Here is a 57,671-nt window from a genome sequence, read left to right as displayed (position 1 = left end):
TTGCGGTTTGTGGCTGGTATATATTAATGCCGGTGCGGGTTTGGATCCAGAGCTGTTGCCCGGGACCAGCCATGATTTTACCTATATTATTATCGGACACGGAAGTGCTGTCACGCAAATCATGCTGGTATACAGTAAAATGATACCCGTCAAACCGGTTCAGGCCAGATACGGTGCCGATCCACATGAAGCCGATGCTGTCTCTGAATATACAGTTTACCTGGTTATTGGACAAGCCCTGGTTAATATCAATCCGGTTGAACTGATAGGTGAGCGTTTGCGCCCAGGTGAGCGTTGTTAGTAGTATTAAAAAAGTGAATATGAAGAGCCTCTTCCGCATGTACACATCCCTTGGTTGAAAATTGTTAGTTTGACAATTATAAAGGCGCAACAATATAGTACAAAACGGCTATAAACAAAGAAAGGTCGAAAGAATTCGACCTTTATTGCTAAAATTCCACGTTATGGCACTCAGGTCCATAAAAAGTTAATCAGCTAATTGTCCGGCATAACCGGTATATAATAAGTGATGTTTGCGATTTTATTGGGGTAGCCAGCCTCTTGCTATACAAAAGTAGGTGAAGGTAAAACGATTGTCAAGAAATTAGCAAACAATATTTAAAAAAAATTGGAAACCCGCCATGAATGACCTTTTTTCCGATACAAGATAATTTCATTCGTGGTCCGCTATAATCTTTAAATATTATTGAGTACTTTTTTGTCAATCTGAAAATCCATGAAGCGTATTACAATAAGTATGATGTTGTTATGTGGGCTGGCATTGACTGCCATGGCTCAGCAACAGCCAGGAAAGGGGCTCACCGTAACCCTCGACTACTACTACAACAACGAATTTAAACCCGATAAAGCCGGTAACCCGATTCGGTGGCATTACATCTGGAATGAAACGGATAACGGTGGTATTTCCATCTGGGGCGGCATTTTTGACTCATTAGGTGTGAAAAGAGATAGCCTGCTGGAAGCGCCCACCGCTGCCAATCTGCAGAAAACCGATATCTATATGATCATTGACCCGGATACGGAAAAGGAATCTCCCCATCCCAACTATATGAATGAAAAGGATGCTGCGGTCATTTTTAACTGGGTAAAAGCCGGTGGCGTATTGGTATTGATGGAGAATGACTCTGCCAACGCAGAATTTGACCACTTCAATAAGCTGAGTGAAAAATTCGGTATCCATTTTAATGGCGACAGCCGCAACCGGGTACAGGGAAAGAACTGGGAGCAGGGAACATTCAATATCCCTCCCGGCCATGAGATCTTTAAGCCCGGAAGAAAAGTATACATCAAGGAATTGTCTACCCTCAAACTAAAATCTCCTGCCCGGGCAGTATTCAGAGATGGGCCATACGTCATCATGGCCGAAGCGCGGGTAGGTAAAGGAACGGTGTTTGCAGTAGGAGACCCCTGGTTTTACAACGAATATGTAGATGGAAAGAGATTGCCATCATCTTACCAGAACGCTGAAGCAGCAGCAGACCTCACGCGATGGATCATTTCAGCCGTTAGCCGTTAGCTTTTAGCTATTAGGGAAATGCAGCGGAGATTAACAAATTATGTACTCCGCTGCATTTCCCTAATAGCTAAAAGCTAATGGCTAAGAGCTTAGGAAATCAAGATTTCTCCGGATACCGGCAAACTTGCTTCGCTTAAGGGGAGAGTGGCGGAAGATGTTTTTAAAAGCTTCCTCTGTCAGCTCTTCCCAATCCCGGGTAGAAAAGTTGAGTATGGCCGGCACAGGTGTAAATTCCGCCTCCTGGTGTGCCTTGGAGAAACGATTCCACGGACATACATCCTGACAGGTATCACAACCAAACATCCAGTCGTCAAACTGTCCCTTCATCTTATCAGGTATCAGCTGATCTTTTAACTCTATCGTAAAGTAAGAAATACATTTACTTCCATCTACCACTCCCGGTGCTACCAGTGCTTCCGTAGGACAGGCATCCAGGCAGCGGGTACAGGATCCGCAATAGTCGGCCACAGGGCCGTCATACTCCAGTTCAATATCTGTAATGAGGGTGGCAATGAAGAAAAATGAACCCGCCTGTTTGTGGATCAGGTTCCCGTTTTTTCCTATCCAGCCAAGACCACTACGCCTGGCCCAGGCACGTTCCAATACCGGCGCAGAGTCCACAAACCCACGTCCCTGCACGGGACCGATACGTTCCTGCATGCGCAGCAACATCGTTTTCAACCTGGCCCGGATCACCTCATGATAATCATGTCCATAAGCATACTTGGAAATACGCGGCGCATCCTCCCGCTGCAGCTTGGAAGGAAAATAGTTAAATAACAGCGTAATCACCGATTGGGCACCATCTACCAGCTTACGGGGGTCTATCCGCTTGTCGAAATGGTTCTCCATATATTGCATGTTGCCGTGCATACCCTTATTCAGCCAGGTTTCCAGCCGCCGCGCGTCATCATCCAGCTGCACCGCTTTCGCAATGCCGCAGTGATCAAATCCCAATTCTTTTGCCAGCTCTTTTATGAATAAAGTATGCGTCATTACAGCGAAATTACGTGAATTTTTATACCTTAGCCCTGCATATTATCCCTTATGCTATTTAACTGTATGCGTTATACCCTTGTTATGCTCACCTGCCTGGTAAGCAGTTTGTTTTCCCTTTGTGCGGTTGCTCAGGAGGGGGTTAAAATGAAATTCGGAAAAATTTCAAAAGAAGAATTCATCGAAAGAAAATTTGAACAGGACACTGGCGCCCACGCCATTGTGCTCGGCGAAGTTGGTTCCTCTGTTTTTGAATCTGATGGAAATGATCTGCGGTTGGTATATAAAGTTCACCGCCGCTTTAAAATCGTTGACAAAAACGGCTACGATGTGGCTACTGTAGAGGTTCCGCTATACAAATCCGAAACACAGGAAGAGAAATTGCTGAACCTGAAAGCCTCCGCCTATAACCTGGAAAATGGTGAAGTGGTGGAAACTAAAATGGAGAGCAAAAATGTGTTCAGTGATAAACAGGATAAGGCGCTGCTGGTAAAGAAATTTACCCTGCCTGCCGTAAAAGAAGGAACTATCATAGAATATACCTATACTATTGCCTCGCCATATTACCGCCACCTGCGGGCATGGGACTTTCAGGGCGAGTACCCACGCCTGTGGAGCGAATACAGTGTGTCCATTCCTGAGTATTTTGACTATATGCTCATCCCACAGGGATATGAAAAGTATGTGGTAAAGACAAAAGATTTCAGTCGTTCTACTTTTACTTTCCGTGATGAATCACGCGGCGTCGGCGGTCCTACTCAAATGGTGACCGTGACGCCTAATATCACTACCTATAGATGGGCACTGAAAGATGTACCCGCTATTCATGATGAAAGTTTTATCACCACCACAGATAACTATATCAATAGGGTAGAGTTTCAGCTATCAGCCTACAACTGGCCTGATCAGCCCCGCAAACCGGTGCAAAGCACCTGGGAAGACCTGATGAAGGATATGATGAAAGATCCGGAAATGGCCGGAGCACTTGATAATAATAACGGCTTCCTGGCTAATACCGTAGAAGACCTGGTAAAGGATGCCCAAACAAACAAGGAAAAAGCACAGAAAATATTTACCTGGGTACGGGATAACTTTACCTGTACCGGTCACCGCGCATTGTGGATGAAAAGATCACTGAAAACTGTTTTTAGTTCAAAGAATGGAAATGTGGCGGAAATAAATATCCTGCTGGTAGCCATGCTGAAAAAAGCAGGACTCTTCGCGTCGCCCGTAATACTCAGTACCCGCAGCAATGGATATGTGTACCAGTTTTACCCGCTGTATACCCGCTTTAACTATGTAATTGCCAGTGTAAACCTGGGAGATGGATACATTACCCTGGATGCGTCAGAACCGCTGATGGGCTTCTGTAAATTACCGCCGGCCTGCTACAACGGCGCAGCCAGAACAGTGGATGATTTTGCCACGCCTGTTTTCCTGGGCGCAGATTCGCTGAATGAACAGAAATTCACCAGCGTAATGTTAGGTAAAATAGAAAATGGTTCCATCAACGGTTCCTTCATGCAACGACCTACGTATTTTGAATCCTATAACGTACGTACCAAAATTAAAGAGAAAAGCCAGGAGGAATACTTTAAAGAAATCGCGAAAGGATATACCGGCGACCTGGAACTGTCAAATAAAGAGGTGGAAGACCTGAAAGAGCTGGAATTACCGGTGATGGTGAAGTACGAATTTAAAATGCAGTTGGGTAATGAAGATGTATTATACATCAACCCGATGTTGGGAGAAGCCTATAAAAGCAACCCTTTTAAATCAATGGAACGTAAATTTCCGGTGGAAATGAATAACGTATCTGATGAAGTATATTCCTTTAATATGGATGTGCCGGAAGGGTATGTGGTAGACGAATTACCCAAACCCACCATCGCGAACTTCAATGAGCATGAAGGACAATTTCAGTATCTTATTCAGCAACAGGAGAATCATATACAGTTGCGCTGTCGTATAAAATTGAGCAAAGCTAATTTTGAGCCCGAGGATTATAGCACATTGCGTGAGTTTTTTGACCTGATAGTAAAGAAACAGGCAGAGCAGATTGTCTTAAAAAAGAAAAAGTAAAGTATGCGCAAGCTGTTAACAATAAGCGTAGGCCTGCTGCTGGCAATAGCCGCACAGCCTGCGCTGGCAGGAGAGCCGTTTTATCCCGCTAAAAATATTCCGGCTGTCCTGAAAGAAAATGCACATGTGGTGAAAAGGCTGGATGAAACCACCGTTAAAGTAAATGACCTGTCGGATACCCGCATTACTTATCATTATATTACTACAGTGCTGGATGAAACCGGCGCTGCGGATGTACATCTGTATGAATACTACGATAAGCTGCGGGAGATCCGCTCTATCAGCGGCGCCTTGTATGATGCTAACGGTGAGCTGGTAAAGCGGCTGAAGCAAAGCGAAATCAGGGATGTAAGCGCGGTGGATGATGCCAGCCTGATGACAGATGCGCGCATGAAACTGCACCAGTTCTATTATGCCGTATATCCTTATACGGTAGAATATACCGTAGAGGTTCGTTCAGGTAATACGGCCTGGTTACCGCTATGGCAACCGCAGGATGGCATCGACTGTACCGTAGAGCAGAGTAAGCTCTCCGTAACGGTGCCATCGGATTATGCATTGCGCCATCGTAGTTATCTCTATAATGGAGAACCGGTAACAACAACAGATAAAAATACAAAAACCTATACATGGGAAGTAAAGCAGTTGACAGCATTGAAGTCGGAAGTGAACCCGGACGAATTTTATCGCCGTACCCCCAGCGTTTTCCTGGCGTCCACGGATTTTGAACTGGAACGCTACAAAGGTAACATGAGCACCTGGAAGGATTTTGGCACTTTCGTATATAAGCTGAATGAAGGAAGAGATGTGCTGCCGGATAACATAAAAGCAAAAGTACAGGAACTGACTAAAGGCATCAGCAGCCGCGCGGAAAAAATAAAAGTGCTTTATAAATTCATGCAGCAGAATAACCGCTATATCAGCATTCAGCTGGGAATAGGCGGCTGGCAAACCTTTGAGGCCACGGCTGTGGCAGCAAAAGGATATGGCGACTGTAAGGCGCTGTCTAATTATATGATGGCATTATTAAAAGAAGCAGGTATCAAATCCAATTGTGTGCTGGTGAAGGCCGGCCCCAATGCACATACTATCCGGGAAGATTTTCCGTCATTCCAGTTTAATCATGTGATCCTTTGTGTGCCGGATGCAAAAGATACTACCTGGCTGGAATGTACCAGTAATACAATGCCCGCAGGTTATTTGGGGGCTTTTACAGATAACAGGCCTGTATTGTTGATAGATGAAAAAGAAAGTAAACTGATACGCACCCCGTTTTATGGAATGGATTGTAATGAACAACTCCGTACCGTTTCCGCTTCGGTGGATTCCAGCGGTAACATAGATATCAGTGCTGTAACCATTCACAGTGGACTGCAGCAGGACAGGTTGCATAGCATGATTCATGAGCTGAGTGAAGAAAAACAACTGGAGGCCCTGCGGAAAGGACTGGATCTTTCCAGTTACGATATCACCGGTTATCGCTGTAAAGAGCTGGGTACTGTCATTCCTTCAATTGAGGAGAAGATACAGATCAAAGGACATAACTATGCTACGGTAACGGGTAAACGAATGTTCCTGGTCCCTGATATACTCTCCCGTGGAGGTATGAAACTGGATGCGGAAGAAGCCCGTAAATCGGAGATTAAATTTACTTATGCATACCGGGATATCGACACGGTAAATATTACATTGCCTCCTGGCTATCAGCCGGAATCATTGCCAGCAGGCGTAACGGTGTCAGGAAAGTTCGGCACTTACAACAGCAGCATTGTGTTGAAAGGGAATACGTTAAACTATATACGAAAAATGGAACAGAAGGCGGGTGTGTTTCCGGCGGCTGATTTCCCCGAACTCGTAAAGTTTTATGCCACTATATACAGGGCAGACAGAAGTCGGCTGGTATTGGTAAAGCAGTAACAAAAAGGATAAAGCAAAAAGCTATTGTCATGGAGGTTTCCACGACAATAGCTTTTTGCTTTATCCTTTTTGCTTTCCGCTCCCGATTATTTTTCTCTCACACTAACAGATATATGTCTGTCTTTTTTCTTTTCTTCATCAGAAGCAGTAGCGGCAGCCTTGGCGAATTGTGAACCATATCCTTCCGCACCAAGTAGCTGTGCACTATTCGTATTGTTTTTCTTCAGTGAAGTAACTACGGATTCTGCACGTTCTTTGGAAAGACGTAGATTAGCCGTGCTGTCACCGGTACGATCGGTATAGCCACCTATTTTTATTTTGGCTTTTGGAAATGCTTTCATGATCGCCGCAATGTTACCCACCTGTTTCATACTTTCTTCTGTGAGTTCGGCGCTGCCGGTTTTGAAATTCAGGTTATCGAAATCAAACCATACGTCTTTGCCGGGTTTACGGGTATCATCTTTCAGGAATGTTACGAGTTGGTCTTCTATACCTCCTTTATAGGCATCCAGTACAGTGCCATCGGGGAGGGTTACTTTAATGCTTTCACGGGTTACTACCGGACCGCCTGGAGTAACGTTCATAGTAGCAGAATCGGCCAGCTGGCTGGTAGTTACACTATCGCTCACCGGCATGGTGCCTGGTTTATTGCCACCACAGCCCCGCATCAGGTACCACAGTAAAATGATGGCGACCAATATCAGCAGCAACGACCAAACCCAGCGGTTACTGGTAGGAGCTGGTTTGATGTTTACTGCACCGCCGGTAGTAGTGGCGGTATCACCAGTAATGCCCAGTTTCTTGCCCAGATCTCCCAGGCTGCCCAGTCCCAGTATCCCCGCAATATTTAATCCACCGGGAATGGCGCCCAGTATTTTATCTTTTTGAGAATCCAGTAAAGAAAGAAAGGAATTAGGTGAAAGATTGTTTTGTGCGGCGTACTGACCTACCGTGCCGAGTGTGGCCGGCGTAGCTGATGCCATCAGCGTACTGGCAGACGATTCTTTAATACCGGCAAAGGAGGCCAACATACCAATAAGGGAGTTCACTTTGTCTCCAAATAAGCTACGTAGCAAATCTGCCCCTTTACCAACCAAACCTCCGGCTCCGCCCTGAAGGGCACCAGTGATGGCAGATGGATTGGCATCCCCCGCTACCCCTTTTACCATGTCAAGTAAACCGCCGGCACTTCCGGAAGATCCTGCCTTGCTGAGCAGGCCGCCTAGGATGACCGGTACAATACCACTTAAGGCTTTCTGAATGCCCCCCTCGCTCTCTCCGAGTTGTGAGGAAGCCTGACTAACTACATTGTTGTTGAAAATACTTTTAGCGCTTTCCAGTAAGTCGAAAGACATAATTGTAGGGTTTAATGATGATGAATGTATTGATCAGTTTTGATTCTCAATCATCCGGCTCTTAGCAGGAACAGACAGACGTATGTTACAGGAAATTGTATAACAACAGAGTCACCCGCGTTGTTTGAATCGCTTAATAATTACTTTAAGATATCAATTTTGACATATAACGAATTATAAATAAGATGTTGATTTATAGAGAGATGTATGCCTTTTTTTGCTTTTCCTTTGGTCCGGCAGCCATTTTTTCGTACCTTTGCAGTGCTTTACGCATTTTTTCGACTGTTTAATGTGCCTTCCGTGCACGATGCAATACGCTATAGCAGTCAATATTTATTGGATTTGATCATTTGTCGGGCCACATCGCGCCCGGTTTCCCTTTCCGGCTAGCTGTTTTATGCAGTTGCATGCACATAGGATTCCTATGTCGCCTGGAAAAAGATCAGCTTAAACATATTTGAAAATTAGTAACTATGATTAAACAATCATCGTATTGGTTTTTGCTATGCTTACTGCTTCTCTTGCCGAGTATGCTTGTTGTTGCACAGGATAGTACCGAAACCAAAAAGGATAAGCCCACCTTTCACATAGGCGGAGCCCTGCGTTTTAATTACAACCTCTCTTCCTGGAAAAAGGAACAGGTAAAACGCGGTGGCGACTTTGGCTTCGATATGTTCCGCGTAAATGCTGATGCCGCCTGGAAAGGGCTTTCACTACACGCAGAATATCGCTTTTATTCGAAAGATTTTGGTGGCGGTATGCTGAAAGAAGGTTATGTACGCTATCATTTCAATGACAGCACGCATGTAGATATCGGTCTTACGCAGGTACCCTTTGGTAATCAAACCTACAATTCACATAGCTGGTTCTTTAACCTGCCTTATTATGTAGGTAAGGAAGATGACTATGATATGGGTATTAAGTTCGAACGCCGCCATCCGCACTGGTTATACCAACTGGCCTTTTTTAAAAATGCGGAAGAACTAAACTTCGGCGACAAAACGGAAATTGACCCGGGCCGCTACAGTTATGATGTATCAGGCAGAAATAAAGAAGTGAATCAGGGCAACGCCCGTACGGAATATTTTTTTAATGAGCATAACAGTATAGGCGCTTCCGTTATGCTGGGAGGCTTGTATAACATTCCCTCCGGTAATATGGGAAGCCACTGGGCCGCTGCCTTACACAGTAATCTGAACTGGCGAAGATGGAATCTGAAGCTCCAGTCCATGTATTATCAATATAACGTGGCCGACTCTACGCAGTTTGAAAAAGTGGTGGATATGGCAGCCTATGGCGCCGCTTACCAGGTGGCTGCCCGCAGTTTTCTGCAAACGGTTTCACTGGCATATACACAACCGGTGAACTGGGGGCCCATCAGCGCACTCACCTTTTATAACGATTATTCCTATATGCATAAACCGGAAACCGGTTTTGCAGACACTCAAATGAATGTACTCGGCTGTATGATAACAGCAGGACACATCTTTACTTATATCGACTGGGCAGCCGGAAAGAACCAGCCCTGGCTGGGGCCCGTATGGACAGATGCCCTTGCGGCCGGTGATAGCCAGGCCAAATGGCACAGTCGATTCAACATAAATATTGGCTACTATTTTTAACAAAAGCCTTAGCCGGTTAACAGCTAAAACTATTCAACAATGCCTAAACTTCAAATCGATAATCTGACCCTCATCTTTGGCCGCGAACGTAACACGGCGCTGCAACTGCTGAAGGAAGGTAAAAGCAAAGCCGACATACTGGAAGCTACCGGCTGCACCGTAGCCGTAAAAAACGCGTCTTTCCAGATTGAGAAAGGAGAATTTTTTGTGATCATGGGCCTCTCCGGTAGCGGGAAGTCAAGTCTGCTGCGCTGCTTAAACCGCCTGATAGAACCTACAGACGGTGATATTTTATTCAACGGTACCAACATTACCGAACTGAATGAAACAGCGCTGCAACAAACACGCAGAAAGGAAATTTCCATGGTATTCCAGAAGTTCGGTCTCCTGCCGCACCGCACTGTACTGGAAAACATTGCTTTCGGCCTGGAACTGCAAGGCATGCCCCTGCCGGAAAGAACGGCTAAAGCTGTTGGTGTAGTGGCGCTCGTGGGACTCAAAGGATATGAACAGATGCTGCCATCAGAACTATCCGGCGGGATGCAGCAACGTGTAGGGCTTGCCCGTGCACTGGCCAACGATCCGGAAGTACTGCTCATGGATGAAGCCTTTTCCGCGCTGGATCCGCTGATCCGCACCCAGATGCAGGATGAGTTGCTGGATCTGCAGGAGAAAATGCACAAAACCATCATCTTCATTACACACGACCTCGATGAAGCGATCCGTCTCGGTGACCGCATCGCGATCATGAAAGATGGAGAAGTGATACAAATCGGTACTCCCGAAGAAATCCTGACGGCGCCGGCAAATGATTATGTGTCTTCTTTCGTGGAAAAAGTTGACCGTAAAACTATTATCACCGCCTCTTCTATGATGGATACCAAACCTACCATGGCAGTATTTCGGAAAGACGGACCGGAAGGTAGTCTGCGTAAAATGCGCGCTACCGGCCTCGATATCCTGCCTGCCGTAACCGTAGATAAGCACTTCCTGGGCTTTGTATATCTCCGTGAAATACTGGAAGTGAAAAAGCGGGGTGATAAAACAATTGAAGCAGTCATTCACCGCGACGTGCCGGTAGCTTACCCCGATACAACGGTAGAACAGATGTTGCCTTTTATTGCTGAAACAGATAAACCGGTGGCAGTAGTAGATCCGCAGAATAATAAATTGCTGGGCCTCATCTCACAAACATCCCTGATTATTGAAACCACGGGTAATCAGCCTGTATAACCCCTACGAATAAACGAAAATAAGATATGATTAAAATAGGAAAATATATAGAACAATTCATCAACTGGCTTACCCACAACTGCGGCCCCTTCTTTAAAACGGTCAAAGTAGGCGTGGAGGCAATGGTCAACAGTGTGCAGTGGCTGCTCACTTTTACCCCTTTTTATGTAGTGATTGCTTTACTCGCCATCCTCGCATGGAGACGTGCCGGCTGGGGAGTAGGCGTAATGACCCTCCTGGGCCTTGGTTTGATCTATGGCATGGGGTACTGGGGGCAAACCATGGAAACACTCGCATTGATCCTTGTATCGGCTGTAATTGCCTTATTAATAGGTATTCCATTAGGGATCTGGGCTGCCAAAAATAAAACTGCCGGTAAAATTATGCGTCCGCTGATGGACTTCATGCAAACCATGCCGGCTTTCGTATACCTCATCCCCGCAGTATTATTTTTCGGGCTGGGAAAAGTACCGGGCGTATTTGCCACCATCATCTTTGCCATGCCACCAGCGGTACGCTTAACCACACTCGGGATCAAACAGGTGCCGGAGGATATTGTGGAAGCTACCCGCTCTTTTGGCGCCACTTCGAGGCAACTGCTCTTTAAGGTAGAATTACCACTGGCCATGCCTACTCTGCTGGCAGGCGTAAACCAAACCATTATGATGGCATTGTCCATGGTGGTGATCTCCGCCATGATTGCCGCCGGCGGACTCGGAGAAGTTGTACTGAAAGGCATCACCCAGCTGAAAATAGGACTGGGCTTTGAAGGCGGCATTGCCGTAGTGATCCTGGCCATCATCCTGGATCGCATCACGCAATCATTCGGAAAAAGAAAACAACGCGCTAACAACTAAAACCAGCTTATATGAAAAAGATATTATTATTCGCACTGGCTGCCCTGGTAACAGTCATTACTGCCTGCAATTCCGGTGCGCAGAACGGAGATAAAAAGATTACCATCGCCTACGTAAACTGGGCGGAAGGTGTGGCAATGACACAACTGGCAAAAAGCATCCTGGAACAGAAAGGCTACCACGTAACCCTGAAGAATGCAGATGTGGCGCCCGTATTTGCTGCTGTGGCAGGAGGGGATGCGGATGTATTCCTGGATACCTGGATGCCCGTGACACACCATAACTATATGGAAAATTTCGGCCAGAAAGTAACGGTACTGAATACCAATTTCGAAGGCGCTAAAATAGGCCTGGTAGTACCGGACTATGTGACTATTAAGAGCATCGATGAACTCAATGCTGCAAAAGATAAGTTCGAAGGCCACATCGTAGGCATCGATGCCGGCGCTGGTATCATGGGCAAAGCAGAAGACGCTATGAAGGCCTATACACTGGATTATCAGTTGCAGTCTTCCAGTGAAGCGGCCATGATGGCCACCCTGAAAAAAAGTATCGATGAAAAACAACCAGTAGTGGTAACCGGGTGGGCGCCACACTGGATGTTTTCCCGCTATAAACTCCGTTTCCTGGAAGATCCGAAACAGGTATTTGGAGAAACAGAAAAAATTCAAACTATCGCTAACAACGAATTCAGTATATCCGACACCGTAGCCGTTAATTTCTTTCGTAAGTTTCAGTTGAACAGTGAACAATTAGGCTCCCTGATGGGCGCTATGGCAGATGCCGACGGTAATGAAGAAGCCGCGGTGAAGGAATGGATGAAGCATAACCAGGAGCTGGTGAAAAGCTGGGATTAAATCGCAATAGAGCAGAAGGCAGAAAGCAAAAAGCTATAGTAGCGGTTGATGATCCGCTACTATAGCTTTTTGCTTTTTGGCTTCTGCCTTCTGCTCGTGAAAAAATAGCAGTTACCAGGCTACTTTTCTGCTAAAAATGCAGTAAAACTTTGTTTTATATGTCATAATTACCGGTTATAGAACATTGGATCACGGTTTGTTGTTACCTAAGCACGTTTGAGAACATCAAAAAAAGGAGCAAAACAAGAAGATATGAACTTGAATAATTTCACTATAAAATCGCAGGAAATACTGCAACAGGCACAACAACTGGCTTTTAATAATCAAAACCAGTCTATTGAAACAGGACACCTTCTGAAAGCCTTATTAAATGACGAAGATAGTCCCATTGAATACTTACTGAAGAAGAATGATGTTAATACCACTTTTGTCAACAGTAAGCTCAATGAACAGATAAATAAATACCCCCGCATGGCTGCCGGCGAAGGCGGTCAATCTCTGAGCCGGGACGCCAACAACGTAATATTACGGGCAGGCGCGGCCATCAAGGAATTTAAAGATGAATTTGTAAGCGTAGAGCATTTGCTGCTGGGCATTCTCGGTGGTAATGATGATACCGCTAAACTGTTAAAAGATGCCGGTCTCACAGAGAAAGGACTTAAAACAGCGATCAAAGAACTGCGTAAAGGCGATACCGTCAACTCACAAAGTGGCGGTAATCAATATAATACCCTGCAAAAGTATGCGAAGAACCTCAACGAAATGGCCAGGGAAGGCAAGCTCGACCCGGTAATTGGTCGTGATGAGGAAATCCGCAGAACCTTGCATATCCTTTCCCGCAGATCTAAAAACAATCCTATCCTGGTGGGTGAACCCGGCGTTGGTAAAACCGCCATCGTGGAAGGACTGGGCCACCGTATTATCAATGGTGATGTACCGGAAAACCTGAAATCAAAAATCATTTATGCCCTCGACATGGGTGCGTTAATGGCAGGTGCCAAGTACCGCGGTGAGTTTGAAGAAAGACTGAAAGGTGTGGTAAAAGAAGTAGCGGAAAGCAATGGAGAAATCATTCTCTTTATAGATGAAATCCACACCCTGATAGGTGCTGGTGCCATGGAAGGCGCTATGGATGCTGCTAACATCCTGAAGCCCGCGCTGGCAAGAGGTGAACTCCGCGCTATCGGTGCTACCACTCTCAATGAATACCAGAAATATTTTGAGAAAGATAAAGCCCTCGAAAGACGTTTCCAGAAAGTATTGGTAGACGAGCCTTCCGTGGAAGATGCCATCTCCATTTTACGTGGACTGAAGGAAAAATATGAAAGTCATCACCATGTACTGATCAAAGATGAAGCGATCATTGCAGCGGTAGAATTATCACATCGCTATATCACCGACCGTTTTTTACCGGACAAGGCGATTGACCTCATTGATGAAAGTGCAGCGAAGCTCAGGCTGGAAATGAATTCCATGCCGGAAGAGCTGGATGAACTGGAAAGAAGAATCAGGCAGCTGGAAATTGAAAGAGAAGCCATCAAGCGGGAAAACGATGAAGATAAGTTGCGTGAGCTGAAAGAAGAAATAGCAAGGTTGAGTGAAGAACGTAACACGTTCAAAGCAAAATGGCAGGCAGAGAAAGAAGTAGTAGACCAGATCCAGAATGCTAAATCAGCGATTGAAAACCTGAAGCTGGAAGCAGAACAGGCAGAACGTAACGGTGACTTTGGCCGTGTAGCCGAAATCCGGTATGGTAAGGTGAAAGAACAGGAAAAACTGGTCATCGATCTGACAGAAGAATTGAATAAAATATCTGCTAACCATAAACGTCTTCTTAAAGAGGAAGTAGACGCGGAAGACATCGCGGAAAACGTGGCCAAGGCTACCGGTATCCCGGTATCTAAAATGATGCAGAGTGAAAAAGATAAATTACTGCACCTGGAAGATGAGCTGCATCAGCGGGTAATAGGTCAGGATGAAGCAATTATCGCTGTGTCTGATGCTATACGCCGCAGCCGCGCAGGATTGCAGGATCCACGCCGGCCTATAGGGTCCTTCATTTTCCTCGGTACTACCGGGGTAGGTAAAACAGAGCTGGCCAAAGCATTGGCAGAGTACCTGTTTGATGATGAAAACATGATGACCCGTATAGACATGAGTGAGTACCAGGAAAAACACTCTGTGAGCCGCCTGGTAGGTGCACCTCCGGGATATGTGGGATATGATGAAGGCGGACAACTCACAGAAGCCGTACGCCGCAAACCTTATTCCGTGATCCTGCTGGATGAAATAGAAAAAGCACATCCGGATACCTTTAACATTTTGTTGCAGGTATTAGACGATGGACGCCTGACAGATAACAAGGGTCGGGTGGTGAATTTTAAGAACACCATCATCATCATGACCAGCAACATGGGTAGTCATATTATCCAGGAAAACTTTGAAAACATCAACGATGCCAACAGGGAAGAGATAGTAGATAAGACGAAAGAGGAAGTAATGACCCTGCTGAAACAAACCATCCGTCCGGAGTTCCTGAACAGGATAGACGAGGTAATTATGTTCCAGCCGTTGATGAGAAATGAAATTAAGGGAATAATTAACATTCAGTTACAACAGCTGAAGGACATGGTAGCGAAAAATGGCATGATATTGGAATTTTCAGATTATGCGCTCGAATACCTTTCCGTTCAGGGTTATGATCCGCAGTTTGGTGCAAGACCATTGAAACGCCTGATTCAGAAGGAAATCATTAACCTCTTAAGTAAGAAGATTCTTGGAGGTGATATTGATAAATCCAAACCAGTGCTGATAGATGTGTTTGATGGCGTAGTAGTAATCAGAAACAATTAATTCTAAATACGACGATACATAGTTAACGATAAGCCCCGCGATTCTTCGCGGGGCTTTTTTATGCGTTGTTTTTGCAGTGCCTGGCCTGCAGGTATTGTCGATAGCTTTTCCTAAATTTGAATGAATCAAAATAGTCATTGTATGCCGGGAGAAAGAGAAAGAAGATTTATGCAGCATGCCATTGCTTTATCCCGTAAGGGCATGGAAAATGGTGAAGGCGGACCTTTTGGAGCTATTGTGGTAAGAGGAGAGGAGATTGTGGGAGAAGGCTGGAACCAGGTACTAGCCAATACGGATCCTACAGCTCATGCAGAAGTGGTGGCGATACGACAGGCCTGTAAAAAGCTAGGTACTTTCCAGCTACATGATTGTGAAATCTATACTTCCTGTGAACCTTGCCCCATGTGTTTAGGAGCTATCTACTGGGCCAGGCCACTGCGTGTTTACTACGCTAATACCAAAGAAGATGCAGCTGCCATTGATTTTGATGATTCATTTATTTACAGAGAAATAGCAGAAGACCATGCCCATAAAAAAATTCCACTGATTGCGATGCCGGATAAAGCAGCTTTAGAGGTTTTCCGTGATTGGAAAGAACGGGGAGACAGAACGTTATATTAGAAACAGCTTTTAGCTTTTAGCAGTTAGCTATTAGTAAATGCAGCGGAGATAGAGGTATGATTTTTAGCTTTTAGCTTTCAGCAGTTAGCTATTAGTAAATGCAGCGGAGATAGAGGTATGATTTTTAGCTTTTAGCTTTCAGCAGTTAGCTGTTAGCAAATGCAGCGAATAACATCATATGTTTATCTCCGCTGCATTTGCTAACAGCTAACAGCTAATGTTTAATAGCTGAAAAGTGATATGCCCAGAATAGTGCCAGCAGTAGAAACAGGATGCTGAGAATGATAACGGTGAGGTATATATTATTATCTGATTTTCTCCTGGTACGGTAACGTTTACGTAATTTTTTAAGAAGATCCCATTTCATCTGAATGATCCATCCGGGTATCTTTTCCTTATCTTTTATAGCAGCCAGACCTTCCAGTGCATCACTACAAAGCTCGCAGTCGGCCAGGTGCATTTCTACCTCATGTTGTTCTTCAGCAGTCAGCTTACCCTGCACATAGTCCAGCAGTTGCTGTTGTGTAGGACAGCCTGTAGTTACAAAGATATCGTTGAAATGCTCGTTCATATCACTATTGATGCAAATTAACTTTTGTTTGCGCGTTGTTGTTTTTCCAGTAAAAGTTTCAGGTTCCTTTTGCCATTCTGGATATAGCTCTTCACTTGTAGCAGGCTATATCCGGTTTGATCAGCAATTTCCTGGTATGATTTCTTTTGCAGGTAAAACAGCTGTACACAAACTTTCTGTTCAGGAACTAACAGGTTCATAGCCTGTTCCATATTTTCCAGCAAGATATCCTTTTCCTGGTATACCCGCTTATCTTCCTCTTCAGCTGCGATGCCGCTCATATGTTTGTCAGAAATTTCTTCCTTGTATTTCATATGTTTTTGCCGCAACTGCATCAGGCAGTAATTTTTGGTTACCTGGTAAATCCAGGCCCTGAAAAACTGTATCTCATGTTTATTGATGTCGGATAACATCTTGAGAAAGATTTGCTGCACGGCGTCGCGTGCATCTTCTTCATTCTTCAGGTATTTCATGCACATACCGAGCAATAGCAAGGCATATCGGTCAAACAGCACACCTATCCAATCACTGTTGTTATCAGCTTTGAACCGTTGCAGTAGCTCCTGGTCTGTTAGTTGTTGTATGTCTGGATTATTCACAGGCTAATAAATGGAATGCTGCATATGAGATGCAGCATTCACAAAAGTCCATAATATTTTTGATACTTTTTTATTACATGCTATCTAACGCTTGTTGGGCTGCACTTTTCATAGAACCGTCCATGCGCACCACTTCCCGGAACATACGGCGGGCTTTACCCATTTGTCCTTTGCTGCGATAGCAGATGGCCAGTTGATAACGCGCCATCTCTACATATTTGCCGGAGCTGACAGATTCAATTCTTTTGTACCGGTCTATCGCTTCACTCAGGTTACCCTGTTGCTGGTATACCATCGCTGCTTTATACAGGTATTCGTCGCTGTTGACAGCCGTTACCGGAGCTTCTTTTTTAGGAGGATCTGGTTTTGGATCAGGTTTATCTTCTTTGGGTGCTGATTTATTATCCTGTTTTGGATCGGGCTTTTTGTCCTCTTCTTTTTCTTTGGCTTTATCCGCCGCGGCTTTTTTCAGAGAATCGGCCTGCTTCAGCAACAGTGCCTGTCGTTTTACGCTGTCTGCAGCCGCTTTCCTTTGCAATGCTTTCAATGCAGCCGCTTTTTTCAGGGCGATGGAATCCGGGTGGGTAGCATTGGTGGCTACTGCAGCCACTGGCTTACCGGGTGTTTCTGTTTTATGGGTAACGGGGGGCGGTGCTACTACCGGCTCATTGCTGACAGGAGATACCACCGGGCCGGTTGTTACAGCACTGGTTTGGGTAGAGTCCTTTGCAGGCAAACTGGCAGCCATAACTCTTACAGGGGGCTGATTCCGCATATGACCACGTAAAACATATATGCTGCCAATACCTAAGCCAATAAAGGCTACCACCCAGAAATAAGTCAGCATATGCTCCTTATTCTTTTCTTTGCGGGTGTATTGCGCTACTTTATGTCCATGTGAAACCGGCTGCACACTATTGTGTACATAGCGTTGCAGTTTGTTGGTCAGATCCTGGTAATTTTCAGTATTCCCTTCTTTTTCCAATGCCAGCAGGGCATCATAACACAGATCACAATCGGTGAGATGCTGTTCTACCAGATGTCTTTCCACGTCTGTGAGCCTCCCATCCAGATAACGGGGTAGCTGATCTCTGCTGAGGCAACGGATAGCGGAAAAAATCTTTAGTACTTTATCATTATTCGGTTTACTACTTAACATATCCCTGGTTCATAAATAGCTTGGCAAGTTTTCCTTTGGCGGCTTTCAGTTGGGATCTCAACTTTTCCCGTGATAATCCGGTAGATGCTGAAAGGTCTGCAAAAGATTTATTCTCAAGATAAAATTGTGTAATAATGGCTTTGTCGTCTGCCTGTAGCCGTTGTAAGGCCTGTTCCAGCCGGACAATCAGATCCTGCCGGTCAATGATATTGGTAGCGGCTTTGTCCACTGTATTTTCGATATGTAACAAATCTCTTCCATCGCGTGATGGATAAAAAGGTGTATTTTTTTCCGGTTTACCCAGGTATCCTTTCTGTATATGTAAGATCCATTCATTGGCTTTGTAGATAGTCTGCGTTTTAAGACTGGCACTTAATCTTTGTAGCAGGGCGGGAAATACAACATTGGGGTCCAGGTTGGAATTATTACTCAAATGGGGAATGGTAACAGCTACCAGTAAATGACTGTATCTGTCCATCAATACGCCTTCTGCCTCGCGGTCGTTCTGTTTCCTGGCGCGGGATATCAGCTCTTTGTCGGATAAATTGGTTAACTGTTGTTGCATAAACTTATTACTTTATATTTACGTACAAAAGCGGAAAAAGTTCATTTAGCGCATAAGATTATTGAATAATAAAATGGATTTATACAATTAATATGCCATACGCCATTGTCATTGTGCCAGTTGCGCCATTAAGGGGAACTGCCTCACACAAGAGTGAAATGATTTCCCAGTTACTATGGGGAGCCTGTGTTGAAATTACGGAAACAGCTCCCGGCGGCTGGGTACAAATTAAAAATCAATACGACGAATATACAGGCTGGGCTACTGCTGCTCACCTGGAACCCATTGATGAAACATTGTTTCTGGCACCGGCTTCCTGGTATTTACCTGGCTGGGTAAACCGGGTTACCATGAATGATCAGCTGATGCTGGTACCTTTTGGATGCCTGGTGAAGAGCAATAACGATACCTCCACGCAATGGGGAAATATAACCGTAAAATTCGAAGATAAGCCACTTCCCTTAACTAATACTGCTGCAATCGATATAACGGCTTTAAAGAATGCTGCCGGGCAGTTTTTAAATACGGGTTATCTCTGGGGTGGTTCCAGTGTTTTCGGGGTCGATTGTTCTGGTTTTACACAAAATGTTTTTAAGTTATCCGGTATTTCCCTGTGGCGGGACGCGTATCAGCAGGCCACACAGGGACATCTTGTCGATTTCTTACAGGAAGCACGGCTGGGTGATCTGGCCTTCTTCGATAATGAAGAGGGGAGGATTACGCATGTTGGGATATTACTGAACGATCACGAAATTATCCATGCTTCGGGGAAGGTTCGTATTGATCCGATCGACAACCAGGGTATTATCAATGCAGAAACGGGGCTTCGTACACATCAGCTACGCATTATAAAAAGATTTTTTTAGCGTTTTTGTAGAAAAGAAATGCAGCGAAGTATCTCCGCTGCATTTCTTCTAAAAGCTAAAAGCTAATGGCTAAAAGCTATATCAGCTCTGTTTGAAAATCTTGCGATAATCTTCAAAGCTCTGCATAATAATTTTCTCTGCTTTGGCCTTATTCTGGAATTCTTCCACCACAACGGTTTTCTTTTCCAGCTTTTTGTATTCTTCGAAGAAATGACGCATTTCATCGATGAAATGGGGAGGCAGTTCAGAAATATCGTTGATGTGATTTACACTCATATCGTTGGCTGCTACTGCAATGATTTTATCATCTGCTTCACCACCATCAATCATTTGCATTACGCCAATGATTTTAGCCTCAATGATGCACATAGGTACACATTCAATCTGAGATAATACCAGGATATCCAATGGATCATGGTCATCGCAGTAAGACTGTGGAATAAAGCCGTAGTTGGCAGGATAGTATACAGAAGAATATAAAACCCGGTCCAGTTTCAGCAAACCGCTTTCTTTATCCAGTTCATATTTGGCACGGCATCCCTTTGGAATCTCTATAATTGCATTTACAACATTTGGCACTTCAGAGCCGGGACTCACACTGTGCCAGGGATTTGTCATCATAATAATCTACTTTACTTTAAGGTTTATTGTTCAATATTGGCTTAATGTTGAAAAGTGAATAAAGTACTCACCTCACTTTTCATGAAGATATGGTTAGGTTTCCGGTAAGTAAACAGGAAATGCGCCACACATTCGGATCATTAATGCGTGGCAAAATTAAGGGAACTACCCGTTAATAGCTAAAAATTATCCCTTCCTTTTTGTAAAAAGACAAAAAGGGGGAAAATTTATTTAGTTTCCGGCATGACAATACCGGTAGCAGAAGTAGTATCTGTAGGTAAAACCCCGGTAGAATCAAATGCGTTACCCGTTTGCGGTGCGTAGTTAGGAATAATGCTGTCGAATGTCAGGGAAATTTTCCACTGTCCGTTTTCCTTCACCATCTGGAGGATTTCTTTCTGGTGCGCGGAAGAGTTCAGGATAGTTACAGCAGCTTTATCGCCATTTTCTTCAATGTTGACTACCTCTATCCTTGCATTTTTAATCTTTTCCCTTTCCGGGCCACTGCGGCGGCCGTCAAAAATAGCATAGATCTGTATTACCTGCTGAGATTCTTTGGTGGCATAGTCCCTTGCCTGGTCGTAGTTCGAATCCTGAATGGCATGCATAAACGCCAGCGCTACCTCTTCGGGGGAAGCCCTTTTCTTACAACTGCCCAACAGCAACGTTGTAGTCAATGCCAGTGTCATGATTCGAAAAAAATTGGTCATGCGGTCGATAAATTATTAGATATCACAACAAAAATAGGGGTAAACTTCAATTCTGCAAAGTCATCAACTATAGTGTGGCTCATTCACAGGCTTCCGGACTGAATATCTCCCTTGGATAAAAACAGGTGAACTTACAGCAATCGCCGTTAACAAAGAGTTAATATTTCATCATTTGGCTATTTTGTTATATAGATATTTCTCCCGGGATGGCCACTGCCATTGAAAAAAATATCAAAATAACAAAATAGCCAAACGATAAAATGGTCTATTTGTCCTTATTGGCTTCATATGCCCTGATGATGGCTTTCACCAGTCGATGTCTTACAACATCTTCTTCATCAAGTTCCACATGTGCAATGCCTTCAATGTTGCGAAGGATACGCGAAGCCCTTTCCAGACCGGATTGCTGATTTTTAGGTAAATCTATCTGCGTAAGGTCACCGGTAATAATGGCCTGGGCAGATGCGCCAATACGGGTTAGAAACATTTTGATCTGCAGATCAGTGGCGTTTTGTGCCTCATCCAGGATAATAAACGAATTATCAAGGGTACGACCACGCATATACGCCAGTGGTGCAATCTCAATTACGCGGTTGGTCATGTAATAACTCAGCTTTTCCGCAGGGATCATATCATCCAGCGCATCGTACAATGGCCGCAGATACGGATCAATCTTTTCTTTTAAATCTCCCGGCAGAAAACCAAGACTTTCGCCCGCTTCTACCGCAGGACGTGTCAGGATAATCTTTTTAACAGCTTTGTTTTTGAGCGCACGTACCGCTAAAGCTACAGCAGTATAGGTTTTACCGGTACCGGCAGGACCTATTGCGAAGATAATGTCATTCTTCTCCGCCAGGGCTACCATCTTTTTCTGGTTGGATGTACGTGCTCTTACCGTACGACCGTTAGGACCAAATACCAATACTTCATTGGGGTTACGCTCACTGAAATTATCGACTTTTGTGCCTTCCTCATCTCCCAGAATCTGTTCAAAATAGTTCTCCGTCAAATTACCGTTACGTTCCAGGTACTTAACGATCTGACCGATTTTTTCCTCCGCTGTAGCCACTTCTTCCGGTGCCCCACTCAATTTTAACTGGGTGCCCCTGGACAGGATCTTAAGCAATGGGAATTTCTTTTTCAGCAGATCTAGTTTTCCGTTATTAACACCGAAAAACTCAATGGGATTAATACTGTCTAAATTGATAATGGATTCAGTCAATGATTCTTGATTTAATTGTCCAGGAAATGATCGGTATTTTTCAATCCGAATATATTTAAATCTTGTACAACCTGGAAGACGCAATTGTTAAGCTATCACTAAATTCTGTACCCGTTCTGTTTGAAGGCTTCCACTTTAGCGGCGATATCCTTATTGCTCAAAGCAATGATACGGGCGGCCAGAATTGCTGCATTGCGCGCTCCTGCTTTTCCTACTGCCAAGGTACCAACAGGTAAGCCTGCAGGCATCTGTACAATTGAATACAATGCGTCAATACCGCCTGGTAAACCACCTTCTAAAGGAACTCCCAGAACAGGCAGCGAAGTGTAAGCTGATACAACTCCCGGTAAGGCTGCTGCCATGCCCGCTGCGGCAATAATTACGCCAAATCCCTTCTCCTGAGCGGTGATACACAATTCCCGTACTTTATCCGGATTACGATGTGCAGAGGCTACCACCATCTCATTTTCAATCCCAAAATGCTGCAGGTGTTTCTGTGATTCTTCCATTACAGGCTTGTCACTCTCGGAACCCATGATAATCAAAACTTTCATCTCAAATAGTATTTTAAAAAATGATAATTTATATAGATAGCCCAAAGATATTGATCGTTTAACAATTTCAGAAAACTGAAAATCCACAACACGTGGATAAATGATACCTTACAACCACTCATCCGCCCGTTGAAGGCGCATTTGTAAAGGAATTGACCTTTATCCAACATTTTATTACTTTTACCGGCACAATAGTGTTTTTTATTATATAATGCCTACTTTGGGTATTTCCTGACACAACGATCTTAGATTCTGCTATCATATGAATGTAGTTATGCTGGAACAGCATTACCGGCACTTACAGCATCTTGAAGCCGCTATTAATGCCTGTGCACTCTCTGTCACAATAGATGCCGGGGGTATGGTAACTGCGGTAAATACGCAGGTGGTAGCCGCATTGCAGCAATCATCCGACCTACTTATCGGTCAACAGCTCACTAACATCCTCCGGCCCGCAGATACGGTCCGGTGGCAACAAATATGGACTACCTTACTGGCCGGCAACCCCGTACAGGAACAATGCTGTTTTCTTAAAAAGGAAGACACCCCGCTCTGGCTGGAAGCCGGTATCAGCCCCCTCATGAACGAGGATGGCACCATGGAACATTGCATACTCATTGGTATAGACATCACCTCCCGTAAACTCGATGAAATAAAACGCGAACAAAATGAAATCTATTACAGCCAGGTACTGGAAAACCTCCCCCTGGGTCTGCAACAGTTTTCACCCGATGGCAATAGCATGGATATGAACAGCCGCCAAAGGGAAATATGGGGCGAGGCACATCCGTTCTTTACAAAACAAGCCTATAAATGGCTGCAGGACCCATTCTATCGCCTCAATGGACTCTCTGAAATGTTTGAGGAAGCCCTCAGCACAGGAAAAACACTGAAACGCGAAATATTACTCAGCTACCGCGAAAAAAGAAACGAAAACGTTACCCGGCTTTACCCGGTTTATTTTGAAGCCACGATATTTCCGCTCACCGATCAGCAGCGTAATATGGTCAATATCTTCCTGATACTGGATGATATTACAGAGAAAAAACTCTCTGAACTAAGCCTGCAGAAAAGTGAAAGACTCCTTGACAATATCATCGAAAACCTGCCCATAGGATATATTCAGTTTGATAATTTTGGCTTTATACGCCGCATCAATCAAACCCAACGCTTTTTCTTTAATTCGCCATATCCCGCTGTACGCCAGCCTTTCAATGTCATGAATGACGACCTGTCCACCATGTTTGAATTGGATAAACTGTTTATTCAGGCATTGGAAGAAAACAAATCCCTGCGGGTGGAAAAAAGGATCGATTTCTCCCAGGATAAACGCTGGACCACCGTTGGACGTGAAGTATATCTCGACCTGACCGTCTTCCCGGTAATAGAACCGATAGACAAGGAAATGATTGTGGTGGCACTGGTGAATGATATCACGGATAAAAAAATGCAGGAACTGGAAAACAGGAAAAACCAGGAATTCCTCCAGCAAACCGGCAGTATAGGCAAAATAGGCGGGTGGGAAATGGATATCGACAACCAACAGGTACGCTGGACAGATCAATCCTATTATATCCACGACTGTCCCGTTGATACCGAAATAAACTTTGAGAAGGCAATGGCCTTCTACACCCCGGAAGCAAGGGAAAGCCTGCATGCACTCATTCAGCAATGTATAGATACCGGTAAACCTTTTGATGCACAACTAACGATTGTATCCGCAAAGCAACAGTTGAAAAGGGTCCGCTCCATCGGGCAGCCCGGCTATGTAGATGGGCGCCTGGTAAGGATGTACGGAGTGATACAGGATATTACAGAACAACTCGAAATAAGAGATGCGCTCACACGGAACACAGAGCTGATGCGCCTTTTCTTCGATACCATCGATATGGGCTATGCGGCCATGGAAAAAAACGGGAACGTTAACTTCCTCAACCGCAAAGCAGAGAAAATGATCGGACACCCGGTAGCCATGGGCAGCAACATCTTTGAGGAGTTCCCCCGGCTTAGCGGTACTGTATTTTATGCGCGGCTGCAGGAATGTATACTGCAGCAAACTTCTCAATCTTTTGGTATTTACTTTCCGGGAGTAGATAAATGGTATGATTTCCTGCTTACGCCTATGCAGGATGGCGGTATTTCCGTGTTCATGCGGGATATAACAGATAGCCGGAAAATGCAGAAGGAGCTGAGAAAGGCCAATGACCAGCTATCGAATCTTAATAAAAACCTCATCAACCAGAACAAGCAGCTGGAAGACTTTGCCCATATTACCTCCCATAACCTCCGGGCGCCTATTGCCAATCTGAAGGCGCTGATGCAAATGCATAACGAGGCGGTGGCCCAGCAGGAAAGAGACCTGTACCTGGGAATGGTACATGAGGTGATTAAAAAGATTGATGAAACCCTGAACGACCTGGTAGAAGTAGTTCAGATAAGGAAAGATGTGAATGTAGAGAAAGAAAAATTACAGTTTGCAGAGCGGTTACAAAAAGTAAGGGATGTACTCCTGGTAGACATTGAAACCAGTAATATTCAGATTACCTATAACTTTGGAGCAGAACCGGTGATTGAGTATCCAAGGGTATACCTGGATAGTATCTTACAGAACTTTATCACCAATGCCATCCGTTATCGTTCTTCAGAACGTACGCCAGCTGTACATTTACAGACCTGGAAGGAAAATGAAAACATCATATTAAGTGTGCAGGACAACGGTGTAGGGATAGATATGGAACGCTTCGGCAGCAAGTTATTTGGATTCCGCAAAACGTTTCATAAGAATAAAGACGCCAAAGGAATAGGCCTGTTCATTACTAAAACCCAGGTGGAAGCAATGGGCGGAAATATAAGAGCAGAAAGCCATCCTGGAGAGGGAACGAAATTTATTATTACATTTAGATCAGAATAAACCCCCTTTATGAAGTTGATCGATACGATTTTTATTGTAGATGATGATCCTATTCACCAGCAGATTGCTAAAATCATGATCGAACGTCAGGCAATCAGCAATAATATCCGTGTATTTTCCGATGCACAGGACGTGCTGGACTATCTCCGTGAAAACGCAACAGATACGCATGCCCTGCCCGATCTTATTTTACTGGATCTCAATATGCCCGTGATGGATGGCTGGGAGTTCCTGGAGGAGTACGCCGCATTTTGCGATGAGCTGCCTAAGAACATCAGGATATTTGTGCTCACCTCTTCTATCGATGAAAAGGACAGAGAGCGGGTAAGCGCTTATGATTTCGTAACAGGCTATCTCACCAAGCCATTATCAAAAGAAATTATTTCGCACTTGTCTTAAGTGCATGAATGGTTTTTTCAGGATCTGCGGAAGAAAACACCGCGCTGCCAGCCACCAGTACATTGGCGCCTGCATGAATAAGCTCTCCTGCATTTTCTGTTCCTATGCCTCCGTCTACTTCAATCAGCGCATGTGAATGGGTATCGGTGATCAGTTTTCTCAGTTGCCGGATTTTATGATAGGTTTGCTCAATAAATGTTTGACCGCCAAATCCCGGATTTACACTCATGATCAGCACTACATCAATATCCCTGATTACATTTTCCAGCATGCTTACAGGTGTATGTGGGTTCAGTGCCACACCGGCTTTCATGCCAAGTCCTTTTATCTGTTGAATATTACGGTGAAGATGAATGCAGGCTTCGAGATGCACCGTTAAGATATCTGCTCCGGCTTTTTTGAAGTCCGCTGCATACTTTTCCGGTTCTTCGATCATTAAGTGAACATCACAGGGCTTGTTCGCTCTTTTCTTTATCTGGGCAATCACAGGCAGGCCGTAGCTGATGTTAGGTACAAATCTGCCATCCATTACATCCAGATGAAACCAGTCTGCTTCACTACGGTTCACCATATCTATATCCTTTCCCAGCTCCAGGAAATTCGCTGCCAGTAAAGATGGCGCCACTAAAACAGGATGTTTTTCCAAATGCAGTATTTTTGAGTCATGTAAATTTAAGTAATTAAGGCTTCAGTCTTTGCAAGGCTGCTTTGGCTTCACTGAAATCTTTTTTAAACGAAGAAGCCTTGGTATAATCTTCTATCGCCAATGTTTTATTGCCCAGCTGTTCCTGTGTCTGTGCGCGATAATAATAGGCCCATGCATCTGTAGGTGCCGATTTAGCGGCCATGTTATAATAGGTATACGCTTCTTTCCAGGCTTTTTTGTTGCTGTAAATTTTTCCCAGTGCCAGGTAAGCTTTTTCAAATCCCGGATCAGCAATGATGCATTTCCGGTAGGTGAGGAGTGCTGCCGGTTCATCTCCCAGTTCTTCCTGGAATTGTGCCGCTTCATATAAAGGATGGGCATTGGTGGTATCCAGTCGCCATGCCTGTGTATAATAGGTCAGCGCGGCCGGTGCTTTGCGGCTGCGCAGCAGGTCACCCAATTCCATCACGGCTTCAAATTCGGGTTGTGCGCCGGCGGCGTGAATAGCGGAGGTAAGATGCCGGATGGCAGTAACGGTATCTTGTTTATCTTCTGCCATACGGGCTTTCAGGTAAAAAGCTTTGTCACGCCCTTCATTCGTTTGTGCGAGTACATTAGCGATACTGTCGGCAGCAGCATATGATTTATTTTCTATGAGCGCAGTCGCCAGCCGGTACTCCAGGTACGTGTAGCCGGGAGCGGTGGTGAGGGCCTGCTGAAAGTAACCAGCTGCCTTTTTGTAATCATTTACGATGAGGGCCGCTTCTCCGGCGCCTGCCCAGTAGTCGGTGTTGGCAGGCATCAATTTCGCAGCTTTTTCAAAATCAACCTGCGCAAGAGCGGGATTGGTATTAAAGAGCAATAATGCACGGCGGTAATACAATTCCGGATTATCCGGAAACTGCCGGATCGAGTCTGTTACCGGCCGGATAATATCACTTTGTAATACGGTGTCTGCATTGCCTGCAGCTGCCGGCTGCCGGGTGCCGGCATTGTTACATGCCAGGGCACCCACTAATAACAGGAGGATAGATAAATACTTCATACAGACGCCAAAACTACAGAATCCTTATCGCATTAACCAGTTTTTGAACACAGTATAGTCTGCCGCCAGTAAGGTGGCTTCTTTTTCTTTGCCGTATAAAGACATCACCTTCGCTGGTGTATATATTTCCTCGCGGATAGACTTAGGTGCCGTGTCTTCAAATTTCACCGGGTGTGCGGTTTCCAGGAATACACCGGTCAGCTCAGGAGAATGTTCCAGGTAACGTTGCAGCCCCATGAAACCTACTGCCCCATGCGGGTCCAGCATATAGTGATTTTCTTTCCATACCTGTTCCATGGTACGGGCAGTGTCTTTATCATTAAAACTGTAAGCCGTCAGCTTTTCAGCGAGAGAAGGCAGACTATTGCCAAATAACTCCAATATCCGTACGAAATTGCTGGGATCTGCCACATCCATGGCATTGGAGAGCGTAGGGAATGCTTTGCCGGGTTCATATTTACCGCTGGCCATAAACCTTGGTACCGTATCATTAATATTGGTGGCGGCTACAAAATGTGACACAGGTAATCCCATGGCGGTAGCCATCAACCCCGCACAAATGTTACCGAAATTACCGCTGGGTACAGAAAATACCAGCTGGGGATGTGCTGCTTTCATTTGCTTGTAAGCCAGGAAATAATAGAACATCTGCGGCAACCAGCGGGCTACGTTGATGGAGTTGGCGCTGGTAAGCGGGCGGCGGGCCTGCAGTTCTTTATCCAGGAAAGCCGTTTTTACCAGCTGCTGGCAGTCGTCAAAAGTACCTTGTATCTCCAGCGCATGGATGTTTTTACCCAGGGTAGTCAGTTGTTTTTCCTGCAGCACACTTACCTTCTGAGAGGGGTAAAGGATCACTACTTCTACACCGGGAACATTATAGAATCCACTGGCTACAGCACCGCCGGTATCACCGGAAGTGGCTACCAGTACAGTTACCGGCTCAGTACTGTTGCGGCGGAAATAACCCAGGCATCCGGCCATAAAACGGGCGCCTACATCTTTAAAAGCAAGCGTGGGCCCATGAAATAATTCAAGGGCATAAGTATGACCGGTGACTTTCTGCACCGGGAAAGGAAAATGCAATGTGTCTGTAACTATCTTTCTTAATGCTTCTTCGGGTATTTCGTCTCCTACAAATGGGCGGATAACTTTTAGTCCGATTTCATGATCCGTATAGTCGTGCAGGTGAGTKAGGAAGTCTTTGTCCAGTGTTGGTATCTGTTCCGGGAAATATAAACCTCTGTCTGGTGCTAATCCTTGTACAACTGCTGTTTCGAAATTTACCTTGTGCTGCTTGTTTTGTAAGCTGAAATACTGCATGGATAATACGTTTGTTTTGGTTAGTCAATCACTTTTACACCGGCGGTGTTAATTTGGGAAACATAGATTTTATAATCTACTCCCAGTGGTGCGTAAACGCTATCCATAGTAGCCGCAACTTTGCGGGCATTTTCTTCTCCTTTGCTAAGCATAAATACAGAAGGACCGGAACCTGAAATACCTCCTCCCAATGCACCGGCTTCCTTACATTTCAGTTTGAGTTCATGGAAGGCAGGGATGAGGATGGCTCTTACCGGCTCTACGATTACGTCTTCCAGGGAGCGGCTGATCAGTTCATAATCTTCCTGGTATAAGCCGGCCACGAGTGCGCCAACGTTGCCCCACTGCCGGATGGCATCGGTCATCAGTACTTTCTGCTTCAGTATTTCACGGGCATCAGAAGTTTTTACTTCTATCTGCGGATGTATAACGGTCACCCATAAATGTTCAGGGGTATGCAGTGTGGTGATGTCGAGCGGACGATAACTTCTTACAAGCGTAAAACCGCCCAGGATGGCAGGAGCTACATTGTCGGCATGTGCAGAGCCACAGGCAAGTCTTTCTCCTTCCATGGCAAAGCGTACCAGTTGTTTTTTTGTGAAAGGCTCTCCCAGCAAGTGGTTAACGCCTACTACCGCACCGGCGCTACTGGCAGCACTGGAGCCAATGCCGCTACCCGGATGGATCTTTTTGAAGATCTCTATTTCAATTCCGATATCCGGTTGTTCGTATTTCTGTAAGAGGGCCTGCACCGCCACCCCGGCCACATTACGGGCGGGATCCAGCGGAAGGTCTGCGCCATGGATGGCAGTAATGCGAATTCCCGGCTCGCCGGACCTGCGAAGGATCATTTCATCTCCCGGCGCGTCCAGTGCCAGTCCTATCACATCAAAGCCACAGGCCACATTGGCAACAGTTCCTGGCGCAAATACTTTTATACTATCCATATAACCGTTTAAGTAAGTTTAATTTAATAATTGATTCCAAGGTTTGCAAGGATGCGGCAAACATTCATGTAAAGTTTACAATCTGGCACTGCGGATAATATCAGCAAAGATGCCGGAAGCTGTTACATCTGCACCTGCACCGGCGCCTTTTACGATCAGCGGCTGGTCTTTATAGCGACTGGTAGTATACAGCACAATATTATCCTTGCCTTCCAGCTTAAAGAACGGATGATCCGGCGCTACACTTTGTAATCCTACCGAGGCCTTTCCATCTTMATAGCGGGCTACAAATTTCAGGCGTTTGCCTTCGGCGGCAGCGGTTTCGCGGAGTCCCTGGAAATGTCCGGCATGTACGTCCAGTTCTTCGTAGAAAGCAGGTACAGAAGGCGCATCCAGGCAGGCTACCGGCAGGAAAGAGTAGTTAGTGATTTCGTCCATTTCTATGGCCGCACCACTTTCCCGGGCAAGGATCAGTATCTTCCTCATTACATCTTTACCACTCAGGTCAATGCGTGGATCCGGCTCTGTGTATCCCTCATCCTGTGCGGCTTTTACCACTTCCCGGAAGCTGGCGCCGTTAACAAAATGATTGAACACAAAATTGAGACTACCAGATAAAACGGCTTCGATACTATGTACTTTGTCGCCGCTTCTGATCAGGTCATTCAAGGTGTTGATAACCGGTAATCCTGCGCCAACATTGGTTTCGAAAAGGAAAGAAGCATTGTATTTTCTGGCAAGGTCTTTCAGTTGCTTGTAATAGATATATTCGGAAGAACAGGCAATTTTATTGCAGGTGACCACTGAAATACCGTGTTGCAGAAATTCATGATACACGGCCGCAATGTCGCTGCTGGCGGTATTATCCACGAATACACTGTTGCGGAGGTTCAGTGATTTTATCTGTTGTACAAAATCTGTGGTACTCACACGGTCGCCCTGCTCCAGTTGTCCGCGCCAGTTATCCAAAGGAATGCCACCGTCCATTAGCAGGGTATGTTTACTGTTGGCAAGGCCAATCACTCTTACCTGTAGTCCCAGCTCATCCCGGAGGTACTGTTGTTGTTGCTGCAGCTGTTCCAATAGTTTGCTGCCCACGTTACCTACACCCGCTATAAACAGGTTGACCTGTTTCAGCGGTATTTCGAAGAAGGTTTCGTGCATAACGTTCAGGGCTTTTTTGATATCTGCCTTATTGATGACGGCGGAGATATTTTTCTCTGTAGATCCCTGTGCAATGGCCCTTACGTTGATACCATTGCGGCCTAAGGTGCCAAACAGTTTGCCGCTGGTACCGTGATGATTTTTCATTTTATCACCTACTACGGCTACAATGCAGAGGTCTTTTTCCACGTGCAGGGGTTCGATGCGTTTATCCAGTATTTCCTGACCAAACTCGCTGTCAACGGTAGTTTTAGCTTTCAGCATATCCGTTTCATGTATACCTACGGTAATGGAGTGTTCGGAAGAACTCTGTGTAATGAGAATCACGTTGATCCGTTCCCGTAAGAGGGATTCAAACAATCTCTTGGAGAAGCCGGGGATGCCGACCATACCGCTGCCTTCCAGGGTGAGCAGCGCAATATGTTGTATGCCGGAGATACCGGTTACGGGGAAACTGCGGTCAGCGCTGTCCTGGATAAGGGTGCCATGATCTTCCGGGGCAAAGGTGTTTTTGATCCAGATGGGAATGTGTTTACTCATGACCGGCTGGATAGTAGGGGGATAAATTACTTTAGCGCCGAAGTGGGAGAGTTCCATGGCTTCCACATAAGAGATATGTGAAATAGGAATCGCCTGTGATACGATGCGGGGATCTGCGGTCATCATGCCGCTAACATCTGTCCAGATATCCAGTACGTCGGCGTTAACAGCAGCGGCCACAATAGCGGCGGTATAGTCGGAGCCGCCACGGCCCAGGGTAGTGGTTTCTCCTTCGGCGGTAGCGGCTACAAAGCCCGGTAATACTACATAGTCAACGGTGGACTGTGCAAAGTACTGGGTAATATGGTGATTGGTGGCAACAAAATTTACGGCACCGTGGCCAAAGTTATTATCTGTAACAATCAGCTCGCGGCTGTCTTTACAGGCGGCAGAGAAGCCTTGTTGTTTGAGTTTCTCCGCTACGATGGTACAGGACATCAGTTCTCCGTAGCTCATAATTTTATCCAGGGTGCGGGGGCTGAGTTCCGCTACCTGGAAGATGCCATCGCAGAGGTTTTCGAGGGCATTTAATTTTTTCTTCAGCTGGCTAATCTGTCCGCTTTGTGCGGTAATGGGGAATAACTCACGGATAGTATCCAGGTGTCGGGCTTCAATTTCCTGTAATACATTTTTGTATTCTTCCTCGCCTTGCTCTGCGAGTTGTCCGCAGCGTATAAGCTTGTCCGTTACTCCACCCAGTGCAGATACAACGATCGCATATTGTCCGGCAGGTTTATATTTTTTGAGGATGTTGCAAACCTGTTCTATTGCTTTGGCGCTTCCTACAGAAGTGCCGCCAAATTTTAATACTTGCATATGGAAAATTTATACGTAGTTAACTCCGGGTCCTCCCGGTTGTGTACCACTTTGTGGTCGTTGGATAATATGTGAAAACTAACCCCGCAGTGGGGTTGTAATAAATGTGGACGTTGTCGCCATAGTGTCCGTGTCCGGCTGAGAGGCAGGATTAACAGAGAATTGATATGTGTAAAACGGTATCACTATTTTAAATATGACGATTGTGTAACAAAAGTCTATAATTACACCGGTAAATAAAAGTGCAGTGGTGATATTTAGAAATATTTTAAAAAATAAGCTTATTGGTTGTTTTTGTATTTATTTTACGCCTTTACAGTGATTATTATTTAATAAATGACCGCTGTTGATATGTTTTTGTTATTTCAATAAGTAATGAAAATGTTGTTTTTGTGACAATATTGTGACATATTAACGGGTTTCAACTGCTCCGTCATCTCGTTGTTACTACACTATCAATACTTCTCCGGTACTTCTCCGGTACTTAGGACTCGTCTATCTATTACATTCCCACTATACATCTATTACTGTTCCATTACTCTCTTACTACTGTTCCACTACTCTTTTACTACTCTTTCACTACTCTTTCACCGCACTATGCCCCTTCCAGGTGCCCGCTATGACTCCTGCGGTACGCTACTTATTTTGGTTAATATAGAATTATATCCTTAACTTAGTTGCCTAAACAATCGCCACTTGTCCATTTCACTGAAATATACAAGCAACAGTCAGCTTAACTACTACTTTCTCATGGCCACACTTGCCATGGATTCGACTTTGGCATAACCTTTCCCAACGGCCACTGCCGGCCATTCTTCGTGTTTATATACCGTAACTTTGTAATAGTAATTTTCTGCTATTCCCGTGCATGTGTATCTCATTATTTATTACCATTCACCGGTTGCGCATTGATATATCATTTCGATCATACACCAGTACGAATCATACACCCGTTCAATCGTTAATTGTACACCAAAACAATTTTTTTCAATTTACCTGATATGCCACATTATCATAAACTAGGACAAATACCGCATAAGCGCCATACCCAGTTCCGCAAACCGGATGGCCAGCTGTATTCGGAACAGTTGTTTTCTACTGAAGGATTCTCCTCTCATTCCAGCTTATTGTATCACTGCCACCCACCTACGGAAATTGTAAAAGTAGATGAACCGTACTCCGTAGCACCTAAGGTAGCGGAAGAGAAGATGCTGAAACACCGCAGTTTCATGGGCTTTAATATAAAGCCGGAAGATGATTTTCTGCAGAGCCGTAAAGCGGTGCTGGTCAATAGTGATCTTCATATTGTACTTGCTTCCCCTCGTAAAAGTATGGAAGGTTATTTCTATAAAAATGCGGATGCAGATGAAATGATCTTTGTACACGAAGGCAGCGGTGTGCTGAAAACGCAGTACGGTCAACTGGAATTCGGTTACGGCGATTACCTGGTAATACCGCGCGGGACTATTTACCAGATCTCGTTCAACAGCGCAGATAACCGCCTGTTTATTGTAGAGTCGTTTAGTCCTATCCGTTATCCGAAAAGATACCTGAGTAAATACGGACAACTGCTCGAACATTCACCTTACTGCGAAAGAGATATCCGGCAACCACAAAACCTGGAAACCATTGATGAGGCCGGGGATTTCCTGATCCGCATTAAAAAGAAAGGAGTGATATATCCGATCCACTACAGGCATCATCCGTTTGATGTGGTAGGGTGGGATGGATGCGAATATCCGTTTGCTTTTTCCATTCACGATTTTGAGCCCATCACAGGTCGTGTGCATCAGCCACCGCCGGTGCATCAAACCTTTGAAGGAACCAACTTCGTGGTATGCTCTTTCTGTCCCCGCTTATTTGATTACCATCCGCAGGCGATTCCTGCCCCGTATAATCACAGTAATATCGACAGCGATGAGGTATTATATTATGTGGATGGTGACTTTATGAGCCGTAAACATGTAGTGCGCGGCATGATTACGCTGCATCCTGCAGGCATTCCGCACGGACCTCATCCCGGAGCTGTTGAAAAAAGTATCGGCGCAAAAGAAACAAAAGAACTGGCAGTAATGGTAGATACCTTTCATCCGCTGCAAATCACGGAAGAAGCATTGGGTATTGAAGATGGCAGCTATGTAATGAGCTGGGCAGAATAATTATTAATAACAGCAACCAACGACTTATAAAACCAAAACAATTGAATGTTATGGAAACAGCATTAATGAATGCAGACAACTTAACCGGTCAGCAGGACTTTTTACCMCTCAACGGCACAGACTACGTTGAGTTTTATGTAGGCAATGCCAAACAGGCGGCCCTTTACTACAAAACAGCTTTCGGTTTTCAATCAGTGGCATATGCCGGTCCGGAAACCGGTGTGAAAGACAGGGTATCTTACCTGTTAGTGCAGAATAAATTGCGCTTTGTACTGACGACCTCCCTGTTTCCCGATACAGATATTTCCCGTCATGTAGCTAAACACGGCGATGGCGTAAAAGTACTGGCACTGTGGGTAGAAGATGCCCGTTCTGCTTATGAAGAAACCGTGAAACGCGGCGCTACACCCTATATGGAGCCTACAGTAGAGAAAGATGAATTTGGCGAAGTAGTACGCAGTGGCATTCATACTTATGGCGATACCGTTCACGTGTTTGTAGAACGTAAAAATTATAACGGACTATTTCTGCCTGGTTTCAAAGAATGGAAATCAGACTATAACCCGGCTGATACCGGCCTGCTATATGTAGATCATTGCGTAGGTAATGTGGGTTGGAACGAGATGAATACCTGGGTAGGATTTTACGAACGCGTAATGGGGTTCAAAAACCTCATCTCTTTTGATGACAGCGATATTTCTACCGAGTACTCTGCCCTGATGAGTAAAGTGATGAGTAACGGCAACGGACGTGTGAAATTCCCGATCAACGAACCAGCCGAAGGCAAAAAGAAATCCCAGATCGAAGAATACCTGGATTACTATGGTGGACCAGGTGTACAACACGTGGCCATTGCTACCAATGATATTGTGAAAACAGTGTCTGAATTGCAGCGCAGGGGCGTGGAGTTCCTGAAGGTGCCGGAGGTATATTATGAAACATTGCTGGACAGGGTAGGGAAGATTGATGAGTCTATCGCCCCGTTAAAGGAATTAGGCATCCTGGTAGACAGAGACGATGAAGGGTACCTGTTGCAGATCTTCACCAAGCCACTGCAAGACAGACCTACCGTATTTTTTGAAATTATTCAGCGTAAAGGAGCACAGTCTTTTGGTAAAGGCAACTTCAAAGCCCTGTTTGAATCTATAGAAAGAGAACAGGCATTGCGCGGTAACTTATAGTTTCCTATGCTTTCTTTAGTTACACTCCCGATGGGAGTTCTTTAGGCCGTCTTATGATGGTTACAACAATTTAAATGCAGAGCCCGCCTGATTTCCACGGCGGGCTTTTTTATTTTTATTTTAATAGATATTTATTATTTTTAATGCGTATATTTAATCCATATGATGGAAATGATTGGAAGGCCTTGTTTTTATGAAAACCTTTGTTATTAACAACTTAATAACCATATCCTCCTTGTTTCCCATTTAATTAGCCATATTTTTATGCCGTCTTTATATAATGCAAAAAATTTAATATTTGTAACCTATGCTCAACAAATCTGCCACCCAAAGGGTTAGCCTGGCCATGCTCATGGCATCTGTCGTTGTTTTTTCGGCCTTCCGTTCAGACCGGAATTCACAACAAAGTACTTATCTGCATAAAATATCTTCTCCTGCAGGACAAACCGTGCTGGAATACAATGCGGATAAGACCATCAGGAAAATTGTACAGTTTCATAAAACAGAAAATGCAGCTTACAGCGATGTACAGCTCCCTGTTTATGAAAATGGCCGCCTGGTGAAAAGTCTTTTTGCGGACAACGAAACCGCCACCACCGGAGATCTTTATACCTCCTATGATTACGCAGGAGAGAAAGTGGCTAAGATCAGCTACTACCGCGATAATGCAGTGTATACCTACGATTCACTGGTGTATAACGAAACCGGTAAACTCGCTACCCGGTACCAGTTTGGAAAAAATCCGGCTAAAGGTACCTGGGAAAATACTGGCTACCAGCAATTTACCTGGGACGGAGAAGGAAATGTAACGCAGATCGATAATTTTGGTAAACAACCAGGATATTCCAAATTCCTGCATACATCGGCGATAGGCTATACCTACGACAAACAGCAGAATCCTCAGCAACAACAACCGGAACTGGCCAACCTGATGGATCTCAGCGCCGCTAATTTGTCTGCACACAATATCCTGACAGAAAATATCAGCAGCGTTAATTCTTCCCGAGTGGTAACCAGTACCTATTCGTATGCCTACAACGGTGGTAAATACCCTGTACGCGGTACTTATACATCCGGAATGGATGCCGCAGTGGTAAAACTGGAATGGATAAAGCTACAGTAAAGCAATAATCACTTAACTTTACAATATTAAAATAACTGTTCCGTTTTTATGAGGATGCAAACACTGTTTGGTGTATTGTTTTTGTTAGGTGGGATTTTCCAGGCTTTTACAGCTATATTGATCTATCAGGGGCACAAGCACTATATTTTAAAGATTGCCAGCAAGAAAGTAAGCATGGTAATATATTTTATTTTTGCCCTGTTATTGTTTTATCTTGCTTACGTAAACCTGGTTTAAATATTAAAATTTTGTTGAATTAGTATATGAAGCGACTAGTAGTAATCGTCTTGATTTTGTTGGGTGCAGGCAAAATATTTGCCCAGCAATCTTTCCTCGACAACCAGAAAATGTTTCCCAAAGTAGGGGAGGCATACCGTGAGAAGGAAGAGTTGCTGAAAAAAGAGTTCGAAAAGAAAGGGTTGACTTATCCTGCAAAGTATATGTTCATTCGTTCTTTCAAGCTCGACAGTGAGATGGAAATATGGGTAAAAAACAATGCATCGGATACCTTCCGCTTGTTTAAATCCTACCGTGTATGCACCTTATCAGGTAAAATGGGGCCCAAACGCAAGGAAGGCGACAGACAAGTACCGGAAGGCTTCTACTATATCAATGATTTTAATCCAAACAGTAATTATCACCTGTCACTCGGTATCAACTATCCCAATTTTTCCGATCGCATCCTGAGCGATGCCAAAAATCCGGGTGGTGAAATTTATATTCACGGCAACTGTATCACAGTGGGTTGTATTCCTTTAACAGATGAATTCATTGACGAGGTATACATCATGGCTGTAAACGCTAAAAACGCCGGACAGGATTTTATCCCGGTACATGTTTTCCCGGTAAAATTCGGTAACACCGGTTCCATGAACTATCTCGGTACTTTTACACTGACAGATGGCTCTTCCAAGCAATTCTGGACAGAACTGAGAGGGGCGTACGATTATTTTGAAAAACACCATCGCCTGCCGGTAGTGCTGGTAGACGACAAGGGGAAATATATAATGTAAGCGTAAGGCAAAAAGCCTGAAGCAAAAAACTATTAAGGAGAATGAACAGGGCGGATAATCTTCGCTTTGGGCATTCTCCTTAATAGTTTTTTGCTTCAGGCTTTTTGCTTTATGTACTTTTTACACACTTTAATTTGGTTTTTAGCGTTTTTTTTTCCAACTTGTTCGAAGGTCAAATCAATTTACCAATATGCACAGAAGAGACGCAATAAGGAATGTGGCGATTTTGTTGGGCACCGCCATTTCCGCTTCCACGTTATCAGCTTTAGAAAGCTGTACAGGTTCCGCTCCGAAAAACTATGATTTGCAAAAGCCGGAAACAAAAGCCTTCCTGGCAGAAGTGGCGGAAACCATCATACCCAGAACCAGCACTCCCGGTGCTAAAGATGCCAAAGTAGAAGAATTCATCATTGTGATGATGAACGATTGCTACAAGAAAGAAGACCAACAGGTGTTCCTGGATGGATTGTCGAAAATTGATGCTGCCAGTAATAAGGAATTCAAAAAAGGCTTCATGGACATCACTCCGGAACAACGCACCAAACTGCTCACTACCATCGAAGAAGAGCGCGTAAACTACAACAAGCGTAAAGATAAAAAAGAAGGAGATCCTACCCATTACTTCCAGTACCTGAAAGAATTAACCCTGCTGGGCTACTTCTCTTCTGAGCCAGGTGCTACCAAAGCACTGCGTTATGTGCCGGTACCGGGTAAATTCGAAGGTTGTATCCCTTATACCAAAGGAGAGAAAGCCTGGGCAGTGTAAAACTTCTTTTTATTCTTTAAATCTGATCATACATGAACCTGAATATAAAAGCACAGGAAGAGCATACCTATGATGCCATCGTGATTGGCTCTGGTATCAGTGGTGGCTGGGCAGCCAAAGAATTAACCGAAAAAGGATTGAAAGTACTGATGCTCGATCGTGGTAAGCCACTGGAGCATGTAAAGGACTACGATACTGCTACCAAAGATCCGTGGGAATTCAAACACCGCGGCCGCATTACCGTAGATCAGCGCGAAACACATCCTAAGCTGAGCCGCGATTATCCTTATAGTGAACACAACGAAAAATACTGGATCAACGATTCCGAAAGTCCATATAACGAAGTAAAACGCTTCGATTGGTATCGTCCCGATATCGTAGGTGGTAAGTCCATCATGTGGGGCCGCCAGTCTTATCGCCTGAGCGATATTGACTTTGAAGCCAACCTGAAAGATGGGATTGCAGTAGACTGGCCGATCCGTTACAAAGACATTGCTCCCTGGTATGACTATGTAGAGAAATTTGCCGGTATCAGTGGTTCAAAAGAAGGGCTGCCTCAACTGCCCGATGGTCACTTTATGCCAGCAATGGAAATGAACTGTGTGGAAAAAGATGTAAAGAAAAGTGTAGAAGACAAATTCAAAGGCCGTATCATCACCATGGGACGCGTGGCGAATATTACGCAGCCCCTTCCCGGCCGTGAAAAATGCCAATATCGTAATCTTTGTAGCCGCGGATGTCCGTTTGGCGCTTATTTCAGTACACAATCCTCTACTTTGCCGGCAGCCGTAGCTACCGGTAACCTCACGCTTCGCCCTGACTCCATCGTAAACTCCGTGATCTATGATGAAAAATTAGGCAAAGCTACCGGTGTAAAAGTGATAGATAAACATACCAAGGCAACAGTAGAATACTACGCTAAAATCATCTTCATTAACGGTTCTACCCTGGGATCTACTTTTGTGATGATGAACTCCATCTCTTCCCGCTTCCCGAATGGATTGGGTAACGATAGTGGGATGCTCGGTAAAAACCTGATGGATCACCACTTCCGCACCGGTGCTTCCGGTACTGCAGAAGGGTATGAAGATAAATACTATTTCGGTCGCCGTGCAAACGGTATCTATGTACCGCGTTACCGCAACATCGGCAACGACAAACGCGATTATATCCGCGGATTTGGTTACCAGGGTGGGGCCAGCCGTTCCGGATGGAGTCGCGGTATTGCTGAAATGGGTGTGGGTAAAGATTTCAAGGAAATGCTCACTGAACCGGGCCAATGGAGTATCGGTTTAGGCGGCTTCGGCGAATGCTTACCATACGAAGAGAATAAGGTAACACTGGATAGCTCCGTGAAAGACGCATGGGGCCAGCCTGTCCTGAAATTCGATGCAGAATTTAAGGAGAACGAAAAGAAGATGCGCGTAGACATGATGAATGATGCCGCAGAAATGCTGGAAGCAGCAGGTATGAAAAACGTGAAAACATACGACAATGGTTCTTACCCGGGTATGGCTATCCATGAAATGGGTACCGCACGTATGGGCCGCGATCCGAAAACGTCGATGCTCAATGGCTTCAACCAGATGCATGCGGTGAAGAACGTATTCGTAACGGATGGTTCTTTCATGACATCCGCTTCCTGCGTAAATCCTTCCCTCACCTACATGGCTATGACAGCCCGTGCGGTGGATTATGCAGTAAAAGAATTAAAGAAAGGCAATATCTAAAATGATAGTACTTAGCGGTCAGGGAATAACGCCTTTAATAAAGGGCGATGTCCTGGCCGCTAAGTGCTTTTAACACGCGATGATATGAATCTTAATATAAAGGCACAAAAAGAAAATACCTACGATGCCATCGTGGTGGGTTCCGGCATCAGCGGTGGCTGGGCTGCGAAAGAGCTGAGCGAAAAAGGTCTGAAAACACTGGTGCTGGAAAGAGGTCGTAATGTAGAACATATCAAGGACTACACCACCGCCATGAAAGCGCCCTGGGAATTTGCGCATCACCTCAACACCACCAATGAAATGCGGGAGAAACATCCCATCCAGAGCCGCTGCTATGCTTTTGACGAAGCAACGCAACAGTACTGGGTAGATGATAAAGAGAATCCCTACAACGAAGTAAAACCCTTTAACTGGCTGCGTGGATATCATGTGGGCGGACGTTCCCTGATGTGGGGACGGCAGGTGTATCGCTGGAGTGACCTCGATTTTGAAGCCAATGCAAAGGACGGGCACGGTGTAGACTGGCCTATCCGTTATAAAGACATTGCTCCCTGGTATGAATATGTGGAAAGATACATCGGCGTAAGCGGGCAGGCCGAAGGATTGCCCCAGCTACCGGATGGCGTTTTTCTGCCACCCATGGAAATGAATTGCCTGGAAAAACATGTGGCTGCCCGCATAAAGGAAAAGTATAACGACCGTATCATCACCATCGGCCGTGTGGCACACCTGACCAAAGGATTGAAAGATCGCGGTCCCTGCCAGTACCGTAACCTGTGTGCACGTGGTTGTCCGTTTACCGGCTACTTCAGCAGCAATGGTGTGACCTTGCCTGCAGCAGCTGCTACCGGCAATATGACCCTGCGTCCTGATTCAATAGTACTGGAAGTATTATATGATAAAGACAAAAGCAAAGCAACCGGTGTAAGGGTGATGGATTCCCATACTTTACAAACAGTAGAATATTATGCAGATATCATTTTCCTGAATGGCTCTACACTGGGTACCAGCTGGATCATGATGAATTCTGTATCTGACCGTTTCCCGAATGGTTTTGGTAACGACAGCGGACAACTGGGACATAACCTCATGGACCACCACTTTGGCGTTGGTGCCGGTGGCGAATTTGAAGGTTTTGAAGACCAGTATTACAACAGTGGCCGCCGGCCTAATGGCATTTATATTCCCCGTTTCCGCAATACCAACGACAAAACCATGCAAAAGGATTATGTACGTGGATTTGGTTACCAGGGTGGTGCCGGCAGAGACAGAGGTACCAGCTGGGAAGGTATTGGCGTACAGTTGAAAGAAGCACAGACCGAACCCGGTAAATGGAATATGGGCGTGGGCTCATGGGGAGAACATCTTCCTTATTTTGAGAATAAGGTAACGATGAATAAAACGAAGAAGGATAAGTACGGACTGCCAACATTGGACATAGACTGTGAGTTTAAAGACAATGAAAAGGCCATGCGCAAGGATATGCAGGCCAGTGCGATAGAAATGCTGGAAGCAGCAGGACTGAAGAATGTGGGCGGCTATGATAGTGCACCTCCTCCGGGGCATTGTATTCATGAAATGGGAACGGCCCGTATGGGTAAAGATCCCAAAACATCTGTGCTCAACGGTTTTAACCAGGTACATGCTGCAAAGAATGTATTTGTAACCGATGGGGCGTGTATGGCTTCCTCTTCTTGTGTGAATCCCTCTATCACCTATATGGCGCTTACTGCCAGAGCATGTGATCATGCTGTTAATGAACTTAAAAAAGGAAACATTTAGTAGAAATTACGAATTAGAAATTACGGATGACGGATTTGTGGGTAGACGAACAGCTACTTACAAATCCGTCATCCGTAATTTGCAATTCGTAATTATTTAACGTATTTTGTACGCTTATCTGCAACTTATTTGAACAATGAAAAAAGTAATCCTAAGCGGCATGCTGGCGCTATCCTGTTGGATGGGGCAGGCAGTGCAGGCACAAAACAAACATTCCTTTGCCTTGAGTAAAACGGATTTCATGCTGGATGGTAAGCCTTTCCAGATGATCAGTGGTGAAATGCATCCGGCCCGTATTCCCCATGAATACTGGCGTCATCGTATCCAGATGGCGAAAGCGATGGGCTGTAATACGATTGCGGCTTATATTTTCTGGAACTATCATGAAACGGTAAAGGGACAGTTTGATTTCAGCAGCGGCAATCACAACATTGCAGAATTTATCAAAATAGCACAGGAAGAAGGTATGTGGGTATTGCTGCGCCCGGGGCCTTATGTATGCGCAGAATGGGAATTCGGTGGTTTACCACCTTACCTGCTGCAAACGCCGGATATCAAAGTGCGTTGTATGGATCCGCGCTATATACAGGCTGTTACCACTTATGTGGAACATCTCGCGGCAGAAGTAAAACCGTTGCTGGTTACCAATGGCGGTCCGGTGGTGATGGTGCAGATAGAAAATGAATATGGCAGTTACGGTAACGATAAAGCATATTTAAATACACTGAAAGACATGTGGGTGAAGAATGGTATCAATGTTCCATTCTACACCGCTGACGGTGCTACTGCCTACATGCTGGAAGCAGGTGGAGTAGAAGGAGCCGCCATAGGACTGGATTCCGGCGGCTCTGAAGCTGATTTCGCTGCTGCAAAAAAACAAAATCCGAATGTACCTGCGTTCAGCAGCGAATCTTATCCGGGTTGGTTAACACACTGGGGCGAACAATGGCAACGTCCGGGCATTGATGGCATCTCTAAAGAAGTAAAATTCCTGATGGATACCAAACGCTCTTTTAACTTGTATGTTATTCATGGTGGAACGAATTTCGGTTATACTGCCGGCGCCAATTCAGGCGGTAAAGGCGGTTATGAGCCGGATGTAACCAGTTACGACTATGATGCACCTATTAACGAGCAGGGAAGCGCTACGCCTAAGTACCAGGCCCTGCGTCAACTGTTAGGTAGTTATCTCCCGAAGGGCAAAAAATTACCGGCTGTTCCGGCACCCATCCCCACAATTACCATCCCGGAGTTTAAGCTCAATGCATTTACGTCTGTATGGGATCATCTGCCAACGGCGATGCATACTCCGCAACCTAAACCATTTGAGGCCTTTGGTCAGGACTACGGATTTATGCTGTATAAAACCACGCTGATTGGCCACAAGAGTGGTAAGCTGTCGGTGAAAGACCTGCATGATTATGCCACTGTATTTCTCAATGGAAAATACATCGGTAAAATTGACCGTCGCCTCGGTGAAAAAACCATTGACATTCCGGTGAGCGATGTACAAAATCCTGTACTGGAGATCCTGGTAGAAGGAATGGGCCGTATCAACTTTGCAGATGCACTCATTGATCGTAAAGGAATCACGGATCGTGTAGTTCTGAACGGTATGACACTGATGAACTGGGAAGTGTATGGTTTGCCAATGACAGAGAAATTTGTGCAGGACCTCAGCGCTTCTGCTACAAATGCAACTAAACCAGGACAGTTCTTTAAAGCAACTTTTAACCTTGATAAGACCGGCGATACCTATATTGACATGTCCGCATACAAAAAGGGTATTGTTTGGGTAAATGGTCATAATCTGGGTCGCTATTGGGAAATAGGACCACAGAAAAGATTGTATTGTCCTGCTCCGTGGCTGAAGAAAGGCGCTAATGAAATAGTAGTGTTTGATTTACACCAGGAGGCAGCAGCACCGGTATCGGGAGCAGCAACACTTTAAATAGCAGAAAGCTATTGAAGCGAACGAATAGGTGGATCTTAATTCCGCTAATATCATTCTCTTCAATAGCTTTTTGCTTTCTGCTTTAAGCTTTCTGCTTTCTGCTACCACCTATTGTGTACTTTGTACACTAACAAATATTTCTCACTGCCTTGCTTTTAACAACGAAAATTGCTAACTTAGGAATGGTGGTTTTTCATTTATTTACTTTCTTAAAATGCATGCCATGGGAAAGGTACGCAATATCCTGCAGGCTAAGGGTCATGCAGTATACTCCATAAACCCTGACAACACTGTCTTTGAAGCCCTTCAAATGTTGGTCGATCATAACGTAGGAGCCCTGACGGTAGTCGACAGCCAAGATCATTTCCTTGGAATTTTTTCAGAACGTGACTATGCCCGCAGAGTGATTCTCAAGGGACGTGCTTCCAAAGAAACCCTGATCCGCGAAATCATGACAGAACGCCCTATTACAGTTACAGAAGAAGATTCCATTGAAGACTGTATGGGACTGATGACGGATAAAAGAATCCGTCACCTGCCTGTAATAGATGGACAAAACAGGTTGATCGGTTTGATCTCTATTGGGGACGTGGTGAAATTTATTATAGATGACCAGCGTTATATCATTACCAGTCTGGAATGTTATATAACTGGCACGCATACCTGATTTTCGCAGTAGAAACAGTTTTGCAGATTCGTACTAATTTTTGTAACTTCAATTTCATATAGTCTTTACCGTAATGCAGCGAATGAAACGTTATGAAATCAGATCCATATCTGGTTCCCTCTTTGAATTAAGCGGTTTACAGACGTATATTAATGTTTAACAGATTTGTTACAGTAGATTGGAAAGCATACTACTGGTTTTTCCTAAAGACTGGCATAACGGACTTTTAAGTAAATCGCTCGGAGGGCGAACACTTTGAAAAGCGCTGTTTCTGACATCACCCCCATTTGGCCATTTTTAGCATATGGTGCTATTGTTGTGATACTCATCGGTATCATACTGGGTCTTTCTTATGTATTAGGCCAACGCCATAAAGACCGCGCAACAGGCGAGGCATATGAGTCCGGTATTATCTMCACCGGCTCCGCCCGACTTAGGTTCCCTTCTCAGTTTTACCTGGTAGCGATGCTGTTCGTCATCTTTGACATTGAAACAGTATTGATTATTTCCTGGGCAATTGCCTACAAAGAAGTAGGCTGGACTGGCTTTCTCGGCGTTTCCATTTTTATCTTCATATTATTGGCTGTACTTATTTACGAATGGCGTAACGGCGCATTGGACTTTGGTCCCGATGGGAAGAAAATATTACGCGCCTACAAAAAAATGCGGAAGAGAAAATCCGCTAACGTTAACGGTTACACGGACATTAAGACTCCAACACCACAGGCACTTACGTAACAGCAGCATGTTGATTTTATGATTCACGCATAAAGTAAATCAACTCTTTTATGAAATGGTGGCTGACCAACGCAAATGATGTATCGGGCAAAGTTTCCGGCAATACTTCTATGGAAGAAGTAATCCAGCAAAGTGTGATGCTTACTTCTGTAGAAAGTCTCCTGGCCTGGGGACGCAAAAACTCGCTTTGGCCTTTCCACTTCGGCCTTTCCTGTTGTTTTGTAGAGATGGCAACTGCTATGACCCCCAAATATGATGTAGCCCGGTTCGGTGCAGAAGTAATCAGAGGTACTCCCCGTGAAGCAGATGTGATGATCATTGCCGGTACAGTGTTCATCAAAATGGCGCCTGTCATACAGCGTTTGTATGAACAGATGATGGAACCCCGATGGGTAATATCTATGGGCTCCTGCGCCAATTCAGGCGGTATGTACGACATCTACAGTGTGGTACAGGGAGTAGATAAATTTTTACCGGTAGATGTATATGTACCGGGTTGCCCCCCGCGCCCCGACGCATTTATGCAGGGCCTCGTTATGCTGCGCGACACTGTAGGTAAAGAGAAACGACCACTCAGCTGGGTGATCGGAGAACAAGGCGTGATCAGACCCGAGAAAATTTCCATGAAAGATACCCTGCGTGAAAAACGACAGCAAATGACGGAATTTAAAACACCTGACGAAATATAATAGCTTTTAGCTTTTAGCCATTAGCTCCTGGATTAATAGCGAAAGCTAATAATCAAAGACTATCGCTAAAATCTAACTGCTAACTGCTAAAAGCTAACAGCTAAAATCCATTCTATGCCCGAGCGCATTGCAGCGGAATTAAGCTCCCGTTTTGGTGATATCACCTTTCAGCCACAGGCTACACGGGATGGGACGCCTACCTTCTGGACGCCACAGGAGAATATTGTGGCCGTACTACAGTTTCTTAAATCTGAAATACAAATGCCCTATCGCATGCTCTATGACCTCACGGCCATTGATGAGCGTGCGTATAAACGGCAACAGAACGGGCATAAACCCTATGATTTTACCGTTGTTTACACACTTTTTTCCTTCGACAGAAATGAATTCCTGCGTATCAAAGCCGGTCTCCACGGCGAATACCCTGCACTGGACAGTATTACACCCATCTGGACTTCCGCCAACTGGTACGAACGCGAAGTATATGATATGTTCGGCATCCGGTTCAATGGTCACCCCCTGTTAAAACGCATTCTTATGCCCTCCACCTGGGAGGGGCATCCGCTCCGTAAGGAGCACCCGGCACGCGCTACTGAAATGGGGCCGTTTAAGCTCTATGACGAGAAGCAGGATAGGGAGCAGGAGGCCCTGCGGTTTAAACCTGAAGAATGGGGCTTAAAACGCCATAGCGAAGATGCTGACTTCATGTTCCTCAACATAGGCCCTCAACACCCCGGCACCCATGGCGTATTACGTATTATCCTGCAACTAAACGGAGAAGATATTGTAGATGCCGTACCTGACATCGGTTTTCACCACCGTGGCGCCGAAAAAATGGGAGAACGGCAATCCTGGCATACCTATATTCCCTATACCGATCGTATTGACTACCTCGGTGGCGTGAATAACAACCTGGCCTATCTGCTGTCGGTAGAACAGCTGGGAGGTATTGACGTACCACTCCGGGCACAGGTAATCCGTATTATGCTCTGCGAACTGTTCCGCATTGCCAGTCACCTGGTATGGTATGGCACCTTTGCTCAGGACCTGGGGCAGCTATCTCCCGTATTCTATATGTTCACTGACCGTGAACGCATCTTCGAAATCATTGAAGCCATCTGCGGCGGCCGCATGCATCCCAACTGGTTCCGCATAGGTGGCGTAGCCCAGGACCTGCCCAACGGCTGGGAACCATTGGTGAAAAACTTCATCAGCTATTTCCCGAAACAGCTGAAAGAATACGATAACATGGTGATGAAAAATTACCTGTTTAAAGCCCGCACCAAAGGAATCGGCATCTATACCCTGGAAGAAGCTATTGACTGGGGCGTTACCGGCCCCGGACTCCGTGCCTGCGGCATGGAGTGGGACATGCGCAAGAAAAGGTCCTACGGAGGTTACGAAAACTTTGCTTTCGAGATCCCGGTTGCTCACAACGGAGATTGTTACGACAGAGCGGTAGTACGGGTGGAAGAAATGCGGCAGAGCCTCCGCATCATCGAACAATGTGTGGCCTACATGCCATCCGGCGATTATAAGTCGCACCACCCGCTGGCTACCCCTCCGGTAAAAGCACGCACCATGCAGGACATAGAAACACTCATACACCATTTCCTCAACGTAAGCTGGGGGCCCGTTATTCCTGCCGGTGAAGCCATGGTGGTCACAGAGGCCACCAAAGGATGGAACAGCTATTACCTGGTCAGCGATGGCAATACGGCTGCCTACCGGGTAAGAGTACGAACGCCCTCGTTCCCGCACATGCAAATGATTCCGCTGATCAGCCGCGGTTATACAGTGGCAGATCTGCTTTCTATACTCGGAGGAATGGATTATGTACTCGCAGATATTGACAGATAACCTGATAACATATGCTCTCTGCTATCGAAATAGAACAAATCACACATGAGCTGCAACAGGTGCCGGTAAAAAAGGCCGCCTGTATCGAAGCCCTGAAAATTGTACAACAACAACGCCGCTGGGTATCAGACGACAGCGTGGCCGATATTGCCCTGCTGCTGGAAATGAGCACCGCGGAAGTAGACAGCGTGGCCACTTTCTATAACCTGATTTTCAGGCACCCCGTAGGTCGCCATGTAATTCTGCTCTGTGACAGTATCAGTTGCTACGTGATGGGCTATACGGAAATAAAGCAGAAACTGATGGACCTGCTGCAGATAAAATATGGACAAACAACACCCGATGAACGCTTTACCCTGTTGCCCAATGCATGCCTCGGTACCTGCGATCATGCACCGGCACTAATGATTGATAATGACCTCTACAGAGATCTGAAAGAAGAAGATCTTTCACAAATACTGGATCAATATTTATGAATATGGAACGTCCGCTCACACAACATATTCCCGCTTCGGGCGCTGCACTTCATCTGAAGGAGTACGAAGCAGTGGGCGGGTACTCCGCACTGCGCAAGGTATTACAGGAACTTACGCCGCAGGAAGTAACCGGAAAGGTAAAAGATGCGAATCTCAAAGGGAGAGGAGGCGCAGGCTTCAGCACCGGTATGAAATGGAGTTTTGTTCCCATGAATGTGGCCGGCCCCAAATACCTCGTTGCCAATGCCGATGAAATGGAACCCGGTACTTTCAAAGACCGGTGGCTGCTGGAAGGCAACCCACATCAGTTGCTGGAAGGGATGATCATTTCTTCTTATGCGATACAGGCCACACAGGCGTTTGTATTTATGCGCTGGGCATATAAGGAAGCTGCGCACATCATGCGCCAGGCCATTGCAGATGCTTATGCGGCAGGCTATCTAGGTAAAAATATACTAGGTAAAGATTACAGCCTGGAAATGCAGTTGCATACAGGCGTAGGCAGATATATGTGCGGGGAAGAAACAGCCCTGCTCAACTCACTGGAAGGTAAACGCGCCGTACCCCGCGCCAAGCCGCCCTTTCCACAGGTAAGTGGATTATTTGGTAAACCTACCATTGTGAACAATGTAGAAACATTGTCTTACATACCGCATATCATGAATAACGGAGGCGACTGGTTTAAATCACTGAGTTATACCGCCGACGGGGGGACGAAAATATACGGTGTAAGCGGAAAGGTTAACAAGCCCGGTGCCTGGGAACTACCTATGGGGGTTACTATGCGGGAATTGCTGGAAGAACACGCGGGAGGCATGAGAGCTGGTTATCGCTTTCGCGGTGCACTGCCCGGTGGCGCTTCAACTGATTTCCTAACCGATGCCCATCTGGATGTGAAAATGGATTTCGCAGGAGTAGCGGCCGCAGGAAGCCGCCTGGGTACCGGCACTATGGTCGTATTAGACGATCGTACCTGCCCGGTTGGTTTTGTACATAACCTGGAACATTTCTTCGCACAGGAATCATGCGGCTTCTGTACGCCCTGCCGCGAAGGACTGCCCTGGACAGAAAAAATATTATATGCTTTGGAACAGGGACACGGAACGTATGCAGATCTGGAACAACTGGAAATGCATACGAAACTGCTTGGCCCCGGGAATACCTTCTGTGCACTGGCACCCGGTGCCATGGAACCTTTACAGAGTGCGCTGAAATATTTCCGGGAAGATTTTGAGCAACACATCAAAGATAAAAAATGTCCATATGCCCATCATTAACATCGATAATAAAACCTATGAAGTAAAGGAGGGCAAGAACCTGCTGGAAGCTTGCCTGTCGCTTGGTTTAAACCTTCCTTACTTTTGCTGGCACCCGGCCCTGGGGTCAGTAGGTGCCTGCCGGCAATGTGCAGTGAAAGTTTTCAAAGATGAAGAGGACACCAAAGGAAGAATCGTGATGTCCTGCATGGAGCCTGTAAAAGATCAGCTGCGTTTATCCATTGACGATAAAGACGCAAAGGATTTTCGTGAACATGTGATCGGGTGGCTGATGACCAATCACCCGCACGATTGCGCCGTATGCGATGAAGGCGGTGCCTGCCACCTGCAGGATATGACAGTGATGACCGGGCACTCCTACCGCGATTATCATTTCACCAAAAGAACGTATAATAACCAATATCTCGGCCCATTCCTTAACCACGAAATGAATCGCTGTATACAATGCTATCGTTGTGTGCGTTTTTATAAAGACTTTGCAGGTGGTAAAGACCTCGATGTATTTGCTGCGCATAACCACGTGTATTTCGGACGTCAGCAGGAAGGGACCCTGGAAAGTGAGTTCAGTGGCAACCTGGCAGAGATTTGCCCTACCGGGGTATTTACAGATAAGACGCTCAAACAGCATTATACCCGCAAATGGGACCTTACTTCGGCCGCTTCTGTATGCCAGGGCTGTGGCCTTGGCTGCAACATCCTGGCCGGCGAAAGATACGGCGCCATCCGGCAGATTACCAACCGTTTTAACGGCGCTGTGAACGGATATTTTCTTTGTGACCGTGGCCGTTACGGCTATGAATTTGTGAATAGTGAACAACGTATTAAAACACCGATGGTATATCACGGGCCTGCCGAACAGGCAAATGGTATCCCGATATTGCAGCATATTCATCACCGGATGAAACCCGGTAAAACAATAGGTATCGGTTCTCCGCGTGCTTCATTGGAATCCAATGCGGTATTAAAAGAACTCGTAGGAGCAGACAATTTTTACCTGGGTGTTTCCGCCGCAGATCATGACCTTGTATCCCTTTCCCTCAGAATACTTCAACAAGGCCCGGTACGCGCCGCATCACTGCAGGAAGCGGCAGCAGCAGATGTGGTGCTGATCCTGGGAGAAGATGTGACCAACACGGCGCCCATGCTGGCCCTGTCTGTACGACAGGCCATACGCCGTATTCCGGTAAACGAAGTAATCAACAGTGTACATATGCCCGCCTGGCAGGATGCCGCGGTGCGTGAGGCCGTACAGGATAGCAAAGGCCCGCTGTATATCCTGAATGTACAGGAAACAAAACTCGATGAACTGGCAGCAGGTGCCTGGCATACAGCTCCTGATAATATTGCACGTATAGGCTTTGGCGTTAGTCACCTGCTGAGCGATAAAATGCCGGTAGTCACCGGTATGTCGGAACAGGGTAAAGCCATTGCGGTGGAAATTGCCAACGTATTAAAGACGGCAAAAAATCCGCTTATCATTGCCGGCTACGGCAGTGGCAGCGAAGCTGTGATCAAATCAGCCGCCAATGTAGCCTGGGCACTGCATGACCTGGGCATCGATGTCATGCTCACCTTCACCGTTCCGGAATGCAATAGCATGGGACTGGAAATGTTAGGTGGCCATCGCCTGGAATCTGCAGTAGACCGCGCCCTGAATAATGAAGCAGATACGGTAATTATTCTCGAAAACGATCTGTATCGCCGGTTAAATCAGCATAGGGCCGATCTTTTTTTCAGCAAGGTACATGATGTGATTTTGCTGGATCATCTCTATAACGCTACTGCAGAAAAAGCAACGATGATATTGCCGGCAGGCACCTTTGCGGAATCTGATGGCACACTGGTGAACAACGAGGGACGCGCCCAACGTTTCTTCCAGGTATTTTCAACGAAGACCGCTGTACAGGAGAGCTGGCGCTGGCTGTTACAAATAGCCGCCGGTAACGGGCATGTCACACTGTCGAAGCTGCAACACCTCGATGATGTGGTAAGTCATGTTGCTGCCACATGGCCGGTTTTTGAAGGTATCGATACACTGGCACCACATGCGGATTTTCGTATTGCCGGGCAGAAAGTACCGAGAGAACCGCATCGTTACAGTGGCCGCACAGCCATGCAGGCAAACCTGCAGGTGAGCGAACCTAAACCGCCGGAAGATACCGATACCGCCCTCTCTTTTACCATGGAAGGATACCGGGGAGAACCACCATCCTCCATGATTCCTTTCTTCTGGGCGCCGGGATGGAACTCTGTACAATCCGTGAATAAATACCAGGTAGAAACCGGTGGTCCCCTGCATGACGGCAACGGTGGTAAGCGTTTAATTGCTCCTCGCGTTAACGGACATACGCCGTTTTATACAGAGGTGCCTGAACCCTATCTGGCGATGACGGAACACTTACTGCTGGTACCACTTTATCATATTTACGGATCAGAAGAACTGAGCGTGCATACGCCGGGGGTGGCAGAGCGTATTCCTGCACCCTATATTATGCTGCACAGTGAAGATGCGAAAAGGCTGCAGGTAGCAGCAGGATATCTGTTACATTTTAAAGATAACGGTCACAACTATACGTTACCGGTGATCATCAATGATACATTGCAGCAAGGGGTTGCTGGTATACCTGTAGGCCTGCCGGGCATACAGATTGCAGAAGCGCCACAGCTGATAAAAGTATAACTATATGACAAACTTCTGGTGGATCATAGGAGGGGTGCTGTTTGCACTGTTAAATACGGCGGCCGGTCTTATCTGGGTAGAGCGCCGGATGCTGGCGCTGTGGCAGGATCGCTACGGACCTAACAGGGCCGGCCCTTTCGGGCTGCTTGTGGTGCTGGCGGATACGATTAAACTGTTTTTTAAGGAAGACTGGATTCCTCCTTTTGCAGATAAAGTAGTGTTTGTATTTGCGCCGGCGGTGGTAATGCTTAGTGTACTCATGAGCTTTGTGGTGATGCCTTTTGCACCTAATATCATTGTGGCAGACTTAAATATTGGCTTGCTGTTTTTCCTGGCCATGTCGTCATTAGGGGTGTACAGCGTGGTGCTGGGTGGTTGGGCTTCCAACAACAAATATGCGCTGCTGGGCGCTATGCGCGGGGCTTCTCAGATGATCAGCTACGAGGTATTTATGGGACTTGCGTTGATGGGAGTTGTGGTATTGAGCGGCTCTTTTAACCTGCGCGAAATAGTGGAAGCACAAAGAACGGTATGGTTTATTGTACCGCAGTTCATCGGATTTCTCATCTTCCTGGTAGCAGGAGTGGCGGAAACGCATCGGCTGCCGTTTGATATACCAGAGGCAGAAAGTGAGCTGGTAGCGGGCTTTCACTCGGAATATTCCGGGATGAAATTCGGGATGTTTTTTATAGGAGAATACCTTGGTATCACCCTTATTTCCGGTATGCTGGTCACCTTGTATTTCGGTGGCTGGCTGGGACCTGCTTTCCTGCCGCCGGTACTATGGTTTGTTATAAAAACTTTTGCCTTCATCATGCTATTCATTCTGTTCCGGGCGTCTATGCCACGGCCCAGGTATGATCAGCTGATGGAGTATGGATGGAAGGTATTATTTCCGTTATCGATATTAAATCTGATGGTAACGGCGGCGATCAAACTTTGGTTAAATACTTAAAACTCAAAATAATGCTTAGTCTGGTAAGAAGTATGTGGCTGATTTTCCTGCATATGTTCCATAAGCGGGAAACCTTTCAGTATCCGGAGCAGAAAGCGCCGTTGCCAGCCCGCTGGCGTGGCCGTATAGCACTCACCCGTGATCCGGACGGAGGCGAGCGTTGTGTGGGTTGTTATCTCTGTGCAGCCGCCTGCCCGGTGGATTGTATTTCATTACAGGCAACGGAAGATGAATCCGGCAGAAGATATCCTGAATTTTTCCGTATCAATTTCTCCCGTTGTATTTTTTGTGGTTTCTGTGAAGAAGCTTGTCCCACTTACGCAATACAGCTATTACCTGATTATGAAATGGCGGAGTACAACCGGCAGAACCTGGTGTATGAAAAGGAAGATCTGCTGATCAACAGTCAGGGCAAGTATCCCGGATATAATTATTACAATGTAGCGGGCATGGCTATACGTGGTAAAGATAAAGGAGATGCCCAGCAGGAGGAACCACCAGTAGATATAAAAAGTTTAATGCCATGATCGGACCCGCATTCTATATCGCTGCAGCTATTGCCATCTTAGCCACTATTATGGTGATTACACGCTATAACATTATGCACGCGCTGTTATACCTGGTAGTATCCTTACTGGCAGTGGCAGTAGTATTGTATCTCTATGGTGCGCCTTTTATGGCAGCATTGGAGGTGATTGTTTATGCCGGTGCTATTATGGTACTGCTGATATTCTTTGTGATGATGCTGAATCTCGGCAAAGAATCTGCGGCGCAGGAGAAGCTATGGTTGAAGCCCCGTATCTGGATCTTTCCTTCTTTGCTTTGCATCATCCTGTTGGGAGAACTGGTGTTTCTTGTTTTACAGAATCGTCAGCCTGCCGCAGAAATACAGATAGTGGATCCCAAAGCGGTAGGAATGGCGTTGTTCGGGCCATACATCCTCGCGGTAGAACTCACAGGTATGTTGTTGATGGCGGGTATTGTGGGCGCCTATCATCTGGGGCGTCAGAAAGAAAAAACATTACACCGGTTCCTGGAAAATAATGAACTATGAACTTGCATCCTACTACTGCGGGTATGTTGCTCGCCGGCGTTTTATTTGTGCTGGGGCTGATCAGTATACTGGTACGCCGCGACATTATTTTTATGTTGTTATCAGTAGAAGTGATGCTCAATGCTGCGGGACTGGCCTTTGTGGTCGCGTCTTCCCACTGGGGTACGGCAGATGGACAGGTGATGTTCATCTTTATACTGGCCATGGCAGCAGCAGAAGTCTCGGTTGGCCTGGCACTGATACTACAGTTATACCATCAGCTCAAAACATTGGATAGTGATGAAGCCGCAAAAATGAATGGATAAAAAATCTTTATAACTATGTTCCCTGCACTCATACCGCTCATTCCTTTTGCAAGTGCCTTCCTGCTCATGCTGGGCTGGAAACGTATGAGCCGTATAGCCGTTACTGTAATTGGCTGCGGCAGTATTGGTATGGCTGCTATAGTAGCCGTACTGATAGCCATACAATTTGCCGGCAATGGTGAACAGGCCATTGTACAAAATGCAGCTAGCTGGCTGGAAGTGGGTGGATTTAAGATAGGCTTCGATCTCCGGATGGATGCGTTGTCTGTAGTATTTGTAGGGGTGATTACGATAGTAGGTTTCCTGATACATGTATATGCTTCCGGTTATATGCACGAGGAGCCCGACTACGCCCGCTTCTTCGCCTGCATGAATTTATTTGTAGGGGCAATGCTTACCCTGGTGATGGCAGATAATTTATTGCTGCTTTACTTTGGCTGGGAAGGAGTAGGACTCTGCAGCTATCTGCTGATTGGCTTCTGGTATAAAGATCCGGCCAATGGTTATGCGGCACGTAAAGCATTTATTGTTACGCGTGTAGGCGATACTGCTATGGCTATTGCGTTGTTTATGTTGTTTCAGTATACCGGTACATTACGTATCCCGGAGATACTGGAAAGCAGCACGCACCTGTGGACGAAAGGCGATCCGGTGATTACCTGGATTGCATTGCTGTTGCTGGGCGGCGCTGTAGGTAAGTCGGCGCAGCTACCGCTACAAACCTGGCTGCCGGACGCCATGGCCGGCCCTACGCCGGTGAGTGCGCTGATCCATGCAGCTACCATGGTAACAGCAGGAGTATACCTCATTGCGCGTACACATACTTTGTTTGAACTGGCACCTGATGCACAAACCACTACCGCCGTAATAGGTGCTATTACGCTGGTGCTGGCCGGTTTTAGCGCATTGGTGCAAACAGATATTAAAAGAGTGCTGGCTTATTCTACCATCAGCCAGATTGGCTATATGTTCCTGGCATTGGGCTGTGGCGCCTGGTCGGCAGCGGTATTTCATTTTGTTACACATGCATTTTTTAAAGCCCTGCTGTTTATGGCTGCCGGCGCTATTATTGTGGCGTTGCATCATGAACAGGACCTGTTTAAAATGGGTGGACTGAAAAAACAGTTGAAGGGTGTATACTGGGTTTTCCTGATAGGCTGTGCTTCTCTGGCGGCTATTCCTTTTGTAACAGCCGGCTTTTACAGTAAAGATCAGATTATCTGGTTGTCCTGGTCTGCCGCAGGCGGACATATGGGTTTCTGGCTGGCTGCCTTGCTGGGCGCATTACTTACGGGCATGTACACCTTCCGGATGTTTTTCCTGGTGTTTTATGGAGACATTAAAACGGAGGTGCATCATCATCCTGGTAAAAGCATGATGATCCCACTCTATATCCTGGCAGTATTATCTACTATTGCCGGATTTATAGAACTGCCGCATACGTTAGGGCATGTAACGCTTTTCAGTAACTGGCTGCTGCCGGTATTGCCAGCGGTTACGGTGTTGCAGGAGAGTGTTTCCCTGGAATGGACTTCCCAGGCATTATCTGCTGTACTTGCGCTGAGCGGTATAGGACTCGCCTATGCATGGGTAGTGTTACATCCGAAAGGGATGTCTGACTTCCTGGAAATGCCTGCCATCCTTTGGTTACGTGGTTTTTGGAGCAGGGGATGGGACTTCGATAAACTATATAATATCCTGTTGGTATATCCTTATGTATACCTGTCACGCATGAATAAGAAAGATCTGATAGACAAAATGTATACTCATCTCGCAGCAGCCATGGAGTGGTGCCATCATATGCTGGCACGCACGCAGAGTGGGTTGCTGCGGTGGTATATATTGGGTGTGGTACTGGGTGCAGTAGCGATATTGTCTGTACTCATCTGGAGAATATATATATAACTTAAACGTATAAACGAAATAATATGATCCTGCTGGTATTATTGTTGATCCTTTTCGCTGCGGCACTGCTATCATGGATAGTAGGTGCGAAAAGCCATGCAGGGAGCCGCTGGATAGCCCTCTGTAGTTTATTGCTGAACCTGGGTATTGTGATCAGTATCTGGATTAATCATCCTGCCACCGGGGACCGCTGGTGGTATCAGTACCGGTTAGACTGGATACCGCACTTCGGTATCAGTCTGCATTTGGCCATGGATGGTTTAAGCCTGCTGATGCTGGCACTTACTTTTTTTCTGGGGGCGTTGTCGGTATTGATTTCCTGGAAAGAAATCAATAGCCGGGTAGGCTTCTTTCATTTCAATCTGTTGTTCGTGCTTTGTGGGATTACCGGTGTTTTTCTGACCATGGACCTGTTTTTATTTTATTTTTTCTGGGAGATGATGCTCATACCGATGTACTTCCTGATTGGTATCTGGGGCCATGAACACCGGGAATATGCGGCCAATAAGTTTTTCCTGTTTACACAGGCAGGAGGTTTACTGATGCTGCTGGCCATATTGGGTCTTTACTTTGTACATGAAGCTAACACACACGTATATACGTTTGATTACTTTGATCTGTTGAATACCCCGATGACGCCGTCTACCGAACGTCGGCTGATGCTGGGTTTCCTGGTGGCCTTCCTGGTAAAACTGCCGGCAGTACCTTTTCATACCTGGTTACCGGATGCACATACAGAAGCGCCTACTGCAGGCAGCGTAGTGCTGGCCGG

The 57,671-nt window shown here is 45.7% G+C and carries 50 protein-coding genes (2 of these 50 cut by a window edge); 33 read left to right on the top strand and 17 right to left on the bottom strand.

Features of this window, described 5'->3' with window-relative positions:
• Positions 1 to 340: the beginning of a two-component regulator propeller domain-containing protein gene (locus AC1DCV_RS07865; protein WP_477022670.1), read on the bottom strand. 3,758 nt of this gene lie to the left of the window's left edge; 340 of the gene's 4,098 nt are visible here — the first part of the coding sequence; its start codon is at positions 338 to 340; its stop codon lies off the left edge, out of view.
• Between the two features lie 396 nt (positions 341 to 736).
• Between AC1DCV_RS07865 and AC1DCV_RS07860 the strand changes: the two genes are divergently transcribed.
• Positions 737 to 1,537: a DUF4350 domain-containing protein gene (locus tag AC1DCV_RS07860; RefSeq protein ID WP_477022669.1), complete on the top strand. Its 801-nt coding sequence runs from the start codon at positions 737 to 739 to the stop codon at positions 1,535 to 1,537.
• Between the two features lie 81 nt (positions 1,538 to 1,618).
• Here AC1DCV_RS07860 and queG read toward each other — a convergent pair whose 3' ends face one another.
• A complete protein-coding gene (gene queG, locus AC1DCV_RS07855; protein WP_477022668.1) occupies positions 1,619 to 2,533 on the bottom strand; it encodes a tRNA epoxyqueuosine(34) reductase QueG in 915 nt (304 codons plus the stop codon).
• A 51-nt stretch (positions 2,534 to 2,584) separates the two neighbouring features.
• Here queG and AC1DCV_RS07850 point away from each other — a divergent pair, with 51 nt between their 5' ends.
• Together AC1DCV_RS07850 and AC1DCV_RS07845 are read left to right on the top strand one after the other, a co-directional pair.
• Positions 2,585 to 4,615, top strand: coding sequence for a transglutaminase domain-containing protein (locus tag AC1DCV_RS07850; protein ID WP_477022667.1), 2,031 nt, complete (start codon positions 2,585 to 2,587; stop codon positions 4,613 to 4,615).
• Between the two features lie 3 nt (positions 4,616 to 4,618).
• Positions 4,619 to 6,532 (top strand): DUF3857 domain-containing protein, encoded by a 1,914-nt coding sequence (locus AC1DCV_RS07845; protein WP_477022666.1) that lies wholly within the window; start codon positions 4,619 to 4,621, stop codon positions 6,530 to 6,532.
• A gap of 86 nt (positions 6,533 to 6,618) precedes the next feature.
• Here the strand turns inward: AC1DCV_RS07845 and AC1DCV_RS07840 are convergent, their stop codons facing one another.
• Positions 6,619 to 7,887, bottom strand: coding sequence for a DUF937 domain-containing protein (locus AC1DCV_RS07840; protein WP_477022665.1), 1,269 nt, complete (start codon positions 7,885 to 7,887; stop codon positions 6,619 to 6,621).
• Between the two features lie 530 nt (positions 7,888 to 8,417).
• On the opposite strand from AC1DCV_RS07840, the gene AC1DCV_RS07835 reads away from it, so the two are divergent.
• From AC1DCV_RS07835 to AC1DCV_RS07810, 6 genes are all read left to right on the top strand, one after another.
• Positions 8,418 to 9,509: a hypothetical protein gene (locus tag AC1DCV_RS07835; RefSeq protein ID WP_477022664.1), complete on the top strand. Its 1,092-nt coding sequence runs from the start codon at positions 8,418 to 8,420 to the stop codon at positions 9,507 to 9,509.
• Positions 9,510 to 9,548: 39 nt separating this feature from the next.
• Positions 9,549 to 10,742 (top strand): quaternary amine ABC transporter ATP-binding protein, encoded by a 1,194-nt coding sequence (locus tag AC1DCV_RS07830; RefSeq protein ID WP_477022663.1) that lies wholly within the window; start codon positions 9,549 to 9,551, stop codon positions 10,740 to 10,742.
• Positions 10,743 to 10,768: 26 nt separating this feature from the next.
• Positions 10,769 to 11,599 carry an ABC transporter permease gene (locus tag AC1DCV_RS07825; RefSeq protein WP_477022662.1) on the top strand — a complete coding sequence of 277 codons (831 nt, stop codon included), beginning with the start codon at positions 10,769 to 10,771 and terminating at the stop codon, positions 11,597 to 11,599.
• 11 nt (positions 11,600 to 11,610) lie between these two features.
• The gene (locus tag AC1DCV_RS07820; RefSeq protein ID WP_477022661.1) at positions 11,611 to 12,456 is read left to right on the top strand and encodes a glycine betaine ABC transporter substrate-binding protein; all 846 of its coding nucleotides are present in this window, start codon (positions 11,611 to 11,613) and stop codon (positions 12,454 to 12,456) included.
• 252 nt (positions 12,457 to 12,708) lie between these two features.
• Positions 12,709 to 15,309, top strand: a complete 2,601-nt coding sequence (gene clpB, locus AC1DCV_RS07815) for an ATP-dependent chaperone ClpB (protein WP_441574086.1) — start codon at positions 12,709 to 12,711, stop codon at positions 15,307 to 15,309.
• 141 nt (positions 15,310 to 15,450) lie between these two features.
• Entirely contained in the window at positions 15,451 to 15,930 is a 480-nt protein-coding gene (locus AC1DCV_RS07810; RefSeq protein WP_477022660.1) for a nucleoside deaminase, read from the top strand.
• A gap of 214 nt (positions 15,931 to 16,144) precedes the next feature.
• Here AC1DCV_RS07810 and AC1DCV_RS07805 read toward each other — a convergent pair whose 3' ends face one another.
• The 4 genes from AC1DCV_RS07805 to AC1DCV_RS07790 form a co-directional block, all read right to left on the bottom strand.
• Entirely contained in the window at positions 16,145 to 16,501 is a 357-nt protein-coding gene (locus tag AC1DCV_RS07805) for an anti-sigma factor family protein (RefSeq protein ID WP_477022659.1), read from the bottom strand.
• A gap of 17 nt (positions 16,502 to 16,518) precedes the next feature.
• Positions 16,519 to 17,100 carry an RNA polymerase sigma factor gene (locus tag AC1DCV_RS07800; protein ID WP_441574083.1) on the bottom strand — a complete coding sequence of 194 codons (582 nt, stop codon included), beginning with the start codon at positions 17,098 to 17,100 and terminating at the stop codon, positions 16,519 to 16,521.
• Positions 17,101 to 17,173: 73 nt separating this feature from the next.
• Entirely contained in the window at positions 17,174 to 18,259 is a 1,086-nt protein-coding gene (locus tag AC1DCV_RS07795; protein ID WP_477022658.1) for a zf-HC2 domain-containing protein, read from the bottom strand.
• Positions 18,249 to 18,824: a sigma factor-like helix-turn-helix DNA-binding protein gene (locus tag AC1DCV_RS07790; RefSeq protein WP_441574081.1), complete on the bottom strand. Its 576-nt coding sequence runs from the start codon at positions 18,822 to 18,824 to the stop codon at positions 18,249 to 18,251. The genes AC1DCV_RS07795 and AC1DCV_RS07790 overlap by 11 nt, the downstream gene beginning before the upstream one ends.
• A gap of 92 nt (positions 18,825 to 18,916) precedes the next feature.
• On the opposite strand from AC1DCV_RS07790, the gene AC1DCV_RS07785 reads away from it, so the two are divergent.
• Positions 18,917 to 19,690, top strand: a complete 774-nt coding sequence (locus tag AC1DCV_RS07785; RefSeq protein ID WP_477022657.1) for a C40 family peptidase — start codon at positions 18,917 to 18,919, stop codon at positions 19,688 to 19,690.
• Positions 19,691 to 19,771: 81 nt separating this feature from the next.
• Here AC1DCV_RS07785 and AC1DCV_RS07780 read toward each other — a convergent pair whose 3' ends face one another.
• The 4 genes from AC1DCV_RS07780 to purE form a co-directional block, all read right to left on the bottom strand.
• On the bottom strand, positions 19,772 to 20,311 hold the full coding sequence (locus AC1DCV_RS07780) for an inorganic diphosphatase (protein ID WP_208116220.1): 540 nt from the start codon (positions 20,309 to 20,311) through the stop codon (positions 19,772 to 19,774).
• Between the two features lie 227 nt (positions 20,312 to 20,538).
• Positions 20,539 to 21,021: a nuclear transport factor 2 family protein gene (locus AC1DCV_RS07775; RefSeq protein ID WP_441574079.1), complete on the bottom strand. Its 483-nt coding sequence runs from the start codon at positions 21,019 to 21,021 to the stop codon at positions 20,539 to 20,541.
• A gap of 265 nt (positions 21,022 to 21,286) precedes the next feature.
• Positions 21,287 to 22,243 (bottom strand): PhoH family protein, encoded by a 957-nt coding sequence (locus tag AC1DCV_RS07770; RefSeq protein ID WP_441574078.1) that lies wholly within the window; start codon positions 22,241 to 22,243, stop codon positions 21,287 to 21,289.
• 98 nt (positions 22,244 to 22,341) lie between these two features.
• A complete protein-coding gene (gene purE / locus AC1DCV_RS07765) occupies positions 22,342 to 22,797 on the bottom strand; it encodes a 5-(carboxyamino)imidazole ribonucleotide mutase (protein ID WP_441574077.1) in 456 nt (151 codons plus the stop codon).
• A 262-nt stretch (positions 22,798 to 23,059) separates the two neighbouring features.
• On the opposite strand from purE, the gene AC1DCV_RS07760 reads away from it, so the two are divergent.
• Both AC1DCV_RS07760 and AC1DCV_RS07755 read left to right on the top strand, forming a co-directional pair.
• Positions 23,060 to 25,708, top strand: a complete 2,649-nt coding sequence (locus AC1DCV_RS07760) for a PAS domain-containing sensor histidine kinase (RefSeq protein WP_477022656.1) — start codon at positions 23,060 to 23,062, stop codon at positions 25,706 to 25,708.
• 9 nt (positions 25,709 to 25,717) lie between these two features.
• Complete coding sequence (locus AC1DCV_RS07755; RefSeq protein ID WP_477022655.1) at positions 25,718 to 26,107, top strand: response regulator; 390 nt, start codon at positions 25,718 to 25,720, stop codon at positions 26,105 to 26,107.
• Here the strand turns inward: AC1DCV_RS07755 and rpe are convergent.
• The 6 genes from rpe to AC1DCV_RS07725 all read right to left on the bottom strand — a co-directional run bounded on the left by rpe (position 26,088) and on the right by AC1DCV_RS07725 (position 33,466).
• Positions 26,088 to 26,753, bottom strand: a complete 666-nt coding sequence (gene rpe / locus AC1DCV_RS07750; protein ID WP_477022654.1) for a ribulose-phosphate 3-epimerase — start codon at positions 26,751 to 26,753, stop codon at positions 26,088 to 26,090. The genes AC1DCV_RS07755 and rpe overlap by 20 nt on opposite strands.
• 34 nt (positions 26,754 to 26,787) lie before the next feature.
• Positions 26,788 to 27,798: a tetratricopeptide repeat protein gene (locus tag AC1DCV_RS07745; RefSeq protein WP_477022653.1), complete on the bottom strand. Its 1,011-nt coding sequence runs from the start codon at positions 27,796 to 27,798 to the stop codon at positions 26,788 to 26,790.
• Positions 27,799 to 27,822: 24 nt separating this feature from the next.
• Entirely contained in the window at positions 27,823 to 29,118 is a 1,296-nt protein-coding gene (gene thrC / locus AC1DCV_RS07740; RefSeq protein ID WP_477022652.1) for a threonine synthase, read from the bottom strand.
• Positions 29,119 to 29,138: 20 nt separating this feature from the next.
• Complete coding sequence (locus tag AC1DCV_RS07735) at positions 29,139 to 30,065, bottom strand: homoserine kinase (protein WP_477022651.1); 927 nt, start codon at positions 30,063 to 30,065, stop codon at positions 29,139 to 29,141.
• A gap of 75 nt (positions 30,066 to 30,140) precedes the next feature.
• Positions 30,141 to 32,585, bottom strand: coding sequence for a bifunctional aspartate kinase/homoserine dehydrogenase I (gene thrA, locus AC1DCV_RS07730; protein ID WP_477022650.1), 2,445 nt, complete (start codon positions 32,583 to 32,585; stop codon positions 30,141 to 30,143).
• 740 nt (positions 32,586 to 33,325) lie between these two features.
• Positions 33,326 to 33,466: a hypothetical protein gene (locus tag AC1DCV_RS07725; RefSeq protein WP_477022649.1), complete on the bottom strand. Its 141-nt coding sequence runs from the start codon at positions 33,464 to 33,466 to the stop codon at positions 33,326 to 33,328.
• A 120-nt stretch (positions 33,467 to 33,586) separates the two neighbouring features.
• On the opposite strand from AC1DCV_RS07725, the gene AC1DCV_RS07720 reads away from it, so the two are divergent.
• The 21 genes from AC1DCV_RS07720 to nuoM all read left to right on the top strand — a co-directional run.
• Positions 33,587 to 34,744 (top strand): homogentisate 1,2-dioxygenase, encoded by a 1,158-nt coding sequence (locus AC1DCV_RS07720; protein ID WP_477022648.1) that lies wholly within the window; start codon positions 33,587 to 33,589, stop codon positions 34,742 to 34,744.
• A 50-nt stretch (positions 34,745 to 34,794) separates the two neighbouring features.
• Complete coding sequence (gene hppD / locus AC1DCV_RS07715; protein ID WP_477022647.1) at positions 34,795 to 35,925, top strand: 4-hydroxyphenylpyruvate dioxygenase; 1,131 nt, start codon at positions 34,795 to 34,797, stop codon at positions 35,923 to 35,925.
• Positions 35,926 to 36,232: 307 nt separating this feature from the next.
• Positions 36,233 to 37,048 carry a hypothetical protein gene (locus tag AC1DCV_RS07710; protein ID WP_477022646.1) on the top strand — a complete coding sequence of 272 codons (816 nt, stop codon included), beginning with the start codon at positions 36,233 to 36,235 and terminating at the stop codon, positions 37,046 to 37,048.
• Positions 37,049 to 37,311: 263 nt separating this feature from the next.
• Entirely contained in the window at positions 37,312 to 38,061 is a 750-nt protein-coding gene (locus AC1DCV_RS07705) for a L,D-transpeptidase family protein (protein ID WP_477022645.1), read from the top strand.
• 190 nt (positions 38,062 to 38,251) lie between these two features.
• Positions 38,252 to 38,827 carry a gluconate 2-dehydrogenase subunit 3 family protein gene (locus tag AC1DCV_RS07700; RefSeq protein WP_477022644.1) on the top strand — a complete coding sequence of 192 codons (576 nt, stop codon included), beginning with the start codon at positions 38,252 to 38,254 and terminating at the stop codon, positions 38,825 to 38,827.
• Positions 38,828 to 38,859: 32 nt separating this feature from the next.
• The gene (locus AC1DCV_RS07695; protein ID WP_477022643.1) at positions 38,860 to 40,557 is read left to right on the top strand and encodes a GMC oxidoreductase; all 1,698 of its coding nucleotides are present in this window, start codon (positions 38,860 to 38,862) and stop codon (positions 40,555 to 40,557) included.
• 84 nt (positions 40,558 to 40,641) lie between these two features.
• Positions 40,642 to 42,339 carry a GMC oxidoreductase gene (locus AC1DCV_RS07690; protein WP_477022642.1) on the top strand — a complete coding sequence of 566 codons (1,698 nt, stop codon included), beginning with the start codon at positions 40,642 to 40,644 and terminating at the stop codon, positions 42,337 to 42,339.
• A gap of 136 nt (positions 42,340 to 42,475) precedes the next feature.
• Positions 42,476 to 44,290 carry a glycoside hydrolase family 35 protein gene (locus tag AC1DCV_RS07685; protein WP_477022641.1) on the top strand — a complete coding sequence of 605 codons (1,815 nt, stop codon included), beginning with the start codon at positions 42,476 to 42,478 and terminating at the stop codon, positions 44,288 to 44,290.
• Between the two features lie 226 nt (positions 44,291 to 44,516).
• Positions 44,517 to 44,960, top strand: a complete 444-nt coding sequence (locus AC1DCV_RS07680; protein WP_477022640.1) for a CBS domain-containing protein — start codon at positions 44,517 to 44,519, stop codon at positions 44,958 to 44,960.
• A gap of 255 nt (positions 44,961 to 45,215) precedes the next feature.
• Positions 45,216 to 45,698: an NADH-quinone oxidoreductase subunit A gene (locus AC1DCV_RS07675; protein ID WP_477022639.1), complete on the top strand. Its 483-nt coding sequence runs from the start codon at positions 45,216 to 45,218 to the stop codon at positions 45,696 to 45,698.
• A 50-nt stretch (positions 45,699 to 45,748) separates the two neighbouring features.
• Positions 45,749 to 46,387, top strand: a complete 639-nt coding sequence (locus tag AC1DCV_RS07670) for an NADH-quinone oxidoreductase subunit B (protein WP_441574059.1) — start codon at positions 45,749 to 45,751, stop codon at positions 46,385 to 46,387.
• Positions 46,388 to 46,501: 114 nt separating this feature from the next.
• Positions 46,502 to 48,247 carry an NADH-quinone oxidoreductase subunit C/D gene (gene nuoC / locus AC1DCV_RS07665; RefSeq protein ID WP_477022638.1) on the top strand — a complete coding sequence of 582 codons (1,746 nt, stop codon included), beginning with the start codon at positions 46,502 to 46,504 and terminating at the stop codon, positions 48,245 to 48,247.
• Positions 48,248 to 48,258: 11 nt separating this feature from the next.
• On the top strand, positions 48,259 to 48,723 hold the full coding sequence (nuoE, locus tag AC1DCV_RS07660) for an NADH-quinone oxidoreductase subunit NuoE (protein WP_477022637.1): 465 nt from the start codon (positions 48,259 to 48,261) through the stop codon (positions 48,721 to 48,723).
• A 2-nt stretch (positions 48,724 to 48,725) separates the two neighbouring features.
• On the top strand, positions 48,726 to 50,000 hold the full coding sequence (gene nuoF, locus AC1DCV_RS07655; RefSeq protein WP_477022636.1) for an NADH-quinone oxidoreductase subunit NuoF: 1,275 nt from the start codon (positions 48,726 to 48,728) through the stop codon (positions 49,998 to 50,000).
• Positions 49,987 to 52,680, top strand: coding sequence for an NADH-quinone oxidoreductase subunit NuoG (gene nuoG, locus AC1DCV_RS07650; protein ID WP_477022635.1), 2,694 nt, complete (start codon positions 49,987 to 49,989; stop codon positions 52,678 to 52,680). The genes nuoF and nuoG overlap by 14 nt, the downstream gene beginning before the upstream one ends.
• A 4-nt stretch (positions 52,681 to 52,684) precedes the next feature.
• Positions 52,685 to 53,635, top strand: coding sequence for an NADH-quinone oxidoreductase subunit NuoH (gene nuoH / locus AC1DCV_RS07645; RefSeq protein WP_477022634.1), 951 nt, complete (start codon positions 52,685 to 52,687; stop codon positions 53,633 to 53,635).
• Between the two features lie 11 nt (positions 53,636 to 53,646).
• A complete protein-coding gene (gene nuoI, locus AC1DCV_RS07640; RefSeq protein WP_477022633.1) occupies positions 53,647 to 54,162 on the top strand; it encodes an NADH-quinone oxidoreductase subunit NuoI in 516 nt (171 codons plus the stop codon).
• On the top strand, positions 54,159 to 54,689 hold the full coding sequence (gene nuoJ, locus AC1DCV_RS07635) for an NADH-quinone oxidoreductase subunit J (protein WP_477022632.1): 531 nt from the start codon (positions 54,159 to 54,161) through the stop codon (positions 54,687 to 54,689). The genes nuoI and nuoJ overlap by 4 nt, the downstream gene beginning before the upstream one ends.
• Entirely contained in the window at positions 54,686 to 54,994 is a 309-nt protein-coding gene (nuoK, locus tag AC1DCV_RS07630) for an NADH-quinone oxidoreductase subunit NuoK (protein WP_477022631.1), read from the top strand. Before nuoJ ends, nuoK begins: the two co-directional genes overlap by 4 nt.
• A gap of 15 nt (positions 54,995 to 55,009) precedes the next feature.
• Entirely contained in the window at positions 55,010 to 56,899 is a 1,890-nt protein-coding gene (nuoL, locus tag AC1DCV_RS07625; protein ID WP_477022630.1) for an NADH-quinone oxidoreductase subunit L, read from the top strand.
• Between the two features lie 23 nt (positions 56,900 to 56,922).
• A protein-coding gene (nuoM, locus tag AC1DCV_RS07620; RefSeq protein ID WP_477022629.1) for an NADH-quinone oxidoreductase subunit M crosses the window boundary here: on the top strand, positions 56,923 to 57,671 show its 5' portion. Its footprint extends 703 nt past the window's final position; only the first 749 of its 1,452 coding nucleotides appear in the window; its start codon is at positions 56,923 to 56,925; the stop codon falls past the right edge of the window.

The sequence above is a fragment of the Chitinophaga sp. 10T418 genome, from assembly GCF_056394125.1.
This window is presented reverse-complemented; position numbering and strand designations above follow the sequence as displayed.

Coding starts and splice junctions, on each gene's coding strand:
- AC1DCV_RS07860 (WP_477022669.1), top strand. CDS start 737: ATGAAGCGTATTACAATAAGTATGATGTTGTTATGTGGGCTGGCATTG.
- queG (WP_477022668.1), bottom strand. CDS start 2,533: ATGACGCATACTTTATTCATAAAAGAGCTGGCAAAAGAATTGGGATTT.
- AC1DCV_RS07850 (WP_477022667.1), top strand. CDS start 2,585: ATGCTATTTAACTGTATGCGTTATACCCTTGTTATGCTCACCTGCCTG.
- AC1DCV_RS07845 (WP_477022666.1), top strand. CDS start 4,619: ATGCGCAAGCTGTTAACAATAAGCGTAGGCCTGCTGCTGGCAATAGCC.
- AC1DCV_RS07840 (WP_477022665.1), bottom strand. CDS start 7,887: ATGTCTTTCGACTTACTGGAAAGCGCTAAAAGTATTTTCAACAACAAT.
- AC1DCV_RS07835 (WP_477022664.1), top strand. CDS start 8,418: ATGCTTGTTGTTGCACAGGATAGTACCGAAACCAAAAAGGATAAGCCC.
- AC1DCV_RS07830 (WP_477022663.1), top strand. CDS start 9,549: ATGCCTAAACTTCAAATCGATAATCTGACCCTCATCTTTGGCCGCGAA.
- AC1DCV_RS07825 (WP_477022662.1), top strand. CDS start 10,769: ATGATTAAAATAGGAAAATATATAGAACAATTCATCAACTGGCTTACC.
- AC1DCV_RS07820 (WP_477022661.1), top strand. CDS start 11,611: ATGAAAAAGATATTATTATTCGCACTGGCTGCCCTGGTAACAGTCATT.
- clpB (WP_441574086.1), top strand. CDS start 12,709: ATGAACTTGAATAATTTCACTATAAAATCGCAGGAAATACTGCAACAG.
- AC1DCV_RS07810 (WP_477022660.1), top strand. CDS start 15,451: ATGCCGGGAGAAAGAGAAAGAAGATTTATGCAGCATGCCATTGCTTTA.
- AC1DCV_RS07805 (WP_477022659.1), bottom strand. CDS start 16,501: ATGAACGAGCATTTCAACGATATCTTTGTAACTACAGGCTGTCCTACA.
- AC1DCV_RS07795 (WP_477022658.1), bottom strand. CDS start 18,259: ATGTTAAGTAGTAAACCGAATAATGATAAAGTACTAAAGATTTTTTCC.
- AC1DCV_RS07790 (WP_441574081.1), bottom strand. CDS start 18,824: ATGCAACAACAGTTAACCAATTTATCCGACAAAGAGCTGATATCCCGC.
- AC1DCV_RS07785 (WP_477022657.1), top strand. CDS start 18,917: ATGCCATACGCCATTGTCATTGTGCCAGTTGCGCCATTAAGGGGAACT.
- AC1DCV_RS07780 (WP_208116220.1), bottom strand. CDS start 20,311: ATGATGACAAATCCCTGGCACAGTGTGAGTCCCGGCTCTGAAGTGCCA.
- AC1DCV_RS07775 (WP_441574079.1), bottom strand. CDS start 21,021: ATGACCAATTTTTTTCGAATCATGACACTGGCATTGACTACAACGTTG.
- purE (WP_441574077.1), bottom strand. CDS start 22,797: ATGAAAGTTTTGATTATCATGGGTTCCGAGAGTGACAAGCCTGTAATG.
- AC1DCV_RS07760 (WP_477022656.1), top strand. CDS start 23,060: ATGAATGTAGTTATGCTGGAACAGCATTACCGGCACTTACAGCATCTT.
- AC1DCV_RS07755 (WP_477022655.1), top strand. CDS start 25,718: ATGAAGTTGATCGATACGATTTTTATTGTAGATGATGATCCTATTCAC.
- AC1DCV_RS07745 (WP_477022653.1), bottom strand. CDS start 27,798: ATGAAGTATTTATCTATCCTCCTGTTATTAGTGGGTGCCCTGGCATGT.
- AC1DCV_RS07735 (WP_477022651.1), bottom strand. CDS start 30,065: ATGGATAGTATAAAAGTATTTGCGCCAGGAACTGTTGCCAATGTGGCC.
- AC1DCV_RS07725 (WP_477022649.1), bottom strand. CDS start 33,466: ATGAGATACACATGCACGGGAATAGCAGAAAATTACTATTACAAAGTT.
- AC1DCV_RS07720 (WP_477022648.1), top strand. CDS start 33,587: ATGCCACATTATCATAAACTAGGACAAATACCGCATAAGCGCCATACC.
- AC1DCV_RS07710 (WP_477022646.1), top strand. CDS start 36,233: ATGCTCAACAAATCTGCCACCCAAAGGGTTAGCCTGGCCATGCTCATG.
- AC1DCV_RS07705 (WP_477022645.1), top strand. CDS start 37,312: ATGAAGCGACTAGTAGTAATCGTCTTGATTTTGTTGGGTGCAGGCAAA.
- AC1DCV_RS07700 (WP_477022644.1), top strand. CDS start 38,252: ATGCACAGAAGAGACGCAATAAGGAATGTGGCGATTTTGTTGGGCACC.
- AC1DCV_RS07695 (WP_477022643.1), top strand. CDS start 38,860: ATGAACCTGAATATAAAAGCACAGGAAGAGCATACCTATGATGCCATC.
- AC1DCV_RS07690 (WP_477022642.1), top strand. CDS start 40,642: ATGAATCTTAATATAAAGGCACAAAAAGAAAATACCTACGATGCCATC.
- AC1DCV_RS07685 (WP_477022641.1), top strand. CDS start 42,476: ATGAAAAAAGTAATCCTAAGCGGCATGCTGGCGCTATCCTGTTGGATG.
- AC1DCV_RS07680 (WP_477022640.1), top strand. CDS start 44,517: ATGGGAAAGGTACGCAATATCCTGCAGGCTAAGGGTCATGCAGTATAC.
- AC1DCV_RS07670 (WP_441574059.1), top strand. CDS start 45,749: ATGAAATGGTGGCTGACCAACGCAAATGATGTATCGGGCAAAGTTTCC.
- nuoC (WP_477022638.1), top strand. CDS start 46,502: ATGCCCGAGCGCATTGCAGCGGAATTAAGCTCCCGTTTTGGTGATATC.
- nuoE (WP_477022637.1), top strand. CDS start 48,259: ATGCTCTCTGCTATCGAAATAGAACAAATCACACATGAGCTGCAACAG.
- nuoF (WP_477022636.1), top strand. CDS start 48,726: ATGGAACGTCCGCTCACACAACATATTCCCGCTTCGGGCGCTGCACTT.
- nuoG (WP_477022635.1), top strand. CDS start 49,987: ATGCCCATCATTAACATCGATAATAAAACCTATGAAGTAAAGGAGGGC.
- nuoH (WP_477022634.1), top strand. CDS start 52,685: ATGACAAACTTCTGGTGGATCATAGGAGGGGTGCTGTTTGCACTGTTA.
- nuoI (WP_477022633.1), top strand. CDS start 53,647: ATGCTTAGTCTGGTAAGAAGTATGTGGCTGATTTTCCTGCATATGTTC.
- nuoJ (WP_477022632.1), top strand. CDS start 54,159: ATGATCGGACCCGCATTCTATATCGCTGCAGCTATTGCCATCTTAGCC.
- nuoK (WP_477022631.1), top strand. CDS start 54,686: ATGAACTTGCATCCTACTACTGCGGGTATGTTGCTCGCCGGCGTTTTA.
- nuoL (WP_477022630.1), top strand. CDS start 55,010: ATGTTCCCTGCACTCATACCGCTCATTCCTTTTGCAAGTGCCTTCCTG.